At 64.4% G+C, this 56658-nt stretch carries 56 protein-coding genes (1 of these 56 only partly in view); 28 read left to right on the top strand and 28 right to left on the bottom strand.

Annotation, left to right across the window (positions count from 1 at the left end):
* On the top strand, positions 1 to 260 hold the 3' end of the coding sequence (locus tag BA899_RS08550) for a LysE family translocator (protein WP_198515219.1). Its footprint begins 376 nt before the window's first position; the window shows 260 of its 636 coding nt (coding positions 377–636); its start codon lies off the left edge, out of view; it ends in the stop codon at positions 258 to 260.
* Positions 261 to 266: 6 nt separating this feature from the next.
* Here BA899_RS08550 and BA899_RS08545 read toward each other — a convergent pair whose 3' ends face one another.
* Positions 267 to 740: an Lrp/AsnC family transcriptional regulator gene (locus BA899_RS08545; protein ID WP_110882335.1), complete on the bottom strand. Its 474-nt coding sequence runs from the start codon at positions 738 to 740 to the stop codon at positions 267 to 269.
* 88 nt (positions 741 to 828) lie between these two features.
* Here BA899_RS08545 and putA point away from each other — a divergent pair, with 88 nt between their 5' ends.
* Both putA and BA899_RS08535 read left to right on the top strand, forming a co-directional pair.
* Positions 829 to 4326: a bifunctional proline dehydrogenase/L-glutamate gamma-semialdehyde dehydrogenase PutA gene (putA, locus tag BA899_RS08540; RefSeq protein WP_159300350.1), complete on the top strand. Its 3498-nt coding sequence runs from the start codon at positions 829 to 831 to the stop codon at positions 4324 to 4326.
* Positions 4327 to 4409: 83 nt separating this feature from the next.
* Positions 4410 to 5972: a BCCT family transporter gene (locus tag BA899_RS08535; protein ID WP_148122677.1), complete on the top strand. Its 1563-nt coding sequence runs from the start codon at positions 4410 to 4412 to the stop codon at positions 5970 to 5972.
* Positions 5973 to 5996: 24 nt separating this feature from the next.
* Here the strand turns inward: BA899_RS08535 and BA899_RS08530 are convergent, their stop codons facing one another.
* The 5 genes from BA899_RS08530 to BA899_RS08510 all read right to left on the bottom strand — a co-directional run bounded on the left by BA899_RS08530 (position 5997) and on the right by BA899_RS08510 (position 9816).
* Positions 5997 to 6677: an SOS response-associated peptidase gene (locus tag BA899_RS08530; protein WP_159300349.1), complete on the bottom strand. Its 681-nt coding sequence runs from the start codon at positions 6675 to 6677 to the stop codon at positions 5997 to 5999.
* Positions 6678 to 6700: 23 nt separating this feature from the next.
* Positions 6701 to 7717 (bottom strand): NAD(P)-dependent alcohol dehydrogenase, encoded by a 1017-nt coding sequence (locus tag BA899_RS08525; RefSeq protein ID WP_144346980.1) that lies wholly within the window; start codon positions 7715 to 7717, stop codon positions 6701 to 6703.
* 91 nt (positions 7718 to 7808) lie between these two features.
* Positions 7809 to 8165 (bottom strand): hypothetical protein, encoded by a 357-nt coding sequence (locus BA899_RS08520; RefSeq protein WP_159300348.1) that lies wholly within the window; start codon positions 8163 to 8165, stop codon positions 7809 to 7811.
* Between the two features lie 77 nt (positions 8166 to 8242).
* Positions 8243 to 8881 carry a GntR family transcriptional regulator gene (locus BA899_RS08515; RefSeq protein ID WP_148122674.1) on the bottom strand — a complete coding sequence of 213 codons (639 nt, stop codon included), beginning with the start codon at positions 8879 to 8881 and terminating at the stop codon, positions 8243 to 8245.
* 17 nt (positions 8882 to 8898) lie between these two features.
* On the bottom strand, positions 8899 to 9816 hold the full coding sequence (locus BA899_RS08510; protein WP_159300347.1) for an alpha/beta hydrolase: 918 nt from the start codon (positions 9814 to 9816) through the stop codon (positions 8899 to 8901).
* A 252-nt stretch (positions 9817 to 10068) separates the two neighbouring features.
* Between BA899_RS08510 and BA899_RS08505 the strand changes: the two genes are divergently transcribed.
* The 3 genes from BA899_RS08505 (at position 10069) to BA899_RS08495 (ending at position 12634) form a co-directional block, all read left to right on the top strand.
* Complete coding sequence (locus BA899_RS08505; RefSeq protein ID WP_159300346.1) at positions 10069 to 10752, top strand: CsgG/HfaB family protein; 684 nt, start codon at positions 10069 to 10071, stop codon at positions 10750 to 10752.
* Between the two features lie 137 nt (positions 10753 to 10889).
* The gene (hemH, locus tag BA899_RS08500; RefSeq protein WP_110882327.1) at positions 10890 to 12008 is read left to right on the top strand and encodes a ferrochelatase; all 1119 of its coding nucleotides are present in this window, start codon (positions 10890 to 10892) and stop codon (positions 12006 to 12008) included.
* Between the two features lie 32 nt (positions 12009 to 12040).
* A complete protein-coding gene (locus tag BA899_RS08495; RefSeq protein WP_235013341.1) occupies positions 12041 to 12634 on the top strand; it encodes a LysE/ArgO family amino acid transporter in 594 nt (197 codons plus the stop codon).
* Positions 12635 to 12710: 76 nt separating this feature from the next.
* Here the strand turns inward: BA899_RS08495 and BA899_RS08490 are convergent, their stop codons facing one another.
* The 3 genes from BA899_RS08490 to BA899_RS08480 are packed head-to-tail and all read right to left on the bottom strand — an operon-like array spanning position 12711 to position 14355.
* Positions 12711 to 13664 (bottom strand): sulfurtransferase, encoded by a 954-nt coding sequence (locus tag BA899_RS08490; RefSeq protein WP_235013340.1) that lies wholly within the window; start codon positions 13662 to 13664, stop codon positions 12711 to 12713.
* 17 nt (positions 13665 to 13681) lie between these two features.
* The gene (locus BA899_RS08485) at positions 13682 to 14116 is read right to left on the bottom strand and encodes a DsrE family protein (RefSeq protein WP_200833083.1); all 435 of its coding nucleotides are present in this window, start codon (positions 14114 to 14116) and stop codon (positions 13682 to 13684) included.
* A gap of 44 nt (positions 14117 to 14160) precedes the next feature.
* On the bottom strand, positions 14161 to 14355 hold the full coding sequence (locus BA899_RS08480) for a DUF2892 domain-containing protein (protein WP_110882325.1): 195 nt from the start codon (positions 14353 to 14355) through the stop codon (positions 14161 to 14163).
* Between the two features lie 100 nt (positions 14356 to 14455).
* Here BA899_RS08480 and BA899_RS08475 point away from each other — a divergent pair, with 100 nt between their 5' ends.
* From BA899_RS08475 to BA899_RS08445, 7 genes are all read left to right on the top strand, one after another.
* Positions 14456 to 15154, top strand: a complete 699-nt coding sequence (locus BA899_RS08475) for a Crp/Fnr family transcriptional regulator (RefSeq protein ID WP_235013339.1) — start codon at positions 14456 to 14458, stop codon at positions 15152 to 15154.
* A 50-nt stretch (positions 15155 to 15204) separates the two neighbouring features.
* Positions 15205 to 16626 (top strand): cytochrome ubiquinol oxidase subunit I, encoded by a 1422-nt coding sequence (locus tag BA899_RS08470; RefSeq protein ID WP_159300345.1) that lies wholly within the window; start codon positions 15205 to 15207, stop codon positions 16624 to 16626.
* A complete protein-coding gene (cydB, locus tag BA899_RS08465) occupies positions 16623 to 17621 on the top strand; it encodes a cytochrome d ubiquinol oxidase subunit II (RefSeq protein ID WP_198515217.1) in 999 nt (332 codons plus the stop codon). The genes BA899_RS08470 and cydB overlap by 4 nt, the downstream gene beginning before the upstream one ends.
* 3 nt (positions 17622 to 17624) lie before the next feature.
* On the top strand, positions 17625 to 19322 hold the full coding sequence (gene cydD, locus BA899_RS08460; protein WP_159300344.1) for a thiol reductant ABC exporter subunit CydD: 1698 nt from the start codon (positions 17625 to 17627) through the stop codon (positions 19320 to 19322).
* On the top strand, positions 19315 to 21093 hold the full coding sequence (cydC, locus tag BA899_RS08455; protein ID WP_159300343.1) for a thiol reductant ABC exporter subunit CydC: 1779 nt from the start codon (positions 19315 to 19317) through the stop codon (positions 21091 to 21093). The genes cydD and cydC overlap by 8 nt, the downstream gene beginning before the upstream one ends.
* Before the next feature lie 15 nt (positions 21094 to 21108).
* Entirely contained in the window at positions 21109 to 22167 is a 1059-nt protein-coding gene (locus BA899_RS08450; RefSeq protein WP_159300342.1) for a tartrate dehydrogenase, read from the top strand.
* Positions 22168 to 22236: 69 nt separating this feature from the next.
* Positions 22237 to 23016, top strand: a complete 780-nt coding sequence (locus BA899_RS08445) for a dienelactone hydrolase family protein (protein ID WP_159300341.1) — start codon at positions 22237 to 22239, stop codon at positions 23014 to 23016.
* Positions 23017 to 23058: 42 nt separating this feature from the next.
* Here the strand turns inward: BA899_RS08445 and mutM are convergent, their stop codons facing one another.
* The 3 genes from mutM to rpmB all read right to left on the bottom strand — a co-directional run bounded on the left by mutM (position 23059) and on the right by rpmB (position 24358).
* Positions 23059 to 23877, bottom strand: a complete 819-nt coding sequence (mutM, locus tag BA899_RS08440; protein WP_159300340.1) for a bifunctional DNA-formamidopyrimidine glycosylase/DNA-(apurinic or apyrimidinic site) lyase — start codon at positions 23875 to 23877, stop codon at positions 23059 to 23061.
* 81 nt (positions 23878 to 23958) lie between these two features.
* Positions 23959 to 24114, bottom strand: coding sequence for a 50S ribosomal protein L33 (rpmG, locus tag BA899_RS08435; protein WP_110882318.1), 156 nt, complete (start codon positions 24112 to 24114; stop codon positions 23959 to 23961).
* Between the two features lie 7 nt (positions 24115 to 24121).
* The gene (gene rpmB, locus BA899_RS08430) at positions 24122 to 24358 is read right to left on the bottom strand and encodes a 50S ribosomal protein L28 (RefSeq protein WP_110882317.1); all 237 of its coding nucleotides are present in this window, start codon (positions 24356 to 24358) and stop codon (positions 24122 to 24124) included.
* A 173-nt stretch (positions 24359 to 24531) separates the two neighbouring features.
* Here rpmB and BA899_RS08425 point away from each other — a divergent pair, with 173 nt between their 5' ends.
* Positions 24532 to 25515 (top strand): DnaJ C-terminal domain-containing protein, encoded by a 984-nt coding sequence (locus tag BA899_RS08425; RefSeq protein ID WP_159300339.1) that lies wholly within the window; start codon positions 24532 to 24534, stop codon positions 25513 to 25515.
* Here the strand turns inward: BA899_RS08425 and BA899_RS08420 are convergent.
* On the bottom strand, positions 25496 to 26509 hold the full coding sequence (locus tag BA899_RS08420; RefSeq protein ID WP_159300338.1) for a transposase: 1014 nt from the start codon (positions 26507 to 26509) through the stop codon (positions 25496 to 25498). The two genes, BA899_RS08425 and BA899_RS08420, sit on opposite strands and share 20 nt — an antisense overlap.
* Positions 26510 to 27008: 499 nt before the next feature.
* Between BA899_RS08420 and BA899_RS08415 the strand changes: the two genes are divergently transcribed.
* Genes BA899_RS08415 through BA899_RS08405 form a run of 3 tightly spaced genes read left to right on the top strand, consistent with a single transcriptional unit; the run spans position 27009 to position 29358 of the window.
* Complete coding sequence (locus BA899_RS08415) at positions 27009 to 27671, top strand: protein-L-isoaspartate O-methyltransferase (protein ID WP_144346964.1); 663 nt, start codon at positions 27009 to 27011, stop codon at positions 27669 to 27671.
* A 48-nt stretch (positions 27672 to 27719) separates the two neighbouring features.
* Complete coding sequence (locus BA899_RS08410) at positions 27720 to 28019, top strand: rhodanese-like domain-containing protein (RefSeq protein WP_200833082.1); 300 nt, start codon at positions 27720 to 27722, stop codon at positions 28017 to 28019.
* Between the two features lie 19 nt (positions 28020 to 28038).
* The gene (locus BA899_RS08405) at positions 28039 to 29358 is read left to right on the top strand and encodes a TolC family outer membrane protein (RefSeq protein WP_159300336.1); all 1320 of its coding nucleotides are present in this window, start codon (positions 28039 to 28041) and stop codon (positions 29356 to 29358) included.
* Here BA899_RS08405 and BA899_RS08400 read toward each other — a convergent pair.
* A complete protein-coding gene (locus tag BA899_RS08400) occupies positions 29333 to 30685 on the bottom strand; it encodes a 3-deoxy-D-manno-octulosonic acid transferase (RefSeq protein ID WP_159300335.1) in 1353 nt (450 codons plus the stop codon). The genes BA899_RS08405 and BA899_RS08400 overlap by 26 nt on opposite strands.
* Entirely contained in the window at positions 30682 to 31785 is a 1104-nt protein-coding gene (locus tag BA899_RS08395) for a glycosyltransferase family 9 protein (RefSeq protein ID WP_159300334.1), read from the bottom strand. Before BA899_RS08395 ends, BA899_RS08400 begins: the two co-directional genes overlap by 4 nt.
* On the opposite strand from BA899_RS08395, the gene BA899_RS08390 reads away from it, so the two are divergent.
* A complete protein-coding gene (locus BA899_RS08390; protein ID WP_159300333.1) occupies positions 31777 to 32487 on the top strand; it encodes a 3-deoxy-D-manno-octulosonic acid kinase in 711 nt (236 codons plus the stop codon). The genes BA899_RS08395 and BA899_RS08390 overlap by 9 nt on opposite strands.
* On the opposite strand, the gene hldE is transcribed toward BA899_RS08390, so the two are convergent.
* Complete coding sequence (gene hldE, locus BA899_RS08385) at positions 32469 to 33929, bottom strand: bifunctional D-glycero-beta-D-manno-heptose-7-phosphate kinase/D-glycero-beta-D-manno-heptose 1-phosphate adenylyltransferase HldE (protein ID WP_159300332.1); 1461 nt, start codon at positions 33927 to 33929, stop codon at positions 32469 to 32471. The two genes, BA899_RS08390 and hldE, sit on opposite strands and share 19 nt — an antisense overlap.
* A 99-nt stretch (positions 33930 to 34028) precedes the next feature.
* Here hldE and BA899_RS08380 point away from each other — a divergent pair, with 99 nt between their 5' ends.
* From BA899_RS08380 to BA899_RS08360, 5 genes are read left to right on the top strand one after another with little or no spacing between them, the layout of a single operon-like run.
* Positions 34029 to 34988 carry a lysophospholipid acyltransferase family protein gene (locus BA899_RS08380; RefSeq protein WP_235012738.1) on the top strand — a complete coding sequence of 320 codons (960 nt, stop codon included), beginning with the start codon at positions 34029 to 34031 and terminating at the stop codon, positions 34986 to 34988.
* The gene (gene waaF, locus BA899_RS08375) at positions 34985 to 36046 is read left to right on the top strand and encodes a lipopolysaccharide heptosyltransferase II (RefSeq protein WP_159300331.1); all 1062 of its coding nucleotides are present in this window, start codon (positions 34985 to 34987) and stop codon (positions 36044 to 36046) included. Before BA899_RS08380 ends, waaF begins: the two co-directional genes overlap by 4 nt.
* Before the next feature lie 24 nt (positions 36047 to 36070).
* The gene (locus tag BA899_RS08370; RefSeq protein ID WP_159300330.1) at positions 36071 to 37039 is read left to right on the top strand and encodes a UDP-glucuronic acid decarboxylase family protein; all 969 of its coding nucleotides are present in this window, start codon (positions 36071 to 36073) and stop codon (positions 37037 to 37039) included.
* A 46-nt stretch (positions 37040 to 37085) separates the two neighbouring features.
* Complete coding sequence (locus tag BA899_RS08365; RefSeq protein WP_200833081.1) at positions 37086 to 37913, top strand: glycosyltransferase family 2 protein; 828 nt, start codon at positions 37086 to 37088, stop codon at positions 37911 to 37913.
* Positions 37906 to 39018 (top strand): glycosyltransferase family 4 protein, encoded by a 1113-nt coding sequence (locus BA899_RS08360; RefSeq protein WP_110882305.1) that lies wholly within the window; start codon positions 37906 to 37908, stop codon positions 39016 to 39018. The genes BA899_RS08365 and BA899_RS08360 overlap by 8 nt, the downstream gene beginning before the upstream one ends.
* A 20-nt stretch (positions 39019 to 39038) precedes the next feature.
* On the opposite strand, the gene BA899_RS08355 is transcribed toward BA899_RS08360, so the two are convergent.
* The 11 genes from BA899_RS08355 to BA899_RS08305 all read right to left on the bottom strand — a co-directional run bounded on the left by BA899_RS08355 (position 39039) and on the right by BA899_RS08305 (position 51389).
* Positions 39039 to 40148: a glycosyltransferase family 4 protein gene (locus tag BA899_RS08355; RefSeq protein ID WP_370456337.1), complete on the bottom strand. Its 1110-nt coding sequence runs from the start codon at positions 40146 to 40148 to the stop codon at positions 39039 to 39041.
* 19 nt (positions 40149 to 40167) lie between these two features.
* Positions 40168 to 41190, bottom strand: coding sequence for a glycosyltransferase family 9 protein (locus BA899_RS08350; protein ID WP_159300327.1), 1023 nt, complete (start codon positions 41188 to 41190; stop codon positions 40168 to 40170).
* The gene (locus BA899_RS08345; RefSeq protein WP_159300326.1) at positions 41190 to 42020 is read right to left on the bottom strand and encodes a glycosyltransferase; all 831 of its coding nucleotides are present in this window, start codon (positions 42018 to 42020) and stop codon (positions 41190 to 41192) included. The genes BA899_RS08350 and BA899_RS08345 overlap by 1 nt, the downstream gene beginning before the upstream one ends.
* Before the next feature lie 155 nt (positions 42021 to 42175).
* Entirely contained in the window at positions 42176 to 43123 is a 948-nt protein-coding gene (gene rfaD / locus BA899_RS08340) for an ADP-glyceromanno-heptose 6-epimerase (RefSeq protein WP_159300325.1), read from the bottom strand.
* 30 nt (positions 43124 to 43153) lie between these two features.
* Positions 43154 to 44212 (bottom strand): glycosyltransferase family 1 protein, encoded by a 1059-nt coding sequence (locus BA899_RS08335; protein ID WP_159300324.1) that lies wholly within the window; start codon positions 44210 to 44212, stop codon positions 43154 to 43156.
* A 32-nt stretch (positions 44213 to 44244) separates the two neighbouring features.
* Complete coding sequence (locus BA899_RS08330) at positions 44245 to 45150, bottom strand: lysophospholipid acyltransferase family protein (RefSeq protein ID WP_235013338.1); 906 nt, start codon at positions 45148 to 45150, stop codon at positions 44245 to 44247.
* A gap of 20 nt (positions 45151 to 45170) precedes the next feature.
* On the bottom strand, positions 45171 to 45425 hold the full coding sequence (locus BA899_RS08325) for a zinc-finger domain-containing protein (protein ID WP_144346947.1): 255 nt from the start codon (positions 45423 to 45425) through the stop codon (positions 45171 to 45173).
* Positions 45426 to 45458: 33 nt separating this feature from the next.
* Positions 45459 to 46382, bottom strand: coding sequence for a branched-chain amino acid transaminase (locus tag BA899_RS08320; protein WP_148122645.1), 924 nt, complete (start codon positions 46380 to 46382; stop codon positions 45459 to 45461).
* On the bottom strand, positions 46382 to 49300 hold the full coding sequence (gene glnE / locus BA899_RS08315; protein ID WP_148122644.1) for a bifunctional [glutamate--ammonia ligase]-adenylyl-L-tyrosine phosphorylase/[glutamate--ammonia-ligase] adenylyltransferase: 2919 nt from the start codon (positions 49298 to 49300) through the stop codon (positions 46382 to 46384). Before glnE ends, BA899_RS08320 begins: the two co-directional genes overlap by 1 nt.
* 93 nt (positions 49301 to 49393) lie before the next feature.
* Positions 49394 to 51043 (bottom strand): chaperonin GroEL, encoded by a 1650-nt coding sequence (gene groL, locus BA899_RS08310; protein WP_144346945.1) that lies wholly within the window; start codon positions 51041 to 51043, stop codon positions 49394 to 49396.
* A gap of 55 nt (positions 51044 to 51098) precedes the next feature.
* Positions 51099 to 51389 carry a co-chaperone GroES gene (locus BA899_RS08305; RefSeq protein WP_110882295.1) on the bottom strand — a complete coding sequence of 97 codons (291 nt, stop codon included), beginning with the start codon at positions 51387 to 51389 and terminating at the stop codon, positions 51099 to 51101.
* Between the two features lie 174 nt (positions 51390 to 51563).
* Here BA899_RS08305 and dsbD point away from each other — a divergent pair, with 174 nt between their 5' ends.
* From dsbD to accC, 5 genes are all read left to right on the top strand, one after another.
* Complete coding sequence (gene dsbD / locus BA899_RS08300) at positions 51564 to 53498, top strand: protein-disulfide reductase DsbD (protein ID WP_159300323.1); 1935 nt, start codon at positions 51564 to 51566, stop codon at positions 53496 to 53498.
* Positions 53495 to 54028: a TlpA disulfide reductase family protein gene (locus BA899_RS08295; protein ID WP_144346943.1), complete on the top strand. Its 534-nt coding sequence runs from the start codon at positions 53495 to 53497 to the stop codon at positions 54026 to 54028. The genes dsbD and BA899_RS08295 overlap by 4 nt, the downstream gene beginning before the upstream one ends.
* Positions 54029 to 54122: 94 nt before the next feature.
* Positions 54123 to 54566, top strand: coding sequence for a type II 3-dehydroquinate dehydratase (aroQ, locus tag BA899_RS08290; RefSeq protein ID WP_144346942.1), 444 nt, complete (start codon positions 54123 to 54125; stop codon positions 54564 to 54566).
* Between the two features lie 6 nt (positions 54567 to 54572).
* Positions 54573 to 55016: an acetyl-CoA carboxylase biotin carboxyl carrier protein gene (gene accB, locus BA899_RS08285; RefSeq protein ID WP_144346941.1), complete on the top strand. Its 444-nt coding sequence runs from the start codon at positions 54573 to 54575 to the stop codon at positions 55014 to 55016.
* Between the two features lie 9 nt (positions 55017 to 55025).
* Entirely contained in the window at positions 55026 to 56369 is a 1344-nt protein-coding gene (gene accC / locus BA899_RS08280) for an acetyl-CoA carboxylase biotin carboxylase subunit (RefSeq protein WP_159300322.1), read from the top strand.
* 4 nt (positions 56370 to 56373) lie between these two features.
* Here accC and BA899_RS08275 read toward each other — a convergent pair.
* On the bottom strand, positions 56374 to 56658 hold a 285-nt coding region (locus tag BA899_RS08275), incomplete at its 5' end, for a sulfite exporter TauE/SafE family protein (RefSeq protein WP_159300321.1).

The following is a 56658-nucleotide window of genomic DNA, read 5'->3' as shown; positions in this document are numbered from 1 at the left end:
CCAACCCCAAGGCGATCGTCTTTTTTGCAAGCATCTTCGGCAGCGCCATCAGCCCCACGACACCGACGCTGGTGATCGGGGTGCTGATCAGCGTGATTGGTGTCTGCGCGCTGGTCTGGTTTTCCACCGTCAGCCTGCTGACCGCCTCCACCGGCATGCTGGTGCGGCTCGAGGATCACCAGCACTGGATCGAGCGGCTGGCCGGCGTGGCCTTTCTGGGGTTTTCGGCCAAGATCGTCTACGACCTGTTGCTGGCCTAGAACGGATCAGGGCCCCAGCTCCTTGACCGCTTCCATGGCCACGTAGGTACTGGTGGAAGCCACATACGGGAGGCTGGAAATCGATTCGGCAAGCACCCGCCGATAGCTCGAGATCCCGGGCGTGCGCACCTTGAGCAGATAGTCGAACCCACCGGCGATGAGGTGGCATTCCTCGATCTCGGGGATATCGCGGGCGGCGGCATTGAAGTCGCGCAGCGCGGTCTCGCGGGTATCCGACAGGCGCACCTCGACGAACGCCACATGCGCCGCGCCGATGCCGATGGGGTCGAGGATGGCCCGATAGCCGCGAATCACCTGGCTTTTCTCAAGGCGCTGCAGGCGCGCCTGGGTGGGCGTCTTGGAGCGGCCGATACGGCGGGCGAGCTCGGCCACGCTGATGCGGCCGTTCACGGAGAGCACCCGGAGGATGGCGCGGTCCAGACGATCGAGGGAAAGGGTTTTGCCCGGTTCATCCGTCATTTAAAAGGCCTCCAGAACAATTCGTTTGACCTTCTGATCCGTCTTTTTCAGGCCAATCTATCATTTTTTCTCGTTTATGGTGATTGGCATGGATATTCGAATCAGTGCCCTCGATAGCAATCGTCCCGTCGAACTGCCGGCGGCCCTCACCCATGGCATGCGGCGCTCGGAGATCACCACGCTGCAGCGGCTCGTCGACCGGGCGGCGCTGTCCCCGGCCCAGCGCCGCGCCATCGTCGCGGATGCCGCCGGCCTGGTGCGCGAAATCCGCCAGAGCGCCCGTCCCGGGCTGATGGAGGTGTTTCTCGCCGAGTATGGCCTGTCCACCGACGAGGGCATCGCGCTCATGTGCCTGGCCGAGGCCCTGCTGCGGGTGCCGGATGCGCCCAGCATTGATGCCCTGATTGAGGACAAGATCCGCCCGTCCGACTGGGGCCAGCACATGGGGCATTCCAGCTCCAGCCTGGTGAACGCCTCGACCTGGGCGCTGATGCTGACCGGCCGGATCCTCGACGATCCCGGCAAGGGCGTCACCCGCAACCTGCGCAGTGCCGTCAAGCGCCTTGGCGAGCCGGTGATCCGGACCGCGGTCGGGCGCGCCATGCGCGAAATGGGCCGGCAGTTCGTGCTGGGCGAGTCCATCCAGGCGGCCCTCAAGCGAGCGCGCGGGCAGGAGAAAAAGGGCTTCACCTACTCCTACGACATGCTGGGCGAGGCCGCCCGCACCGCGACGGACGCCGAGCATTATTTCGAGGCCTACCGCGACGCCATCCTGCGCATCAGCGCCGCCGCGCGCCATGACAGTGCCCGCGACAATCCGGGCATCTCGGTCAAGCTCTCGGCGCTGCACCCGCGCTACGAGCTGGCCCAGCGCGACCGTGTACTCACCGAGTTGGTGCCGCGGGTCACCGCCCTCGCCCGGCTCGCCGCCGACAAAGGCCTCGGGTTCAACATCGACGCCGAGGAGTCGGATCGGCTCAACCTCTCGCTGGAGGTGGCCGAGGCCATCCTGCAGGACCCCGGCACCGCCGGCTGGGACGGCTTTGGCATGGTCATTCAGGCCTATGGCCAGCGCGCCGCCGACACGGTGGACTGGCTCTATGCGCTGGCCGGACGACTCGATCGACGGATGACGCTGCGTCTGGTCAAGGGCGCCTACTGGGATACCGAGATCAAGCGCGCCCAGGCGCTGGGCGTGGATGGTTTTCCGGTATTCACCCGCAAGGCCGGGAGCGACGTCAGCTATCTGGCCGTATCGCGCCAGCTGCTGGGAATGACCGACCGGCTCTACCCCCAGTTCGCGACGCACAATGCCCATTCAGTCGCGGCGATCATGGCGATGGCCGGGGAGCAGGCCGTACCCGCCGAGGCCTTCGAGTTTCAGCGCCTGCACGGCATGGGCGAGCGCCTGCACGACATCGTCATGCAGCGTCACGGCACCCGCTGCCGCATCTATGCGCCGGTGGGCGAGCACCGCGACCTGCTGGCCTACCTGGTGCGGCGGTTGCTGGAAAACGGCGCGAACTCCTCATTCGTCAATCAGATCGTTGACGAGAACGTCCCGCCGGAGACCGTGGTCGCCTGTCCGTTCGAAGCGCTCGACGATGTTGTCCACCCGGTCAACCCCAAGCTTGCCAACGGCCCGGAACTGTTCCAGCCGGTGCGCCGCAACGCCCGGGGGTTCGATCTGGGGGACATCGCCGATCTGGACTGCATCGAGGGCGCCCGGCGGCCTTACCACGCCCGCCGTTTTGAGGCCCGACCACTGCTCGCCGATAGGGCAGCCGCCGAGGGAGCTGAGGGGCACGACCACCCCAATCCCGCCGATCCCGCCGACATTGTCGGCACGGTCTACGACGCCAGCCCCGGTGACGTCGAACGCGCCATTGAAGCCGCCCGGCCGTGGCCGGCTTCACCACGTGAGCGGGGCAACATCCTCGAGCGGGCCGCCGAGCTCTATGAACGCGACTTTGGCGAAATCCTGGCCATCGTCGCCCGCGAGGCCGGCAAGAACCTGCTCGACGCCGTTGGCGAGCTGCGTGAGGCCATCGACTTTCTCTACTACTATGCCCGCCAGTCCCGGCAGCTCGAGCCCGAGCCGCGGGGGCGGTTCGCCTGCATTTCACCGTGGAACTTCCCGCTGGCCATATTCACCGGGCAGATCGCCGGGGCACTGGCCGCGGGCAATGCGGTACTGGCCAAGCCCGCCGAACAGTCTCCGCTGACCGCGGCCAAGGGGGTGGCGCTGCTCCATGAAGCCGGTGTGCCCGTCTCGGCCCTGCAGTTTCTGCCCGGTGACGGGGGGCGCGTGGGGGCGGCCCTCACCGCTGATTCGCGGATCGACGGCGTCGCCTTCACCGGCGGGACCGAAACGGCACAGGCCATCCATCGCAGCATGCATGGCAACCTCGACCCGGGGGCACCGCTGATCGCCGAGACCGGCGGCCTGAATGCCATGATCATCGATTCCACGGCGCTGCACGAGCAAGCGGTGCGCGATGTGATCGCCAGTGCCTTCCAGTCGGCCGGTCAGCGCTGCTCGGCGCTGCGCTGCCTGTATGTACAGGAGGATGTCCGCGACGATTTCATGCGCATGCTGCTGGGTGCGATGGATGAACTGCGCCTGGGCAATCCCTGGCAGCTGTCCACCGACGTGGGGCCGGTGATCGACGCCGAAGCGGCCACGGCGATCAACGGTTACGTCGCCGCAGCCCGCCGTCACGGGCGTCTGATCAAGCAGGTTGAGGCCCCCGAGAGCGGCCACTTCGTTGGCCCGGCGGTCATTGAGGTTGATGGCATCGACGACCTCGAGCGTGAGGTCTTTGGTCCCGTGCTGCATGTCGCCGGCTATCAAGCCGAAGACCTCGACGCGGTGATTGATGCCATCAACGCTCGTGGCTACGGACTGACCTTCGGGGTGCACACCCGCATCGAGGACCGCGTCCAGCACATCGTCGACCGCGTCCATGCCGGCAACCTGTACGTCAACCGCAACCAGATCGGCGCGATTGTCGCCAGTCAGCCCTTCGGCGGGGAGGGGCTTTCAGGGACCGGGCCCAAGGCCGGCGGCCCCGATTACGTGCCCCGCTTCGCCCGTGGGACGCCGCCACCGGCCATCGGCCAGCCCGGCGCCGAGCCGGCGGATGTCGGCGCCATCCAGGAGATGCTCGAGACCAGTGCCAATGCCCCCATGCCCGCCCAGGGCATGGACATGCCGGGCCCCACCGGCGAGTCCAACCGCCTCTATCATGTTCCCCGGGCCCCGCTGCTCTGCCTGGGGCCGGGGGTCGAGGCCGCCGCCGAGCAGCGTCGCCAGGTGGAGGCGCTGGGCGGCGTGGCCATCGAGGTGCCCGGGGCACTGCCAGCCAGTGCGCTGGAGACACTGACCGGTTTTTCGGCAGCGATCTGGTGGGGCGACACCCCCGCCGGGCAGTCGTATGCCCGCGCCCTCGCGCAGCGCGACGGCGTCATACTACCGCTGATCACCGGTCGCCCGGACCGTGCCCACGTCAATCACGAGCGCCACGTCTGCGTGGACATCACCGCTTCCGGTGGCAACGCCCAGCTGCTCGCCAAGGTGCAGTAACCCGCGGCGACTGCACGCCGCTTTACTTCCCGCAGGCGGGCTCCCAGAATGCGGCGCTTTTTATCCATGGGGGGAAAGCGCCAATGGCCAGAACGCCGGATCACTACGGGACAGGCACAAACAATCAACGCATCTTTGGTGACCCCTGGGTCTTCGGGATCAGCGCAGGGTTCATACTGCTGTTTGTCGGCCTGTCCATCCTTGATGTCGATCTGGTCAGTCAGCTGGTGGGCGGCGGCTTTGCCTGGACGGCCAAGTACCTGGGCTCATACTTCCAGCTGCTGCTGCTGCTGACCTTCGTCATTGCCATCGCGGTGGCCATCTCGCCGGCCGGCGGCGCGGTCATGGGCGATCTCGACACCCCCGAGATGAGCACCTTCCGCTGGGTGGCCATCATCATGTGCACCCTGCTGGCCGGTGGTGGGGTGTTCTTCGCCGCCGGTGAACCGGTGTACCACTTCATCGCCCAGACGCCGCCGGCATTTGACACCGAGACCGGCACGGTCGAGGCCATCCGCGGCGCCCTCGCCCAGTCATTCATGCACTGGGGCTTTCTTGCCTGGGCGGTGCTGGGCGGGCTGACCAGTCTGGTGCTGGTGCACGCGCACTACGTCAAGGGGCAGCCCCTGCAGCCCCGCACCCTGCTCTATCCGGTGTTCGGCGACCGGGTCATGCGCGGCGCCTTTGGCGGCGTCGTCGATGCGGTGTGCGTGATCTCGGTGGTGGCGGGCACCGTCGGCCCCATCGGCTTTCTGGCCACCCAGGTCGCCTTTGGCGGCAGCGTGCTGTTCGGCCTGCCCGATGGCTACGGCACCCAGCTGGCGGTGCTGGTGGTGCTCGGCGGGATCTATGTGACCTCGGCGATCACCGGCATCCATCGCGGCATCCAGATGCTCAGCCGCTTCAACGTCTACCTGGCACTGGCCATTGGCGCGGTCATCCTGGTGTTCGGGCCCACGCTGTTCCTGGTCGACGCCTATACCCAGGGCATGGGGGCGTATCTGGGCAACTTCCTCGCCATGGCCACCATGACCACCCAGACCGCGCCGGACTGGTGGATGAAGTGGTGGACGGTGTTCTTCTTTGCTTGGTTCATCGGTTATGGGCCGCTGATGGCGCTGTTCGTGGCGCGGATCTCGCGCGGGCGCACCGTCCGCGAAATGATCCTCGCGGTCTGCGTGGCCGCTCCGGTCGCCACCACGGTCTGGTTCACGCTGCTGGGCGGCTCGGGCATCTTCTACCAGCTGAACGGCAGCATCGATCTTGCCGAAGCGCTGACCAACTTCCGCTTTGATGTCGCCACGCTCACCGTCGCCCAGGCCCTGCCACTGGGCTCGGTGATGGCCGCCGCGATCCTGCTGCTGACCACCATCTTCGTGGCCACGACCGGCGACTCAATGAGCTACACCATCTCCATGGTCGCCACCGGGCACGACCGTCCCGAGACAGGCGTTCGCGCTTTCTGGGGGATCGCCCTGGCGGTGATGGCCGCGATCCTGCTCTACATGGGTGCCGGGCAGATCTCGGCACTGCAGCAGTTCATCGTGGTGACCGCCATCCCGGTGTCGCTGGTGCTGCTGCCATCGCTGTGGACCGGGCCGAAAGCGGCCTATGCCATGGCGCGGGCCCAGGGCCTGGTACGCTGAGGTCCGGTCCCGGGCAGGGCCCGATCAGGGCTCGACCGGCTCGAGCAGCGCCGGGTCATCCTCACTGGGTCGATTGACCCGGGGGGACACCGGCCACGCCTCAAGCGCCTCGGGGTCGAGGCGCTGGACGGCCCGGCGGATATCCGCCCGCGCGGTCAGCTGGGGATCAAGCCAGCTCGCCCAGCACCCGGGGTCCAGCACCAGGGGCATGCGCGGGTGAACCGAACGGGCGATGCCGCGCGCCGGCTCGGTGATGATGGCGCAGGAGCGGCCTGCGTCGGTGCCGTCTTCCGGGGCCTCGGTCCAGATGCCGGCATAGGCGATCAGCGGGGCATCCGTTGCGGTGAAATACCAGGGTTGCTTGCCGGCGTCGGTGGCCTGCCACTCGAACCAGCCGTTGGCCGGGATCAGACAGCGCCGATGGGCAAACGCATCACGAAAGTACGGCGACGTGGCCACGGTCTCGGCCCGGGCATTGATGGGGGACGGCGCATCACTGCCCGCCCAGTGCGGGTGAAAGCCCCAGTGGTCAAGCGCCAGCCGCGGTGCCGTCGAGGCCGGGTCGGCATGGGCGGTCAGAATCGGCCGGCCGGGGGTGATGTTGTAACCACCGGCCGGCGCATCGGATTCTTCGAGCCCGTCGCCGGCGCCCATGGCCCGGGCCACGGCATCGGCGCTGACGTGGCGGTCAAAGCGTCCGCACATGGCGCAGGCCGTCGCTGTAGTGGCTAGATATCGATGCAGATCTTGCCAAAGTGGGCACCGCTTTCCTCGTGCTGGAAGGCCTCGACCAGCCGATCCAGCGGAAAATGCCGATCAATGACCGGCTGGATGCCGGTGGCTTCCATGGCCTCGACCAGATCCTGCTGATCGCGCCGGCTGCCGACGAGCACGGCCTGCAGACGCTGCTGACGCAACAGCGCCTGAATCAGCGGGAAGTCGCCGTTCACGCCGGTGAGCACACCGATCAGCGAGATGTGCCCGCCCACGGCGGCGGCTTTCATCGACTGCTGCAGCGTGCCCGGGCCGCCCACTTCAACGACATGATCGACACCGCGGCCCTCGGTCAGCGCACGGACCTCGTCTCCCCACTCGGGGGTGTCGCGGTAGTTGATCACCGCCTCGGCGCCCATCGCCCGCAGCCGTTCAAGCTTTTCGTCGCTCGAGGAGGTGGCGATCACCCGGGCGCCGGCCGCCACGGCCATCTGCAGGGCATAGATCGACACCCCGCCGGTGCCCAGGGTCAGCACGGTCTGACCGGGCTTGAGGTTGCCGTTGACGAACAGCGCCCGCCAGGCGGTGACACCCGCCGTGGTCAGCGTCGCCGCCTCGGCATGGCTCCAGCCTGCCGGGATGCGGGTAAAGGCGTTGGCGGAACGGGTCACGGATTCCCGTGCATAGCCATCAATGCCATCGCCGGGTGTCCCGCCAAAGCCCTCATCGGTCGCATCACCGTCCACCCAGTCCGGGAAGAACGTGCTGACCACCGCATCCCCCACGGCAAACTCGTCGACCCCCTCGCCCACGGCGGTCACGTCACCGGCACCATCGGAAAGTGGGATACGCGACTCGTGCCGGGGGGCCATCGGCCCTTTAACGACCCCGTAGTCATGGTAGTTCAGGGAACTGGCGCGCAGTCGGACGGTGATTTCGCCGGCGGCGGGTGCCGGCGGGTCGGCCCGGTTGTCGAGGCTGACCTGATCGAAGCCACCGCCAGCGGCGATTGTCAGTGTCCGGTTCCCCATAGCTTTCTCCTCAGCGTGAATGCCTGACTGTTATAGAGCGTCATGCTGAGCACGCTGGCGGATCGACGCAACCATTCACGCCCCGACAGGCCTAATCCGGGGGAACACGCAGCTGGGACTCGCATTCGCGGCGCACCTCGGCAAACGCCTCGGCGACCCGGTCGGTGGGCAACAGCCGTACCAGACGTCGGTCATCCGCCCGGCGTGATTTGATCAGCCAGCCATCCGCCACCAACTGCGACAGGTTGTAGCGAACTCCCGTCACCGAATAAGGCAGCGTCGCAAGCAGCTGCTTCACACTCAGCGGCGTTTGCGCGTTGCTGGCGCGGGTCACCGCCACCAGAATGTCGAGCGCAATGAGGGAGGCACCGTAGGGGAGCGCCGGCGAGATCGACTCCCTGAGCTTTGCGGTCAGGTCCGCGTCGGCAAGCATTGTCTGCCGTTCCATGGCAATCCCTTGTGTCCCCGTACGATGTTGAAGCTAGTCATGCCATCCCCCCGTCGCAATTAAATTCAACTACTAAATTAAACCCCTTCCTCGCACTGGCCTCGAGCCACCGACAGAATGTGGACCTGCATCAGATCAGCGGCGCTTTCACCGTCCGCGTTGGCGAGCGCCTCGATGATGCGGGCGTGCTCGTCGATGGCGTTGGCCATGACCGGGTGGTCCAGGCCATAAGTGCTGCGCGCGGAGATGGCGCCGTGCATCACCGTCTCCAGCGAGCGCTGCAGGCGGCGACTGCCAGCCGCGGCCATGATGGTCTGGTGAAACTCGAGATTAAGATCACTCAGCCAGTCATGGGGCGGCGAAGCACGCTGCAGCAGGGTGAACTCCTGCTCCACGATGGCCCGCAGGCGCGTGAGCTGGGTCGCGCGGATGCGAACCGCCGCGCGCCGGGCGGCGTACGCCTCGAGCAGGGCGCGGATTTCGAAAACCTCGTGACTGTCCTCGCGGGTCCACTCGATCACCCGGGCGCCGCGGTAGGGGATGTTCTCCACCCAGCCATCGGCGGCCAGCCGTGAAAGGGCCGCCTGCACGGGCGCCGGCGAGGTACCCAGCTCATCGGCAATCATCTGCTGTTTGAGGAAGTCCCCGCCGCGAAAGCCGCCCTCGAGAATGCGCTGGCGGATGGCAAGGCAGATCTGATCGGTCACCGTGTCCATGAAGTCCTGATGTCAGCTCAACGATGCGACTCCATTGGATATTGCGCCGTGGGCCGGCGTGTTGCAATGCTGGCGGTTTCAGCCCGGACCTGCTCGAGGAAACCCGCCAGCCGCGGCCACTGCGCGGCCAGCTCGTCGCTGAGGTCATGCCCGCCCTCGAGCCATACCTGCCGGGTCGTTTCCGGCGGTCCTGCCCGGGCCAGTGCCTCGGCATCGGCCGGGGGGATCACCGTATCGCCCCGGCCATGGGCGATCAGCACCGGAATGTCCAGTCCGCGAATGACCTTCACCGGTGCAATAGTGTCAAAGCGATGACCGATCACCGCCTCGATGTAGCGCAGCACCAGCCAGCCCAACGGCACATAGGGGATATGCCGGGCGGCCAACCAGCGCTGCATCATGCGCGTCGGATGGACAAACCCGGACAGACTGATCACCGCATCAATGTCGTCGCACCACGAGGCCGCCAGCAGCGTCGCCGCCGCGCCCACCGAGTGCCCGGCCACCACCAACGGACCCTCGTCACCGGTGTCATGGCGTCGCAGCCAGCTCACGGCCGCGACGATATCCTCGGCAAAGCGTGGCATCGATGAAAAGGTATCGTCATCGCTGTTGCCATGATTGCGGACGTCGAAGACCAGCACCTGCCAGCCCGCCTGCTGCAGCGGTCGCGCGAGAGCCAGCATGAACACCCGGTTGACGCCCCAGCCGTGACAGATCACGACGCGGCCGACGCGCGGATCCCCCGCCAGCAACCAGCCTGACAGCCAGCGCCCGCGGCGGGTGCGGAACCGCACACGGTCGGCGACGACACCATAGTCCGCCGGCGTCCCCCTTACCGGCCGGCGGGGCGCCGCGAGACTGCGGCGCAGCCAGACCGCGCCACCCGCGAGCAGCGCAGCCACCACGGCCACCGCCGTAATCAGGCCGACCATCTCGACAGGCACAGGCGACGCATGGGCCACTGACTGGGGGAGAGCGGTCGGGCGTGTTCGGACGCGGGCATATCGGGCTGTTCTGGCGGAGGGGTGACTAATGTATCAATATTCAGCGAAGCGGCAGTGGCCCGAGCGGCGCGCCTGAGCGCTGCGACGCCGGACGCCGCACCACTGCGGTACAATGATCGCGTTGAATGATCAGGCCGCATTGAGGGTCTGACGATCCACAAGCAATGGCGGAGCAGGCTCATGTTGATATCACGGCGTTTTTCGACCCTCGGGTTGCTCATCACTCTTGCCGCGCTGGTGGCTGGCTGCGCCTCGGTCAGCGGGAGTGGCGAATACAACCGCAGCTACGACTTCTCCGGCCTCGAGCGCACGGCGGTCGTCTCAGTGGATGGGATCGGCGGCCAGGCGGCCCGCGACCAGGTGGCCAGCATGTTCAATCAGGCCCTGCTGGGCCGCGGCTACAGCCCCATCGAGCGCAGTCAGATCAAGGAAGTGCTCAGCGAACAGGACTTCTCCCGCTCGGCCGTGACCAGCGCGTCCGGGGCCGCGCGCGCCGGTGAGATCCTCAACGTTGACAGCGTGGTGCTGGTCAATGTGCCCGAGTTCGGCGACGACATGAGCATGAGCGCCCAGATGGTCGATGTGCAGAACGGCACGATCCTGTGGTCGGCCTCCGGCAGCGCTCGCAGCGGTGCCGGTATGACGCGCCGTGCCGGCCAGATTCTGGGCGCCATCGGCGGCGGCATCATTGGCGCCGAGGTGGGTGATGACAGCGGCACCGGCGCCATCATTGGCGGTGTCGGCGGCGCCGTTGGCGGCGGCATCGCCGGTGACGCCCTGTCAAAGCAGCGTCAGGAGCAGACCGCCGTGCTCGTTGATCAGTTGACACAGAGCCTGCCCGAGCGGGGCCAGGGAGGATCCTGATGAGTGATGAACTGCCGGCGGCGGCTGGAGCCGCGTGAATAGACCGCGCCTATCGATTGGGCCGGAGCGCTGCATTTTCCCCCGCGCGTGATCCGGCCTATTATTGATGTTTCAGCTTCAATGCAGGGTCGATTGACATGCCGATGTACAGCTCCAAACCCAACGCCCGCCACGATGATGTCCCGCGTCTGGGGATTCTGGTCACCAATCTGGGCACACCGGATGCGCCCACCACCCCGGCGCTGCGCCGGTATCTGGCCGAGTTCCTGGGCGATCCGCGGGTGGTGGAGATCAACCGGGTGCTCTGGTGGCTGCTGTTGCATGGGGTCATCCTGCGCACGCGTCCGAAAAAATCCGCGGCCGCCTACGCAGAAGTCTGGGAAGAGGGTGGCTCGCCGCTGCTGACCATTGGCAAGGATCAGGTCGCCGGCATCGACGAGCGGCTGCAGGAGCGCCTGGATGGTCCGGTGTCGGTAAAGCTCGCCATGCGCTATGGCAACCCCTCGATCCGTGAAGGCCTGCAGGCCCTGCGCGACGAGGGTGCGGAGCGCATCCTGGTGCTGCCGCTCTACCCGCATTACTCGGCCACGACGGTCGGCTCGACCTACGATGCCGTGTTTGACGAGCTCAAGAAGTGGCGGCGGATCCCCGAGCTGCGGCTGATCGGCCAGTATCACGATGATCCGGCCTATATCCAGGCGCTGGTGAACACCATCCGCGAGCATCGCGAAACCAACGGCAAGCCCGAGAAGATGCTGTTCTCGTTCCACGGCATGCCGCGACGTTATCTGCTCAATGGCGACAACTATCACTGCCAGTGTCAGAAGACGGCGCGCCTGGTCGCGGAACAGCTCGGTCTGGCGGATGACGAGTGGCAGGTGACCTTCCAGTCACTGTTCGGTCGTGAGGTCTGGCTGCAGCCCTACACCGACGCGACAGTGAAGTCGCTGGCGGAGTCAGGCATGAAAACGCTCGATGTGATCTGCCCCGGGTTCTCCGCCGACTGCCTCGAGACACTCGAGGAGATCGAGGGCGAGAACGCGGAGATCTTCGAGGACAATGGCGGCGAGCACCTGCGCTACATCCGTGCACTCAACGCACGCGATGACCACCTCGACATGCTGACCGATCTGGTGGTGGACCACATTCAGGGTTGGCCCGAGGCTGATCCGGCGATCAAGCGCAGCCGTCGGGATCCGCAGAAGACCCTGGAGCGGGCGCGGGCCATGGGCAGCAGTCAGTGGATGGATGAATAGCGCTGATCACGGTCTTTGCCACCGGTCTGGCGGTGGGCCTCGGGCTCATCGTCGCGATCGGGGCGCAGAACGCGTTCGTCCTGAGGCAGGGCCTGCTCGGCCGGCACGTGTTTGCGGTATGCCTGACCTGTGCCGCCTCCGACGCCATCCTGATCACCGCCGGCGTCACCAGTTTTGGCCAGATCACAGCCTGGCTGCCCTGGCTGGAGCCGGCGATGCGGGCGGCCGGCGCGCTCTTCCTGACAGTCTACGGCGCCCGAAGCCTGCTGGCGGCGCTGCGCTCGACGGGTGGCCTGCAGCCTGAAGCCGGCGCGGTTGCCGGGCGCGGCAACGCATCGACGCTTGCGAGCACCCTGCTTGCCTGTCTGGCCATCACCTGGCTCAACCCCCACGTCTATCTGGATACCGTGGTCATGCTCGGCACGGTGGCGTCACAGTACGAAGACGGCCGATGGGCGTTCGCCAGCGGTGCGGTCTCCGGCTCGTTCCTGTTCTTTTTCGCACTCGGCTACGGCGCGCGCCGCCTGCAGCCGCTATTCGCTCGCCCCATCGCCTGGCGACTGATGGAGGCCTCCATCGGCGTGGTGATGTGGTTGATCGCGGCACACCTGGTGTTGCGGGGGTAGGCGGTTTGGGACAGGCACGAAGTTGGTGGGGTGGAAAACTTCGGGACAGGCACGAAGCCCGTCCCGAAATCAGTGCTTACTCGCCGATGACCAGCGAGCGGTTGCCGTCGAGGGTCCACTCGTGGAGTGAGCCATCATAGAGCGCCACATCGGGGCGGTCCGCGATCTCCGAGACGCCGAACCATGCCAGCGACGAGACATGCCCCGAGTTGCAGTAGTTGATGATCGGCCCGTCGGTCCCCGGCAGCATTGAGGCGACGATTTCCCGGGCAGCCTTCGGCGAGCGCCAGTAGACGATGCCGTCGCGTGGCGCCACGAACTGGGTGAACGGAAGCGGCCGCGCCCCGGGCAGATGACCGCTACCGTCCACGTAGTCCTTGCTCATCTGACCGGTGAACTGCACCAGTGGACGGTTATCGACCAGCTGAGCTGGCGAGTCGCCATCGATCACGGCCGTGACGTCCTGGGTCGTCGCCAGCAGATCCTCGCGCGGGGCTCCGGCGGTGTAATTGCCGTTGGCAGCCGATCCCGGCGACTCGGCGACTTCGCCGCCGGCGGCATCCCAGGCGGCGGCACCACCGTCAAGGATCGCGACGTTGTCGTGACCGAAATATTTCAGCTGCCAGTAGAAGCGCGAGGCCACGGTGGCATCGCCATACACGGTATCGCCGGCCGGAGCGATGACAATGGTGTCGTCATTGTCCACACCCAGGCCCTGCATGACCGTTTCGAACGCTTCAGCGGAGGGCGCCAGATAGCGGATGGTGTCCTTCATCCCCGGTCGCTCCGAGAGGAACTCCGACATTCCGACGAATGGCGCACCGTCCACAAAACCGGTGGCGTCGTAGTTGGACGGACGCCGCGATACGTTGATCAGCGTAACCTCGTCCTGATGAGCCAGTGCCCAGTCGGCGCCGACCACCGGCCCGGGCAGGTCGACCGACGCCGCGTCCTGCGCCATCGCGGCACCGGGCAGGGCAACGGCGACGCCAAGGGCCGTTGCATGGAATGATTGACGGATCGTCATCATCGTCACCTCTTCAATCGTTAAAACGTGAATTCGCGAACCGAGGGATCCGCCACCAAGGCACCGATCGCCGGCGGCTGAGCAACGCCCACGCCATCGATCAGATCGGCCTCGGTGTACTCGCGGTTGGGCAGATAGATCGCGCAGACATCAACCTGGACGCCGTTATTCACCAGCCGCTGGATCATCTGCGCCGGGCTGGCGTCGGGGCCGCGCAGGGTCTCCGACTCATCCACCTCCGAGCTCACGGCCAGATCGCCCGCGTCGTCGCAGAGAAGGACCTGAGGAACAGCGCCGTTTTTCTGCGCCTGCATGGTCAGGATGAGGGCCATGGCCTGTGTCTCATCCTCGTCACTGGTGAGGATGGACAGCATGTCCGGCCCACTCTGGGCGAGCGCCGAGGCGGAAAAAACCGTCAGCACGAAGCCGGCGAGGAGTTGTCGAAAAGTATTCATGGAAGGGCTCCTGATCGGGTTCTGGTCAGTGAAAGGGGAACGATTCACGCCTTGCGGGCGCAGGTATTGAGGCCCAGCAGGCTGTAGGCCGGGCAGGTGCTGAACACGGCCGTCGCGAGCGGGACCAGGCCGATCCAGCCCCAAGCCATGCCTGAGTTGAAAACCGCCAGCGCGATCAGCGCCAGCCCGACGATGGCGCGCAGGGCGCGGTCGACTGTTCCGATGTTCTGTTTCAGCATTGCGGGTATCCTTACAGTATTCGACTGCATCAGGTTTAATGACCCGGACAGTAGGCGCGTGATGGCGGCCTGCAATCAGTGATCAAGTCACACACCACGGGTGGGCAGCACAGTGAAAGATTTCGACGAGACCGCAATCGCCGACAATCGGCTGTTCGATGCGCTGGATGAAACCACCTGCAGGCGGGTGCTCGAGGGCGGCAGACGCATGACGATGCCCGCCGGCACGCCGGTCTTCGCCCCGGGCGACGAATGCCAGGGGCTGCCACTGGTCATCGAGGGTGAAATCCGGGTGCAGATGATCGGCGCATCGGGGAACGAAATCGTGCTCTATCGCATCCAAGGGGGTGAAATGTGTCCCCTGTCGCTAGGCTGTCTCCTTTCCCGGAACAGCCACCAGTCGGAAGCGATTGTGGAGAAGGACAGCGAGGTGCTGGTCCTGTCGCCGGCATTGACGACCGAGCTGATGGACCAAGCCGTGTGCTTCCGCCAGGCGATACTCGAGAGTTATGGCCAACGTCTGCAGTCGCTCATGCTGGTGATCGAGGAAGTGGCTTTCCGGCGTCTCGATGAGCGGCTCGCCGAAAAACTTGTCGAACGTCAATTTCAGGGGCAACTGGCCGTCACCCATCAGGATCTTGCGGTAGAATTGGGGACGGCTCGGGAAGTCGTCAGCCGGCTGCTCAAGGAGTTCGAACGTCGCGGTCTCGTTCGGCTCGAGCGCGGTTGCATCACGATCAGCGATCGCGACGCGCTTGATCGGGTCCGCGGTGAGACCGCGAAGGACAGGACCGCATGAATAAGACGCGGAGGGCCGCGTTTTAAGTTGGCAAGCCAGAGGCAAGCGTCATGGAATTTGATCCCGTACTGATATCGCGACTGCAGTTCGCCTTCGTGGTGTCGTTCCACGCCATCTTCCCGGTGTTCACCATCGGACTGGCGTCCTACATCGCCCTACTCGAGGGACTGCATTTCAAGACCGGCAACCCGCTCTGGGCGCAGCTCTCGCGGTTCTGGACCAAGGTCTTCGCCGTGGCGTTTGGCATGGGCGTGGTCTCCGGGATCGTGATGTCGTTCCAGTTCGGGACCAACTGGAGCAACTTCGCGCAGGCATCAGCCAACTTCCTCGGGCCGATTCTCAGCTACGAGGTGGTCACCGCGTTCTTCCTCGAAGCCGCCTTCCTCGGTGTGCTGCTGTTCGGTCGCGACAAAGTGCCGCGGGGCACGCATCTGTTCGCCGCCTGCATGGTGGCGCTAGGTACCTTCGTGTCGGCGTTCTGGATCCTGGTCGCCAATAGCTGGATGCACACACCGGCGGGCGCCGAGTTCCGGGACGGTATCCTCCACGTGACGAGCTGGACGGAAGCGATCTTCAACCCGTCGTTCCCGTATCGGTTCACGCACATGGCCGTTGCCAGCTTCCTCACCGGCAGCTTCGTGGTGGCGGGTGTCAGCGCCTGGTATCTGCTCAAGGGTCACAGGGTCGAGGCCAACAAAAAGGCCCTGTCCATGTGTCTGTGGATGATCCTGTTCCTGGCGCCGGCCCAGGCCGTCATCGGCGACTTCCATGGGCTGAATACGCTCGAGTATCAGCCGACCAAGCTGGCGGCCATGGAGGGCAACTGGGAGACCCAGTCGAATGTGCCGCTGCTGCTCTTTGCGCTGCCCAGTAAGGAAGCGCAGGGCAACCTGTTCGAGGTGGGCATCCCCAGCCTTGCCAGCATCATCCTGACCCATCATGCCGATGGCGTTGTGCCGGGCATCAACGAGGCGTCACCGGCGGAGCAGCCACCGGTATCGATCGTGTTCTGGTCGTTCCGCGCCATGGTGGGCATCGGCTTTCTGATGATCGCCTTCGGTCTCTGGGGACTGGTGCTGCGCATGCGGCGTCAGCTCTACGAGCCGGGTCTGTTCCATCGCACCCTGCCGTTCATGATCGCCGCGCCCTTCATTGCCGTGGTGGCCGGCTGGGTGACCACCGAGTCAGGCCGCGCGCCGTGGCTGGTGTATGGCATGTTGAGCTTTGCCGAGGGCGTCACGCCGTCACTCAGTGGCTGGATGGCCGTGGTGAGCCTGATCGGGTACATGGCCGTCTACGCGGTCGTCTACGCGGCGGGCGGATACTACCTCTGGCAGGTGGTGAAAGGCGGAATGGATGGCTCCGAGCCGGGTAGCGACGAGGCCGGCGCCCATCCCAAGCGTCCGCTCTCCGGTGGCGGCCCCATCGGCGACGCCGCGCCCGCTGCGCCGCTGAAGGGAGACTGGACATGATCGACTTCACCATGATCTGGGCGGCGATCATCGCCTTTGGCGTGATCATGTATGTGCTCATGGACGGTTTCGACCTGGGCGTGGGGATCCTCTACCCCCTCGCCCCGGACGAGGAATCCCGCGACATTATGATGAACACCGTTGCACCATTCTGGGACGGCAACGAGACCTGGCTGGTGCTGGGTGGCGCCGGTCTGCTGGGTGCCTTCCCGCTGGTCTACTCGGTGCTGCTCCCGGCCCTGTACCTGGGGGTGTTCCTGCTGCTTGCCGGTTTGATTTTCCGCGGGGTGGCGTTCGAATTCCGGTTCAAGGCCAGTCGTGAGCGCAAGCACTTCTGGAGTGTCGCCTTTGCGGGTGGGTCTGCCGTCGCCGCACTGGCGCAGGGCATCGTCGTCGGGTCCTACATCCAGGGTTACCAGACCGAGAACATGGTCTACACCGGCGGGGCCTTCGACTGGCTGACGCCGTTCACGCTGCTGACCGGCGTCGGACTGCTGATCGGTTATGCGCTGCTCGGCAGCACATGGATCATCATGAAAACCGAAGGCCCGGTTCAGGAGTGGGCGTATCGCATCGCCCCCAAGCTGCTTGCCGGCGTGCTGGGCATCTTCCTGATCATCAGCTTCTGGACGCCACTGGTCGACGAATTCGTACGCCAGCGCTGGATGGACACGCTGTCGCTCATCTGGCTGCTACCCGCGGGTGCGCTGGGCTGTGCCTATCTGGTGATGCGGGCGATTCGGCGACGCGACGAGGGCATCCCGTTCGTCGCCACCATGGGGCTGTTCGTATTCACCTATCTGGGTCTGCTCGCGAGTAAGTGGCCCTATGTGGTGCCGCCGGACTACACCCTCTATGACGCGGCCTCGGCACCCGAGTCGCAGGCATTCCTGCTGGTGGGCGTGCTGTTTGTCATTCCGGTCGTGCTCGCCTACACCGCCTGGACCTACTGGGTGTTCCGCGGCAAGGTGCGCGCCGGTGAGGGCTACCACTAGCGAATGACACCCAGGGAATGGCTGGCCCGGCAACGCCGCGAGGTGTCCGGGCCACTCCGGTTGGCCGCGGTACACGGGATCGCCGAGGGCGGACTGATCATCGCGCAGGCCGGACTGATCGCGTGGCTGGTCCAACAGGTGGTCATTCACGAGCGCCCCCTCGGCGATTTCCTGCCTGCCGGCCTGATCCTGATTGGCGTTGTCGGTCTGCGACCGTTGTTTGCCTCACTCCGGGCCGGGGCCGGTATCTCGGCGGCCGCCCGGGTGCGGGCAGTGGTCCGTCGCCGCCTCATCCACCATGTGGAATCCCTGGGTCCCGCCGGGCTGGCGGACATCAGCAGCGGAGAGCTCAGCAGCCAGCTGACTGATCAGGTGGACGCCCTGGAGGGCTACTTCGCCCGCTATGTTCCGCAGATGACCATTGCGGTGATCGTTCCCGCGGCCATTGTGGCGGCGGCGTACACCCAGGACTGGATCGCCGCCAGTTTTCTGCTGCTGTCGGCGCCGCTGATCCCGCTTTTCATGGCACTGGTCGGCATGGGCGCCGAGCGTCTCAACCGTGACCAGTTCCTGGCGCTCGGCCGTCTATCCGGTCAGTTTCTCGACCGGGTGCGGGGACTGACGACGCTGCGGTTGTTCGGCCGCACCGAGGACGCCGCCGCCGGCATTGTCTCGGGATCGGATGAGTACCGGCAGCGGAGCATGCGCGTGCTGCGCGTCGCCTTCCTCTCCTCGGCGGTGCTCGAGTTCTTCGCCTCGGTGGCCATCGCCGTCGTCGCGATTTACATCGGCTTTGGACTGCTCGGCTACATCGAATACGGCCCGTCCACGCAGCTCACGCTTTTCAGTGGCCTGTTCATCCTCTTGCTCGCCCCGGAATTCTTCCAGCCCCTACGAACGCTCGCGCAGCACTACCACGACCGCGCCACCGCCCTCGGCGCCGCCGAGCTCCTCAACGAGCTCGAATCCCGGCCGGTGGGGGAGGAAAAGTTTGGGACGGAAAAGTTTGGGACAGGCACGTTGCGGGAGGGCGCAAAGTTCGGGGAGGAAAAGTTTGGGACAGGCACGTTGCAGATGACCGATCTGCGCCTGGATCGGGTGGGGCGTGGGACCATTCTGCGGGTCGATTCCTTTCGCGCGGACGCCGGTGCGCGGGTCCTGATCGAAGGCCCCTCCGGTACGGGCAAGACCTCGCTGCTGCTCGCCATCGCCGGCCTCCTGCCAGTGGCTGAGGGCACAATCGAGCGGCGGTTTTCGGACTCGCGGATCGGCTGGCTGGGTTCGCCGCCCTTCCTGGCCAACACGAGTATCCGAGCCAATATCCGTTTTGGTGACCCCGCCGCCGATGACTCAGCCATCCTCGATGCCGCCCATCAGGCCGGAGTCATGGAATTCACCGACCGCCTCGACCAGGGGTTGGATACGATTGTTGGCGAACGAGGCCTCTCGCTATCAGGGGGACAGGCACAACGTGTTGCGCTAGCCCGCGCCCTGGTCTCACCGGCACCGATGATATTGCTCGACGAACCGACCAACGCGCTGGACGCGACAACGGAAAGCTACGTGCTGAAGGCCATCAACACGCTCGCGGCCGAGGGCCGTGTGGTCGTGATCAGCAGTCATGACGCAGCGCTGCGGGGAGTCGCTGACCAGCGCTACCGCATCAACGCTCAGCAGCTCGAGATGATTCGCAATGGATGAGCTAAAGCCTTATCTGCGGATGCTGAAACACTACAGGGGCCGGCTGATCCTTGGCGCGGTCCTGATGTTCGTGACAAGTGCGTCAGGGATTGGGCTGCTGGCCCTGTCCGGCTGGTTCATCACGGCGACCGCTATTACCGGGGCACTGATTGCGGCCGGTGTCGCGGCCACGCTCGAAATCTATATCCCCGGGGGCGGCATCCGGACTTTCGCGGTTTCCAGAACCGTCGCACGCTATTTTGAGCGAATCTTCAACCACGACACGGTACTCCAGCTTTTGCGTGACCTGCGTGGGCGTGTTTTCACCCAGCTGAGTCGTCTCAATCCGGCGGAAATGGCGCGCCTGCGAAGCGGCGAACTGCTCAACCGCCTGACCACGGATATTGATCGCCTCGACGGACTGTACCTGCGCGGCCTTTCGCCGCCGGTTGTGGCTCTGCTTGCGATTCTGCTCGTCGGTGCTCTGCTTGCAATCGGCGCGCCCTGGCTCGGCGGGCTCGTGATTGTGGTTCTCACGACGATGGCCGGCGGGGCCCTCTGGATGGCCTGGCACACCGGCCAGCAGCTCACCCGGGATCTGGCGGCATCATCCGCCGCGCTTCGTGCAAGTGCCATGGATCACGTCACGGGACTCTCGGAGCTGACCGCCTTCGGCAGCCTGGAGCATCATCGCCAGGCCGTGATGCAAGCCGACGACCAGGCCCGCCGGCGCGATGAACGGATTGCCAAACGCATGGCCTACGGCGAATCGATCCTCAACAGCGGCATCCATCTAACCGCCGTGCTGGTGCTACTCATCGCCCTGCATCTTTTCCAGACCGGTCAGACCAGCGGCCCCTTTGCCGTCATGATGCCCCTCGCCGTACTGGCGCTGCTCGAACCGCTCGGCGTCCTCCCCGCCGCCGGCCTCCAGCTCGCCCGCGCCCGCGCCTCCGCGCAACGGCTGAGTAATGGGGTGAGTAATGTGAGTAATGGGACAGGCACAATCGACGGCCTCTCGACGAACAACGGGAACAACGGGACAGGCACAAAACAGACGTCAGACGCCAGCTCCAAAACCACGGTTCAACCGGCTGGAGCACACCCGCGCACCGAGGGCCTCAGCCACGCGCCGCCTGTGAGCATCAACGCCGTGTCGCTCGTGCGCGGGGCGGGTGCCCGCGTCCTCGATAATCTCCACCTGGATGTATCGCCCGCGGAGACCATCGGGATTATTGGCGTATCCGGCTGCGGAAAATCCAGCATCGCCGCCATGATTGCCGGTCAGCTTAAGGTAGATAGCGGCACGGTCGAGATTGATGGAACCTCGATCGAGACATTTGATCTTGACGCCCTATATCCGGATATCGCCTACCTCACCCAGCAGACCGACCTTTTCAGCGGCTCATTCGCGGGCAACCTCCGCATCGCCAACCAGCATGCCGACGAGTCGATGATGTGGGCAGCCTTGCAAAGTGTTCAGCTGGATGGATTCGTGGCATCAACGGATCAGGGCTTACACACCTGGGTAGGCGAGTCCGGCATGGAGCTATCAGCGGGACAGGCACGACGTCTTGCACTGGCTCGCCTTTTCATGCGCAATCCTCAACTCGTCATCCTTGATGAGCCGTTGACCGGCCTGGACGAGCAGACCGCGGAGGCTGTCTCAGCGAGACTCTCCGACTGGCTGTCAGCGCGGACCGCCATCGTCCTCGGTCACGGACCGGAATCTCTGCCCCGTGTCGATCGACGGCTATTGCTGCGCGCGGGCGCGCTATCCGAAGAAAACTAGACAATAGAGGCCCCCATGACCCACCGCATCGCACTGATTCCTGGCGACGGGATTGGCGCCGAGGTAATGCCAAGCGCGCTACGCTGTCTCGAGGCGCTCTCCCGCCGTCCCGGGCTGAACTTCGAATTCACCGACTTCCCCTACTCCTGCGAGTACTACGCGCGGCATGGGGTGATGATGCCCGCGGATGGGATCGAGCAGCTTCGGCCTCACGACGCGATCCTGCTGGGCGCGGTGGGCTATCCGGGTGTACCCGATCATGTCTCGCTCTGGGGGCTTCTCCTGCCTATCCGGCGTGAGTTCGGGCAGTACGTCAACCTGCGTCCCGTGCGACTGCTCCGGGGTCTCACCTCGGCGCTGCGCGATCGCGGCCCCGAGGACATCAACTACCTTGTGGTCCGCGAGAATAACGAGGGTGAGTACTCGGACATCGGCGGGCGCATGTATGACGGGCTTCCTGAGGCCATGGCCATCCAGGCCAATGTCATCACCCGCAAGGGTAGCGAGCGGATCCTCGATTATGCCTTCCGGCTTGCCGATTCGCGGGCGCGCCAGACGCTTGCCTACGCCACCAAATCCAATGGCATCAAGCACAGTATGCCCTTCTGGGATGAGCAGGTCGCAGCGATGGCGCCACGTTACCCGGCGGTCAATGTCGAGCAGTATCACGTCGACATCCTGGCCGCCAATCTGGTCACGCATCCGGACTGGTTCGATGTCATCGTTGGCACCAACCTGTTCGGGGATATCCTCTCGGACCTGGGCCCGGCGACGGCCGGTGGGATCGGTGTCGCCCCCTCCGCGAACATCAACCCGGATCCCGGCGTGCCATCGATGTTCGAGCCCGTGCATGGTTCAGCGCCGGACATCGCCGGTCAGGACATCGCAAACCCGATCGCCATGATCTGGACCGTTGTCATGATGCTCGAGCATCTCAACGAAAACGACGCCGCGACCGACCTAATGAGCGCCCTGGAAGCTGTCACCGGCGAAGGCAAAGTCATGACCCGCGACCTTGGAGGCACCGCTGGCACCGTCGAGTTTACGGATCGCGTGCTGGCCGAGCTTGGGTGAAAGTTTGGGACTGGGTAAAAGTTTGGGACAGGCACGTTATCAGCCCGTTTTCAGCCAAGGAGCAAAACCATGCGTTACATCCTTCATTCAGTGACTGCCGCAGCGGTGATGGTGCTGATACCCGCAATCGCTCAAGCGGAAATCGTGACCGAGACTGTTCGTTACAGTCATGGCGAGCAGGCGTTCGAGGGCTATGCGGCTTACAACAGCGCCCTTGGCAGCGAGCAACCGACAGTCATCATCATCCATGACTGGGACGGCCTTGGAGATTATGAGAAAGCGCGGGCCGAGATGCTCGCCCAGGCCGGTTACGCCGCGTTTGCGGTGGACCTGTTTGGCGCAGGTGTTCGTCCGCAGAGCATTGAGCGACGCCGCGAACTGACCAATGCCCTTTACGCCGATCGCGACCGCATGCGGGCACTCATGGAGTCAGGGCTTGATGCAGCCGATAATCAATCGGCGATCGGAGCCGACACTGCAGTGGCGATCGGTTACTGCTTTGGAGGTGCTGCGGCGCTCGAGTGGGCGCGCTCCGGCGCTGATCTAGAGGGATTTGTGTCCTTCCACGGCGGTCTGGCAACGCCCGATGGACAGACCTATGAGCAAGTCCAGGCTCCCTTGCTGATCCTCCACGGCAGCAATGACCAGGTCGCTCCCATGAGCGATGTCGCTGACCTGGCTGCAAGACTGGATGAGGACAGTGCCGCCTATGACATGGAGATTTACGGCGGCGCACGCCATGCCTTCACCGACTGGCATGCGAGCGAGCGATACGACGCCAGCGCCGACCTCAAGTCCTGGGCGGCGATGATGGATTTTTTGGGACAGGCACTTAACGCGAATAACTGACAGCGCAGATGGCAGGCCACAAATCTTCGTCGCCAACCGCTTTCAGCGTTGACAACCAGGGCAGTACACAGTGGCGCGCTGGCCGAGGCGGCTTGTGCGCAGCATCCGTCCGCAGCGCCTGCAGGGCTGTCCGCCTCGTCCGTAAGCGTCCAGGGATTGCTGAAAATAGCCCGGCTGGCCGTCGCTGCGGCTGAAGTCGCGAAGGGTCGTGCCCCCTGCCTCGATCGCCTCGGCGAGCACTGCCCGAATTGTGGCAGCGAGGCCCTCGAAGCGCTTCCGGGACACCCGGCCTGCCGCACGGGCCGGGTGGATCCCCGCACGAAACAAGGCTTCGGTCGCGTAGATGTTCCCGACACCGACGACGATGCGGCTGTCCATGATGAATGCCTTGACTGCCAGCCGTCGGTTACCGGCCTGAGCATAAAGATAGGCGCCATCAAACCGGGCATCAAAAGGCTCAGGCCCCAGTGAGCGCAGCAGCGAGTGTGACTCGGCGGGCTCTTCGGTCAGGTGGATGCTTCCAAAGCGCCTCGGATCATGAAACCGCAGACAGCAGTCACTCCCCACGAGAAAGTCGACATGGTCATGCTTGAGGGGCGGGGTGTGCGGCGGGACCACTCTGATGTAGCCGGACATCCCCAGGTGCAGCATCACAGCGCTACCTGAGTCGAGCCGCATGATCAGGTATTTGCCACGACGGTCCAGCTGCCAGATCCGAGCCCCGGTGATCGCCGTTGCCAACTCGGCGGGAATCGGCCAGCGCAGCCTCGACTCGCGGACAACTGCTCGTTCTATGACCCGCCCGACACAGTGTGGCTCAAGGCCCCGACGTGTCGTCTCGACTTCAGGTAGTTCGGGCATCAGCTCGCCCCCGCTCAGGGTCAATCGGGCATAAAAAAGCCCGCTTGTAGCGGGCCTTGAAGTCTGCGCCTTGCAAGACTTTTATTTGATCTTGGCTTCCTTGTACACCACGTGCTTGCGCACCACCGGGTCGTACTTGCGGAACTCAAGCTTATGGGGCGTGTTCCGACGGTTCTTGTCGGTAGTGTAGAAATGCCCCGTGCCGGCGGTCGATACAAGTTTGATCTTGTCGCGCATGATTACCTCAGACCTTTTCGCCGCGGCTGCGCAGATCCGATACAACCTGCTCGATGCCGAGTTTATCGATGAGCCGCATCCCCTTACTGGAGATCCGCAGCCTTACCCAACGGCTCTCGCTCTCGAGCCAGAACCGATGATAGCGCAGGTTGGGCAGGAAGCGCCGGCGCGTCTTGTTGTTGGCGTGTGAGACGTTGTTTCCGGTCATCGGGCGCTTGCCGGTGACCTGACAGACTTTGGCCATTTGGCCCTCCCGAAATCCGTTACCGAGCTGATGCGCAACTGCGCTCACTGAGCTGTGTTTTATACCAGCATCGATGTCACGCTGCAATGCTGCGGACGCCTTACTCCTTGAATTTGCTCCGGGAAAACACAAGGTCTATGGGTATACCAGGTTTGGGACAGGCGCAAAAAGGCATGGAGTATCAGGACTACTACAAAACCCTCGGCGTCAACCGGGATGCGTCGGCCGACGAGATCAAGAAGGCATACCGCCGGCTTGCGCGCCGATACCACCCGGACGTAAGCGAAGAGCCAGACGCGGAAGCCCAGTTCAAGCGCATATCCGAGGCATACGAAGTCCTGAAGGATCCGGAAAAGCGCAAGCTCTATGACCAGCTCGGCGAGAACTGGCAGGCAGGCCAGGACTACTCACCACCGCCGGGGAACCAGCGCACTGGATCCAACACAACCTCAGGATTTAGCAGCGGCGGTGACTTTGGTGATTTCAGCGACTTTTTCGAAAGTATCTTTGGCCGCGGCGCAGCGGGCGGTTTCAATGACCCCTTCGGCGAGTTCCGCGGTCAGCAGCGGGGGCCGGATCGGGACAGGCACCAAGGCACGAGCGCGCAGGGACGGGATGTCAGCGCTGAGCTCGAAGTCGACCTTGAGGATGCCTACAGCGGGGCCACCAGGACGGTCAGCTTCACAGCAGCGGGACAGGCACAATCCGAGCGCCGCGAACTCAAAGTCAAAATCCCGGCCGGCGTCACTGATGGGCAGAGGATACGCCTGAAGGGTCAGGGCGAAGCATCACCTTTTGGCGGGGAGAACGGGGACCTTCTGATCAGGATCCTGATCAAGCCCCATCGACACTTCCAGCTCGATGGCAAAGATGTCCATCTGGTGCTTCCTGTCGCACCGTGGGAGGCGGCGTTGGGCGCCACAGTCGCGGTACCGACGCTCGGCGGAAAAGTTGAGCTGACTATCCCTGCTGAAAGCCAGAGCCAGAAGCGGCTACGGCTGAAGGGACGGGGCATGCCCGGAAAAACCCCCGGTGATCAGTATGTCAGCCTCATGATCGTCAACCCGCCGGCCAAAACGGAGGATGCGAAGGCGGCTTTTGAGTCGTTCAGGGAGGCCTTTGACTTCGACCCGCGCGCTAGCCTGGGCTCGCATTGAGGTTATCGCTCGTCTCAAGGAAAAGACCGGCGGCGCTGCGATACCCCCTGACGTAGCGGCGCCCGAGCTGCCGCGCCAGGCCTGGTAGCCTGACGGCATCCCCCAGCACCGCCTGACGGTAGCGCGTCTGACCTGTTACGAACTCCACCAGACCTCGAGCCGCGAGACCAAGCCGTTCCGCTATCGGCGGCATCTCCGCGGCAATCACTGGGACACCTGGTTTGGTCATATGACGTCCGGTCCAGTCGAGTAACTCCAGATACTCAAATTTTTCTCCGGGAAGGTCACCAGCAGCCATTCCGAGATCGGTACCGGAGAAAGGCATGATGACTGGCCCGGAGGCCTTATCGGTCCCCGTGGCGGCCTGCTTGAATCGTTGGACGGCCGAACAGTCACGCCCTGCTTCCGGGCGATCCACCATCCCCGCACGCAGCGGGTTAAGGTCGACATAGGTCATGGCGGCAAGCAGCGCCCCTTCATCCGCCAGCGCCTGAGACCGGTAGCGGCCCTGCCAGAAGTGGCCTGTAACACCATCCTCGTGATTAGCGCGACGAGCGATGGGCTCGTTCAGGCAGCGCATGAACCACGAAATACTCATCAGACGTGAGCGATATCCCTCGATCATCAGGCGCATCGCTGGATGAGGCGTCGCGGACTCACCCGCGCTGACAAACTCGTGCATCCACGCCGGTCCTCTGAAGATCCGTAACCAGCGCTGAATGACCTCCCGGGGTTTGAGAGCTCGGGCGTCACTCTCATTGACGCGCACCACGAGGTGATAGTGGTTGGACAGCACCGCATAGGCGCAAAGATCAATTGCGAACACGTCAACCAGATGGGCAAGCCGTGCCTTGATCCACTCGCGCCGATGCGAATAGTCCTGGCCGGTGAGGGAATCTTTCCCGCAGAGGAACTGCCGGCGCACGCACCGGGAAACGAGGTGGTAGTAAGGCGTTGCCTCAAGCGAAATCTGATTGCGTCGTGGTTGCCCCATCCCTGGTCTGCTCCTCGACGGTCTATGCAAGCGTTATGGAAAAGGTGGAAACAGCCGCCGGCCGTGGTGCTTGGCGTCCTTTCCTCGACCCCGTCACCAGCGACTGCCCACGACTGCAGTGTCGCCAACAAATGGATCGATCACCAGCCCAATCCACGCCTGAGCGACCGAACGGCAGCGGCCGTCCGACGAGCGGCAGGTCAAGCGAATGGGGAGAAGGAGGAAGGTGACCAGCCGCCAGTCCGGGGATAAATCAGCGTCCCTGCTGCCAAGTCCATCGGCCCAGCGGCTGGTCGACTCTGAGTATCCACGCGGAAGGGAGGCATTGGTATCCCCCATATGAGGGGGGTCAGGCCGAACTTGTCGCATTCAAGCAAAGTGCTTAGGGTTTCAGTAGAATCTGGTTCGGGACAGGCACGTTGGAGGAACAGTCATTACCGCCCGTCGCCACGCGTCCCTGACACCCCAGCCCCTGTCGACACTCAATAGGTTTAACTCGATGACCGACGTCAACCTCGCAACGGCGCGAGACAACATGGTGGAGCAGCAGCTGCGCACGTGGGAAATCCTCAACGAGCGTGTGCTCGAAGTGATGCACAGGATGCCGCGCGACCGCTTCACGCCGAGTGCGTTCGCCAACCTCGCATATGCCGACATGCAGGTGCCGATCGATCATGACCAGGTGATGCTCGAACCCAAGGTGGTCGGCCGCTTGCTGCAGGCGCTTGATCCGCAGCCGAACGAGCGGGCTCTGGAGATCGGTACTGGAACCGGGTATTTGACGGCCTGCCTCGGGGAGATGGCGGCGGATGTCACGAGTGTGGATCTCTACCCGGAATTCACCGAGCTTGCCGCTTCCAACCTGAAAAAGCAGGCGATCGAAAACAACCGCCTCGAGACCGGGGATGCAGCGTTGGGATGGGATGACGGCCGTCGCTACGATGTCATTGCGGTTACCGGCTCACTGCCGGAACTCCATCAGGGATTCCATCGCAGCCTGACCCAGGGCGGGCGATTGTTTCTGATTGTGGGACAGCCCCCCATCATGGAAGCCGTTCTGATCACGCGCGTCGGCGAGGACCAATGGGCACGTGAGAGTCTGTTTGACACAAGTGCGCCGGCGCTGGTCGGAGCCCCCGTCACACGCAGTTTCGCGGTCTGACCGGGACCGCAACGGATCAATGCTTTGCTGACGATTACACCTAGGGAATTGCACGAGCAACTGACAACGGGACAGGCACGTTTCACGCTGCTCGATGTCCGCGAGGATTGGGAAACGCGGATCAACCACCTCGAGGGCAGTATGTTCGAGCCCATGAGCGGCATTGACCCAAGCCTTGCTGAGCGAGTCCCGGCGGACCAGGACATCGTCGTGATTTGCCACCATGGCGTCAGAAGCGCTCAAGTGGCCCAGTGGCTTGAACAAAATGTGCACTCACGAGTCTTCAACCTGAGCGGCGGGATCGACGCCTGGTGCCATTCCGTTGACCCCGATTTACCGAAATACTGATCAAGCAGGTTATTACGCAATGCGTGACCCCAGACAGACGCCGGCGCGGACGGCCCTTTTTGCGGCGGCCATTTTTGTGGCTGTCCCGAACCTGGCGAACGCCGAGAGCCTGACGAGCATCTACGAGCAGGCGCGCACCAGCGACCCGCAGTTTCAGCAGGCAATCGCAGATCGCAACGCCAGAGAGGAGCTGCTGCCACAGGCACAGGCCGGACTGAAACTGGACGTCGCGCTGAGCTCGACCTACGATGCGATCGATAATCGGGAGACCGACGATCAGTTCCAACAGCTTACCTACGGGGTATCGCTGACCCAGCCGCTGTATCGCTACTCACAGAGCCAGGCTGTCGATCGAGCGGACGCTCAAGTCAGTCAGGCGCGGGCCGAGTTCGATTTTGCCCGGCAGGAACTTATCCTGCGCGTGGCTGAGCGCTACTTCGCAGTGCTCGACGCCCGCGAGGCGCTGGACGCGGCGGAAGCGAACCTCGACGCGATCCGACGTCAGCTCGATCAGGCCGAGCAGCGCTTCGAGGTGGGAGTGATCGCCCGCACTGATGTCGAAGAAGCCCGAGCGAGAGCCGATCTGGCCCAGGCGGAGCGGCTGCAGGCCGAAGACGATCTCGAGAGCCGGCGAGAGGAGCTGCGCGAACTCACCGACCGCGCCCCGGAACAGCTCGATGCCGTGCGGGCTGAAGTCTCGCTTACCGCTCCCGAACCCGAGGATCCGGCCACCTGGCGTGAGCAGGCCGAAGAGGAAAACCGCCAGCTGGCGGCTGCCCGGTTTGCCGCAGAGGCCGCCATGGAAGGGGTTGATGTCCAGCGCGGCGGGCGCTTGCCGACCGCCGATCTGGTGGCCGGATACAACCGCTCGCGCAACTACAACAACGATGGTATCGAGCGTGAAACCAACCAACTGAGTGCGGGTGTTGAGCTCAACTTCCCGCTCTATCAGGGCGGCGAAGTATCCTCCAATGTCCGTGAAGCGCAGTTCCGGTATACCGAAGCGCGCGAGGCGCTGGAGGAAACGCGCCGGACAGTCGGCCGCAACGCGGCTGATGCATACCGGGGCGTTCAAACAGCGCTGGAGCGGGTTCGGGCACTTGATCAGGCCCGTGTTTCGACCCGGTCCGCGCTGGAGGCCACGGAAGCGGGTTTTGAGGTTGGTACTCGGACCATTGTCGATGTGCTCAACGCGCAGCGCGAGCTATTCAACGCCGAGCGCGATTACGAGCAGGCGCGCAACGCGTATCTGGTGAACACCCTGCGTTTACGGCAGGCCGCCGGGACGTTGACCGAAGCTGATCTCGAGCGGGTCAATGATCTGCTCGGGGAGTCCTGAGCGGCGGCAGAACGCACCGCTCGAGGATATCCAACGTCCGCTCACTGGCCCCGCGGTGGGCTTCGATGAGCGTCTGGGCATTGCGGCCGGTTTGCTCGAGAAAGTGCCTGTCCCGAAGCAGCATCGTCACCGACTGGGCCAGGTCGGCGGCGGTCTCGACTCTGATCCGCCCCCCGCAACGGCCTAGCAGCGCATCGATCTGCTGGCAGTTGGTCACGAAAGGCCCCATCAGGATCGGCTTACCGAGCGCGGCGGGTTCAAGCGGGTTGTGTCCCCCGACGGGCACCAGACTTCCCCCAACAAATGCCAGATCGACCGCGGATAGATATCGGGTCATCTCACCCATGGTGTCGCCGAGCAAGACTCTCGTGGAGCGGTCCAGAGCGATGGAATCGTTGAGATCTGATACCTTGAGAACGTGCCTGTCCCAAACTTCTTCGGACCTGTCCGCACCATCAGCCGGCCACTGGAAGCGCTCGGGATGGCGGGGCACGGCGATCAAAAGCGCATCAGGAAAGGCTTCAAGCACCATCTGATGGGCATGTCGGATTAGCTCGGACTCTCCCTGCCGGATACTGGCGGCCACCCAGACCGGGCGCTCCTCACCTATAAAGGCCCTGAGCCGCATGCCGGCCTCCGCCTGACGGGCATCGACTGGCTGATCGAACTTGAGATTGCCGGTGATGTGGATATGTCGCTTTGGGACAGGCACGTTGTCCGGCACGTTATCCGGCCCATCACTCCCTACTAATTCACTGAACCGCTGGGCGTCCTCCTCGGTCTGTGCGCACAGGCAGGTGAGCCCCCGGAGCGACTGCTTGATCAGGGCACCCAGTCGCTGATATCGCTTGAGACTTGCGGCGCTCAGGCGGGCATTGATCAGCGCCACGGGGACGCTCCGCCGGGCAAGTGTGTCGAGACGATTCGGCCAGATCTCAAGTTCGATAAACACGGCAGCCGCCGGTGAAAGCGCGTCCACAAATCGCTCGACAGCCCCGGGGACATCCACCGGGGCATACCCGTACTCGACGGTCCCCCGATAGCGCCGCGCCAGGGTTTCCAACCCCGTTGGCGTATTGGTGGTGATATAGAGAGAGCGCCCGTCGACCACCAACCGATCAATCAGGCTCTGCGCCGCCCGCACTTCCCCCACCGAAGCGGCATGCACCCAGATGGCTCCGGCCTTTGGCGGGTGACTGCCAAAGCGGCCCCAGCGCTGCTCCCGACCGTTTTTAAAAGCGGTATTTTTCCGCCCCAGACGCCACAGATAGACGCGATAAGCCGGCGAAAGCGCTCGGGATATCAGGCGATAGGCAGCCAGGTTCATTCGTGCAACCGCTCATCGGCGGGCGTCGCCATTAATTGATCCAGACGCTCGACCACCATCGCCGGGGTGATCAGCGACATGGCACCGGGATCGCGCACACGCCGGCCCCAGCGGACTGTTTCAACCGATCGCTTGAGAAAGCGCTGAACAGCGGCCGGATAGGCGTTGACCACCCACTTTCGGCCCAGCACTGGTCCGGTGCGATCCGGGTTGGACGTCGCGTAGAGCCCGATAGCCGGCGTCCCCGCCGCCACCGCCATATGCACCGGCCCCGAGTCGGGAGCAATCACCACCGTTGCGCGCTGGATGAGGGCGAACAGGGTTTTCAGGTTGGTGCGACCGACCAGGTTCACGAGGTTTGGGACAGGCACGTTATTGCTGCCCGCCAGCGCCCGCTCGATACGCTCTGCATAGGCGTACTCGAGCTCGCTGTGCCCGCCGGTGAGAACGACCTGCAGGCCATGGTGTTTGGCGGCATGCCGAACAACTTCGGCGTAGTGCTCAGCCGGCCAGTTGCGGAAGTTGCGAAAGCGCTCACTGCTACAGGGGCTGATCACCATCAGCGGCGTCCCTGCGACCAAGCGATCAACCTCGTCCCTCGCCGCCTGCGGGACCGGGATGTCCCATTTCAGCGTTCGATCCCGGACCCCGAGTGCTTCACAGAAACCGAAAAACCCCTCAGTGACATGACCGGGCGGTGATGCGGGAATCCGACGATTGATGAAAAGGCCATGACCGTCCCGCGCCCGAGCGCGATCAAACCCCACGCGTAGCGGCGCACGGACAGCTCTCGAAGCCAGGCCCGCCCGCAACGCGACCTGCATCAGCAACAAGGCATCGAATCTGCGGGCGCCAAGCTGGCGCCGCAATGTGCCTGTCCCGTTGTTTTTGTCGTGCGCAATGACTTCCACGCCATCCAGATCACCCAGTAGACTGGCTTCCACTTTGCCCATCACCCAGGTGAGCTGCGTATCCGGCAGCTGGGTCTGGAGCGTGCGGACAACGGGAACGATATTGCAGCAATCGCCAATCGCTGAGAGACGAAACAGACACAACCGTTCTGGCAGCGGTTCAGCCGGGTTTGGACGGTAATGGGGCATATAAGCGTCCGACAAAAGGATGATGAGTACTTTATCAGCCCAGATCCGGCCTCGCCCGCCAGCCATTCCCCTCAACTGTTCGATGTTGACGCGCTGCGGGCCCAGGGCTTGCTCGACGGTCAGGCCACCGGTCGCGCCCAGGCCTACTTCCTGCGTGCCCACGGTAAGCACCTGGTTCTCCGTCACTACCGCCGTGGCGGCCTGCCCCGTCACTTGAGCGACGACCGATTTATCTGGACGGGACTCTCGCGGAGCCGTCCGTGGCGGGAGCTGGCGGTGATGGCGCGGTTGCGAGCACTGAATTTTTTTGTGCCTGTCCCGTTCTTAGGACGCGTTCAGCGACAGACGATGACCTACACGGCGGACATCCTTACCGAACGGATCCCAGGCGCTCGGTCGATGGCCGATCGGGTGGCTGATGACGCTTCGACGGCGATTTGGGCGAAGATCGGGCGGGTGGTGCGCGGCTTTCATGATGCGAGTGCGCATCACCCGGATCTGAATATTCGCAACATACTGATCGATGAGAGCCATGAGGTCTGGTTGATCGATTGGGACCGAGGGCATCTGCGTGCCAACGCTCTCCTGAAAACCCGAAGCCTGGCGCGATTGAAACGCTCGCTCGACCAAGAGCCCGGGCTGACGGAAGCGTTTGAGCGGGGCTGGCCGCGATTGCTCGAGGCCTACGAGTCCGGCCCCTGAATGCGCTCAATGATTGAGCTGGTGGATTCGCCGTCCACAAAATCAAGCACTTCCACCTCGCCACCTGCCGCAGTGACGGCGTCGTAGCCGGCAATCGCCTCCGGTCGATAATCACCACCCTTGACCAGCACATCGGGCAGCAGCGTTTCGATCAGATTCGCGGGGGTGTCATCCGCAAACGGAATGACCCAATCAACCGCCGCCAACGCCGAGAGGACCGCCATGCGCTGCGCCAGAGGCATCACCGGACGGCCTGCCCCTTTGAGACGTCTCACGGATTCGTCGTCATTGACGGCGACGATCAGGCGGTCGCCCCGCGCCCGCGCCTGTCCCAGATAATGGACGTGCCCCGCGTGTAGAAGATCGAAGCAGCCGTTGGTCATGACAATGCGCTCACCGCGCTCGCGCAGCGGCTCGAGGATTTTCAGCAGCGTCTGCGGGTCGGTGACTGGATGATCCCGCGGTGACTGCCCGATCGCAGCCTCCAGCTCCGGCACGGTCACTGACGCCGTACCCACCTTGGCCACGACCAGCGAGGCCGCAAAGTTGGCGATCGCGGTCGCCTGATGAAAATCGGACCCCGCGGCCAGCGACGCCGACAGCAAGGCGATCACCGTATCGCCCGCGCCGGTCACATCAAAAACCTCCTGGGCATGAGCCGGCAGGTGGAATGGCTGCGCGTCGGAGCGCAGCAGGCTCATCCCGGCCTCGCCGCGCGTCACCAGCATTCCCGCGATTGACAGGTCATCCAGCACCGGCGGGACGACCGTCTCAAGAAAGTGCCTGTCCCAAACCTCATCCCCCCGAGCCGACCGACCGGCACCGTGCCTGTCCTGATACTGCCGGAATTCGCCAAGGTTGGGGGTGAGCAGTGTGGCGCCGGCGTAGCGCTGCCAGTCCGTGCCTTTGGGGTCGACGAGGATTGGGACAGGCACGTTCCGCGCTTCAGCGATCAGCGCCTCGACGTGCGAGAGCGTGCCCTTGGCATAGTCGGAGACGATGACGACATCGGTATCCGCGAGCGCGGACCTGAACAGATCGGTCAGGCCGTCGGTTTCCGAGGCCGTGAATGGCCGCTCGAAATCAAGCCGCATGAGCTGTTGTCGCTGGCTGAGCACGCGCAGCTTGCAGATCGTGGGGTGAGTATCGACACGCTTGAGCATCGGCTCGACGCCGCCGGCCCGCAGCGAGGCCTCGAGAAGCCGGCCGTGGTCGTCATCCCCGATGAGCCCGATGATTCGCACCTGAACGCCCAGTGCACCAAGATTCATGGCGACGTTGGCCGCGCCGCCCGGTCGCATGTCCTCGCCATCCACGCGCAACACCGGCACCGGCGCCTCAGGCGAGATACGACGGGTCGGGCCGTGCCAGTAGCGATCAAGCATTACATCACCGACCACGAGCACCCGGGCGGCCTCAAAATCCGGCAATTCAAGCTGCATCGAAACCCTCGAGGCGGTAGATTGTGTGAACCATGATGCAGATTCTAGCAGCCACCGCGCTCAAGCACGCGCCAACAGCCGATCAGAGCTCCCCCTGACGTGACCGATACCAGCCCGCCCGCGCCCACGATGCGCAACCGAATCAGCCAGCGACTGACCCTTGCCGTGTTCTGGAGCCTCGGCAGACTGCCGCCGCGCATTGCATTTAAATTAGGCGAAACCCTCGGTGGCCTGTTCAATCGACTGCCGACCCAGCGCCGCCACGTCGCGAACCGAAACCTTGAGCTGTGCTTTCCTGAATGGGGACAGGCACAACGCGAGCAGGTCATTCGAGCCAACCTCCGCTACACCGGTCGTGCGGTCGCCGAGACCGCACTCGCCTGGTTTGGCGGACGGGCAGTGGACCAGATCCCCTGCCAGGTCGATGGGCTGGCGCATCTGCAGGCCGCGCAGTCCGACGGGAGGCCGGTGGTCCTGCTCTCGGGCCATTTCCTGTGCGTTGAACTCGCGGCACGGCTGATCGGCCCGCGTATTCGCATGGCTGTCATCTACAAGCCGATGCGCAAAAAACCGCTGATGGATCAGGCGATGCTGCGCAGCCGCTCGCGCACACTGGCCGGCGTGCTGCCGCGGACCGATCTTCGCCAGATTGTCCGGACCCTGAAAAAGGGCATCCCTGTCTGGTACGCCGGCGATCAGGACTACGGCACGCAGAACAGCGAATTCGTCCCCTTCATGGGCGTGCGTACACCCACGACCACCGGACTGATGCGCCTTTGCCGCATGACCAACGCCCGGGTCGTGCCGATGTTCTTCCACGTCAACACGACCGGCGACGGCTACACCGTCTCGCTGGGCCCGGCGATGGACAGGTTCCCCACCGGCAACGACCGCACCGACGCGCAATGGATGAACGCCGTGCTGGAGCGCGGGATTCGCGCCCACCCCGAGCAGTACCTCTGGCTCCACCGGCGCTTCAAACACCCCCCACCGGACGAGCGCCCCGCCTATGCCGACGCCCTGCAAAAACCGCATAACCGGCGTGGGGATCGCTCATGAGCAACCAGCGGGATGACGCCGTGCTGGTGGTGGGCCCCGGCTGGGTGGGCGACATGGTCATGGCGCAGAGCCTTTTCAAAACCCTTCGGCAGCAATCCCCCGAACGCCCGATTGACGTGATCGCACCCACTTGGGGACAGGCACTACTCGAGCGCATGCCCGAAGTGCGCCACACCCTGACACTGCCGGTGGCCCACGGCGAACTGGGGCTGCTCAGGCGTTGGAGATTGGGACAGGCACTAAAACGCCTGCGCCATCGCCAGGCCATCGTGCTGCCACGCTCGGCCAAAGCGGCCCTCGTGCCGTGGCTCGCCCGCATACCGCATCGAACCGGCTACCTGGGAGAGCACCGCTACGGGCTGCTCAACGACATCCGCCCGCTCGACCGTGAGCGCACCTACCGGACAGTGGACCGCTTCGTGTCGTTGGCCGACTTCGAGGGCGGGAAGTTTGGGACAGGCACAATCCAACCGGGCACGACCCAACCCACCCCCGCACTCACCAGCACCGCCACGCAGCAAAAGCGCACGCTCGAGGACCTGGAGATCGCGCCGCGGTTTGGGACGGGCACGATCATCACCCTCTGCCCCGGCGCCGAATACGGTCCGGCTAAGCGCTGGCCGGCCGCGTCGTTTGCCGCACTGGCGCGGCATTATCTGGCCCGTGGCGCAGCGGTCTGGCTGCTCGGCGCAGCCAAAGATGCCGAGATCACCCGCTCGATTGCGCAGGATGCGCCCGGAGCCCTCGATCTTGCCGGGCAGACAACCCTCAGCCAGGCCATTGATCTGTTGGCTGCAAGCACCACGGTGGTCACCAACGATTCGGGGCTGATGCACATCGCAGCCGCCACGCCCACCCGCGTGATCGCCCTGTACGGCTCGTCAGATCCTGAATATACTCCGCCACTTAGCAGGCACGCGCAGATTATCTACCACCACCTCGAGTGCAGCCCCTGCTTTGCCCGAGAGTGTCCGCTGGGACACCTCAATTGCCTGCGCGGCATCTCGCCCGACGAAGTCATCCGGGCCATCGATCACACCGCACCGCCAGTCACGTGATGCAACCAGCCGAGAGCCCTACTCATGCCGACTCGTAACCACTTCCGTAAAACGTACCTCGTCACCGGCGGCGCAGGGTTCATTGGCTCGCACCTGTGTGACCGACTCATCGGCGCCGGTCATGCCGTGCTGTGTGTCGATAACTACCTGACCGGCAGCCGCGACAACATCGCCCATCTGCTCGATGACCCGCATTTCGAAGCGATGCGCCACGACGTGACCTTCCCGTTATTCGTCGAGGTCGATGGCATCTTCAACCTGGCCTGCCCGGCCTCGCCCGTTCACTACCAGCGCGATCCGGTCCAGACCACCAAGACCAGCGTGCACGGTGCGATCAACATGCTGGGACTCGCGAAGCGGCTGAATGTCCCGATCCTTCAGGCCTCCACCAGCGAGGTCTACGGCGACCCGGAGATCCACCCGCAGACCGAGGACTATTGGGGACACGTCAACCCAATCGGCACGCGTGCCTGCTACGACGAGGGCAAACGCTGCGCCGAGACGCTGTTCTTTGACTACCACCGCGAGCACGACCTCGAAATCAAGGTGGCGCGGATCTTCAACACTTACGGCCCGCGCATGCACCCCAATGACGGCCGCGTGGTCTCGAACTTCATCATGCAAGCACTGCGGGGCGAGGACATCACGCTCTACGGCGACGGCGAGCAGACCCGCTCGTTCTGCTATGTGGATGATCTGGTCGAAGGGCTGCTCCGGCTCATGAACACCGATGCCGCGGTGACCGGCCCGGTCAATCTCGGCAACCCCGGCGAGTTCACCATGCGCGAGCTCGCCCGTGCGGTGATCGACGAAACCGGGGCGAAAAGCCAGATGATCCACGCACCGCTGCCCGCCGACGACCCGCGCCAGCGCCAGCCCGACATCAGTCTTGCCCAGCAGACCCTCGAGTGGACGCCAACAGTACCGCTGGTCGACGGCCTGCAGCCGACCGTCGCGTACTTCCGCGATCTCGTCGAACGCGGACTGAGCTAAGTTGAACGACGAGTCGGGAGCAAAAACTTTGGGACAGGCACTATCCTTGTCCGTCGCCATCATCACCAAGGACGAGGAAGCGAACCTGCCGAGGCTGCTCGATAGCCTCGAGCCGCTGCAGCCGGCGGAGGTGGTCGTTGTTGATTCAGGATCGACGGACTCGACAGTCGCCATCGCCCGCGACCACGGCGCCCAGGTCATCGAGACCGACTGGCCGGGGCATGTCGAGCAGAAAAACCGGGCCCTGGCCGCCTGCCATCAACCCTGGATCCTTTCACTCGACGCCGATGAGCCGATCAGCCCCGAATTGGCAGCGAACATACGCAATCTCCTGGAAAAACAGGACCAGGATCAAAAAGCCGGTTATGAGGTAAGCCGTCTCACCTGGTACCTCGGCGACTGGCTGAGGCATGTCTGGTATCCCGAGTGGCGACTTCGACTCGTGAAAAACGGCGCCGCCCAGTGGACCGGCCACAACCCCCACGACCGGCTCGAGGTGGACGGCCCTACCGGCCGGCTCAGCGGCGACATCCATCACTATTCATACGCTGACATCGACGACCACTTCCGCCGCAGCATCGACTACGCCCGGATCGGCGCCGAGGCGCTGGCCGCCCGCGGCAAACCGTTTCGCTGGCACAAGATGATCTTTTCGCCTCTTGCCCGCTTCATCCGCCTGATGATCTTCCGGCAAGGCTGGCGCGACGGTTGGCGCGGCTGGATCATCGCCTGGTCCTCCATGTTCTCGGCGTTTTTGAAATACGCCTTCCTCTACGAAATCGAACGAGGGCGGCGCAACTCTGGCGGCAACTTCGGGACAGGCACAAAACCCGGCACAAAACCCACCCCGACAAGCGACAAGAACAATGGTTAGGGACAGGCACAAATCGGGACACCCACCCAAAGCCCTCATTGCCGCCGGCGGTGGCCATATCACCGAGGTCGAGATGATCAAGGGGCTGCGCGAGGCTGGCGTCGATGCGCACGCCGCCTTTGAATCCTCATCCCCCCACCACGAGGCGTTTGCGCGCGCGGGGGTGCCAACGCGGACACTCGACCTGAAAAACAACGCGGATTTCGCCAAGGCCCGGCAGATCCGCGGGTGGATCAAAGACGAGGGCTTTGACATTGTTCATGGACTGGCCAATCGCCAGGTCGCCAACTTCATCTGGGCCAGCTATGGCCTGCCCAACAAAGTCATCGCCTACCGCGGCGCCGTGGGTCATGTCTCACGCTGGGACCCCACCTGTTACATCAAATGGCTCAACCCCCGCATTGATCGCATCATCTGTGTCTCTCAGGCAGTCGAGCGGGACCTTGCCGACAGCGGTGTTCGTGCCGACAAACTGGTCACCATCTATAAGGGCCACGATCTGAGCTGGTATGACGCGCTGGATGGTCGCGCCGCGCGCGCCGAGGTGAATAAGGAATTCTCGATTCCCGAGCACGCGACTTTAATCGGGATCGCCGCGAATATGCGGCCCGTCAAAGGCGCCGATCTCCTGCTCAACGCCATGCTCGAACTGCCGGACGACGTCCACGCCCTGCTGATCGGCGAGGCGCGCGATCCCCAGCTGAAAACCCTTGCGGCGGACGAACGCCTCGAGGGGCGGGTCCACTTCACAGGTTTTCGGCCTGACGCCCCGCGACTGATCGGCGCGCTGGACATCAACACCGCTCCATCGCGGGGGCGGGAAGGCCTGACCAAGACAGTGATCGAAGGCATGGCCCAGGGCATCCCCGCCGTGGTGTCCACCGCCGGCGGATTACCCGAAATGATCCGGGATGGCGAGACCGGCTACGTGGTTCCCATCGACGACCTGACCGCTCTGCGCGAGCGGATCGCCGCGCTGGTGCAAGACCCTGCCGCGCGGGTCAGGATGGGCCGGAATGCGCGTGCGGATATCCGCCGACGCTTTGATATCAGCGCCACCATCCGCCAGACCGCCGACCTCTATCACGCGCTCCTCGACGCCTGACTTCGTGCCTGTCCCAAACCTCAACCCCGGTAGTAACCCACCAACCGCTCGACGTGCTCCGCGAGGGTGAAGCGGGCGTTCACCCATTCACGGCCGGCAGCGGCGAGTTGAACGCGCAGGTCGGCGTCTGCCACGAGCTCCGCGAGTGCGGCCGTCCAGGCGCCGGGATCTGCCGGGTCGGCGACCCGGCCGCGGTCTTGATCGATCAGCTCAGGGATTGCGCCGGACGCCGCGCCGACCACCGCACAATCCGCCGCCATCGATTCGATCACTGACAGCCCGAAAGCCTCCCTCTCGGACGGGATGCAGGCAATGTCCACCGCCTGCAGGCATGTGGCGAGATCTCGACGAAAACCGGCAAACACCACACGATGAGTGAGACCTTCGCGCTCAACGGTGGCCCGAAGTTCGTCCGCAAATCCACCCGGCCGGGCATCCGCACCACTGGCCTCGCCCACGACAACGCCCTGCCAATGCGGCAAACCTGGCCGCTCATTCAGCCTTCTGAGCGCTTCCACCCATACCAAGTGCCCCTTGCTGCGAGTGACTCGGCCGGGCAGAGCGATAACCACCGCCTGATCATCAACCCCCAGACTGCGGCGCATCTCCCGTCGGCGCTGATCCGACATTGATGCGCCATGCGCCTGCAGATCGATGCCGTAGTACAGCTGCACCAGTCGCTCGGCGGGGACGGGCAGCGCGGCCCGATTCCATTGCTGAGTCGCCTGGCTGATCGAGAACACGCGCCGCGCCTTGGCATAGGCCCAACGGTGATAGAGATCCTTTTTGGGCTTTTTCACCCCCATGTGATCGGTAAAGAACAGCCGTAGCCCTGGACGCCGCTGAGCGAGCAGAGCGGCGACCTGCATGTCGCTCGATTTATGCGCATGGACCACTCGGATATCGTGCCGATCCAGATAGCGCAGAATGCGCGGCAGCTGGAGCAAGGCAGCCGGCCGCGAGCCCACCGTCAACGGCTCCACCCCCACCGCTTTGAATGCGTCCGCCACCCGCGTGCCAGCCAGCGCCATTCCATGGACCGCCCAGCCCTGCCGCTGGAGCTCGGGCGTCACACGGGCGGGATACATCTCCAGGCCTCCCCAGCTTTGGGACAGGCACAAATGCAGCACCCTCAAAGGCACCGATGAATCAGTCACGACGCCCCTCCAGAAAGCACTGGCTGATTGCCGAGGCGGCGGCATCGAGGTCAATGGCGGTCATCTCCGACTCGCCAGCTGTGTCCGGGGGACTGAACGCCAGACGGTGCCGTGGCTGGTTCGTGGTCTGCCAACGCAGCGCGGTGGAAGAATGCCGGCGGGGATAAAAGGCCGCCGTCGGGACGTCGATGGCGCCGGCAATATGCAGCGGCCCCGTCGAGCCGCTCAAAAAGAGATCAGCCGTCGCCAACACCCTAGCGAAGTCGATCAACCCATCGCTCGAGACATGGACAGCCGCCGAATGACCGCGGATCCGGTCGCGGACTGCCCTCGCCTGCGACTCCTCCCCCGGGCCCGCTGTGACAATCACGAACACCGGGCGAGTGCTTGTCAGGCGGTTCAAAAGCCGCGCGAAACCATCCGCCGGCAGAGTACTCGCTGAGCCGCCACTGCCGGGATGGACGATCACCCGCAGGGCCTCCTCGGGAATGCCGTAGGCATGCCCGAGACGACTGGAGGTTTCCGCCAGCACCGACGGCGAAAAGCTTAGATACGGCCCAACCGGCGCATCAGGAACCGACAGCCCATGATCGTCGAGAAAACGCAGAATCAGATCGACGTTATAGGCGTGCTCGGGCTTGATCGACTGGGACCGACGCTGCACCAGGCGATTGTTGAACAACACCTGCGCCAGCTTCGTCGCCGGCGCCAGGCGATACGGCACGCCTGCCCGCCGCACCGCCAGAGCGATACGCCAGGTACTGAACAGCACGATCGCCGCATCAAACCGCCCTTTCCGCACGACATCCGCCAGCTCGGACACGGGCTGCCCACGATCCACCAACACCTCATCCACAACGGGACAGGCACGAGCCATCGGCGCCGCATCTTCGCCCACCAGCACCGTGATATGCGCCGCCGGCAACGCCCGCCGCAGTAGATCAAGCGCCGGCCAGGTCAGCATGAAATCACCGAGCTTATCGGTGCGCGTGACAAGAATGCGGCTGGGCCCCATTACCACCGCTCCCCCGCAATCGCCCGGCGATAACACGCCATCACACCGTCCGCGGTCCGCCTGATGGAGAAATGGGCTTCGACATGGCGCCGGCAGGCCGCCCGGTCAATTTCATTAATGCGGGAAACGGCCTCGCACATGCCCTCGAAGTCCTTAACGACAAACCCGGTAACACCATGTTCAACGATCTCCGAGACCGCACCGCGATCGAAGGCAATAACCGGCGTTCCGCAGGCCATGGCCTCGATGAGCACAAGACCGAACGGTTCCTCCCATCTTATGGGGAATAAAAGCGCCGAGGCATTACCCAACGCCGTCAGTTTCTGCTCGCCCCCCAACACGCCAAGCGCCTTGACTCGCCGCTGAAAAGGCAACCAGCTCTGGGGAATATTGAGCTTGCGGCCACCAATGAGCTTCAGCGTCCGTCCCGTCCGTCGGGCAACGGCCACGGCCGTATCCGCGCCCTTTTTCGAACGCCGTACCTTGCCGAGAAACACGAGGGAGTCAGACGGATGCTCGAAAAAGGGAACAGAGTCGACATCGATCCCGTTATGGACATACACGCTGCCATCATGAAGTGCTGCATGCCGTTGCGAGACGTAGATAGCGTTCGACGTATCAACTGGGCATCCCACATGTGTGCCGCGTACATGGGCGACCGAGGCGAACCCTCTGGAGGACACACCGGGCTGCAACTCCGCGCCCAACGCATGAAAATGGACAACATCGGCTCGGAAGGACTCAATGAGTTGGAGCAAATGACGGTCCCAGCACTCCCGGCAGCCGAGGCGAGCAACACCATCAGCAGAATCATCCGCTACTGTTGCCACCCGCACTTCGTGCCCACTCTCGCTCTGGGCGGTAACCAGACTTGCGAGGGACTGCGGAGCTCCACCTTGATCGGGCTGTGGTGGATAGACACGGTCCGTAACGTGGAGTATGCGCATCTTCCGTGCCCTATGCCCCGACTACCCGGCGGTCGAATTCATCGATGGCCACCGTCCAGCCAGGCCATATAATCCTTCACACCAGCACGAACATCCCTGAATTCGCCGCAATACCCGGCCTCACGTAGCTTCGAGATATCGGCTTGGGTATAGCTCTGATACCGCCCTTCGAGGTGAGCGGGGAAGGGAATATATTCGACCTCGCCTTCCTCAAAGTACTCCGTAACCCCCTGGGCCACATGATTGAACGGCTCCGATCGGCCCGTCCCGCAATTGAACACGCCACTCACCGAAGGGTTATCCAATAGCCACAGATTCACCGCGACGGCATCGTCCACGTGGACGAAGTCCCGACGCTGCTCCCCGTCGCCGTATCCGTCACAGCCCTCGAACAGTTTGACGCGCCCGGTGTCACGCAGCTGCTGACGGTGGTGGTAGGCGACACTGGCCATGCCGCCCTTGTGCTGTTCGCGGGGTCCGTACACGTTGAAATACCGCAGCCCGGCGATCTGGCTCTCGGCCTCTGGCATGAGCTTGGCGACGTACTGGTCAAACAGCGCCTTCGAATAACCGTAGACGTTGAGCGGCCGCTCGCGGCCAATCTGTTCCCTGAAGTCGGTGTCGCCGCCATAAACCGCAGCGGACGAGGCATAGATGAACGGCACGTTATAGAGCAGACACAGGTTAAGCGCCTGTTTTGAGTACTCGAAGTTGTTTTCCATCATGTAACGGCCGTCCCACTCGGTGGTGTCGGAACAGGCACCCAGATGGAACACGGCGTCCACGCGGTGATCGCCACTCTCCGCAAGCCAATCCAGAAACTCATCCTGATCCAGATAGTCCGCGACGCCCGCGTCCCGGATGTTGAAAAACTTCCGCCCATCTGTCAGATCATCAACGACGACGATGTCGTCACGACCCCTCTCGTTGAGCCCATGGACAAGGTTGCTGCCGATAAATCCAGCGCCACCGGTTACAATAATCACTATCGCTCCCTGCTCAATCTATACTTTGATTTAATGTCGCGGACGTTGCCCGCTAGTGGATGTAACAGCCTCATAGACTCTCTTAAGTTCCTCACCCACTCGCTCCCATTGAAAACTTGCGGCATGTTCCTTCGCCTTATCAATCGCATCTGAAGGCATGGACATAGCACGATCAATCCCACTCGCTATACTCTCCAAGGAATGCGTATCGACCAAACATGCATGCCCGCCAGCAACCTCCGCCGTTGCGCCATAAGCTCCGGTAACCACGGGAACTCCTGCCGCCATACCCTCGATCACAGGAAATCCGAAGCCTTCATAATGACTGACGTAAGACACAACGCCCGCGTTTGCATACAGATCCATGAGCGTTCTCTCGCTCAATCGGTCATATATCACCAATCGCTCGGTGGGTAGGAATTTACGGGCCTCATTGAGTTCCTCATCCGGCGGCCTTCCCACTATGACCAGACGCCAACCCATCTCATATACATGGCTCCTATAAAACGCTGCAGCTAGCTGGGAAAAGTTTTTTCTTTTCCCGCCTGAGAACCCTAAAACATAAGAACTGTCCGCTGAGCTTAATTGGGCGGAGGAGAAAAACTCTGGATTAAGCCCATGAGGGATTACAGTGATCGGCTTTGCAACACCAAAAGCATCAACGAGTTCGCGTTTTATGGCAGCCGTCGGGACAACGATGTGCGATGCCTTTCGGCAGGCGTCGATTACTTTCCTCCGCTTTCTCTCAGCGGTGCGAATATTTAAATAGTCAGCATGTATCGCTAAATATAGATCATGAATCGTGACAACGATCGGTCTGCCACCAGACATCGCCGGTACAGTTGTATCTAGACAGTGAATCACATCGAGCCCGTTGTGTCGTTCAACTGGAGAAATCCAGTACCACCGGTATGGAACAGACAATGCGGGCATGAGATGCCGCTTCTTGAACCGGGAGACTTTGAAAAGGCGCGTCAATGAAGCGGTGTTATCCTGCATAAGCCCTGAGACGACGCCGTCCATGTACCGTTGAATCCCGGTCGGATTAGCGGTCAGCGTGGAAGATACCTCAAGGCCTATATTGATCATGCCATACCTCAAAAAGAGCTCATCTCAATCGGCTAATCCAGCTCATACGGATTCGCCCACCCCGCCGGCCGCCGCGAAAACCGCCGATACGTCCACTGATACTGCGCGGGCCGCGCTTCCACCACCCGCTCGATCTCCCGATTCAACGCCGTCGCCGCCACTTCCGGGTCAGGATCCCCCACCGGCTCCGTCACCCGCCGCCAGTGCAGCCGATAGCCGCGTCCCCGCTCAAGGCGCTCCGCCCAGCCAATCACCACCGGCGCATTCGTGCGCTCGGCGAGCTTGCCGAACAATGTCATGGTCTTGGCCGGGCGGCCAAAAAACGGCGCGAACACCCCTTCGCCCGGTGGCGACTGGTCCGGCAGTACGCCCACCGCTTCCCCCGCTTTCAGGGCCTTGAACAATGCCCGGATACCCGAGGGACGGGCCGGCCAGAACACCGCGCCACTGCGCGAGCGGCCTCGGTTGAGCAGGGCCTCGAGTTCTTTCCAGCGCGGCGGACGGTACAGCGCGTTCAGGCGCACGCGCTGGGCAAGCCACATCTGCAGCACCTCCCAGGCGCCATGGTGGGGAGCGATCACGAGCAGTCCCCGCCCCTCGGCAAGGGCTTCGTCAACGACCTCGGCACCCTCCACCGACTCGATCAGCCCCAGCACCCGGGGGACGGGCCATTGCCATGCGGCGGCCAGCTCCACGAGTCCCCGCGCGTTCTCGCGCAGCGCCGAGCGCGCCAGCTGCCGGCGCGCGTCTTGGGACCAGTCCGGGAAACATAGATCGGCGTTGACCCGCGCGACATGCCATTCTTCGCGGCCGAGGCGCTCGGTCAGCCAGGCCGCGGCGTTGCCGAGGCGGTGCAGGGCGGGCAGGGATAGATGGGACAGGGCGCGCAGGGCGGCATCCACCACCCTGGCCCGACCCCGCAAGCGGGCGTTCGTCACGGGGGACGGGGGCGAGTCAGTCACTCCCGGCGATGATGCTCGGCCAATGCCGGGTCATCCGGGTCGAAGTCGCGGATGAAGTATTCCGCACCGCAGTAGTGACACTTGGCATGGCCGGTCTTGTGGATCGGCAGGTACACCCGCGGGTGGCTGTTCCACAGGTACATGCCGGGCATCGGGCAGGACAGCGGGAGGTCGTCCACCGTTACCTCGTAGCGGTTTTCGCTATTCGGCTCGATGAGGTCATTGCGGTCATGGGTCTGTGGATCGGGCACCTCAGCCTCCTCGGTTCAGTTCCGCGCCGGTGTTCAGACGACGCGGGTCAGCCAGTCGTTGTGCGCCTCAGAGCGTCCCTCGACGGCGGCGAAAAAGCGGCTCTGGACGTCGGTGGTGATCGGCCCGCGCCGGCCTTCGCCAATGATGCGGTTGTCGAGCTCGCGGATCGGCGTCACTTCGGCAGCGGTGCCGGTGAAAAACGCTTCGTCGCAGACATAGACCTCGTCGCGGGTGATGCGACGCTCGCGTACTTCATAGCCCGCTTCCCTGGCGATGGTCATGATCGCATCGCGGGTGACGCCGGCCAACGCCGAGTGCAGCTCGGGGGTGTGGATCACGCCGTCGCGCACCATGAACAGGTTCTCGCCCGAGCCTTCGGCGACGAACCCTTCGGGGTCGAGCAGCATGGCCTCGTCGTAGCCGCAGGCGACGGCTTCCTGCAGGGCCATCATGGAGTTGATGTACTGACCATTGGCCTTGGCCCGGCACATGGCGATGTTGACGTGATGGCGGGTGAACGAGGAGGTGCGCACGCGGATGCCGCGCTCCATGTTTTCCTCACCCATGTAAGAGCCCCAGCTCCAGGCCGCCACGATCAGATGGGTCTGCAGGTTATCGGCCCGCAGCCCCATGCTCTCGGCCCCCAGAAAGGCCATGGGCCGGATATAGCCACTCTCGAGCCCGTTCTCGCGCACGGCACTGACGCAGGCCTGGCGGACGGTCTCGGGATCCCAGGGCAGGGTCATGCCAAGGATCTTCGCCGAGTCGAACAGCCGGCGGATATGCTCCGGCAGCCGGAAAATCGCCGGGCCCTGCTGGGTGTTGTAGGCGCGGATGCCTTCGAATACGCCCATGCCGTAGTGCAGCGTATGCGTGAGGACATGCACCTGGGCGTCACGCCAGGGCACCATCTCGCCGTCCATCCAGATCCAGCCGTCCTGTTCGGCCATGCTCATCAGCCGCTCTCCTCAGCGTTTGTCCCTGATCCCGATTCCATCAGTGCATTCCACACGCCGACCACCGCCGTGCGCGATTCTTCCACCGTCTCCGCGGCAACGCGCGCCGATTGCTCCTGAAGGGTCAATCGATGCACAAGGCCACGATAGTGACGGTAGGCGTCGGCCAGAATGCGGGCCTGTTCGGTAGTCAATTCGCCCGCCCGTTCAAGCTCGTCGAGCAGGCGGATATTATCGGTATAGCGCAACACGCCGGCGTATTGCTGTACCCCGGCCAATGTGCCGTATTGAACCATGAATTCAATATCCGCGATACCGCCGCGATCCTGCTTGATATCAAACGCATCGCGGCGTCCCGAGCCCAGTTCGCGGCGCATTCGCTCGCGCATGCGGCGGACCTCCTCACGCAGTTCGTCCCGGCGACGCGGGCGGGTGAGTACCTCGCGGCGCAGCTGACTGAAGCGCTGACGCAGGGATTCGCCACCGGCCACCATGCGCGCCCGCACCAGGGCCTGATGCTCCCAGGTCCAGGCGCGTCCGCGCTGGTATTCGACGAAGGCGTCAAAGCTGGTGGTCAGCAGCCCCGACTGGCCGCTGGGGCGCAGACGGGTGTCGACCTCGTAGAGGATGCCGCCGGGTGTGAGCGTATTGAGGATGTGGATGAAGCGCTGGGCCAGGCGCGAGAAGAACACCGCCGGCTCCACCGGTTTGTCGCCAGTGGTCGCCGACCCCGCGGGCACGGGATCATGCAGGAACACGACATCCAGATCCGAGCCGTACCCCAGCTCCAGCGAACCCAGCTTGCCGTAGGCGATGACCCCGAAATCGGCGACTTCGCCGTCCTCGCGCAGGGGCTCGCCATAGCGCTGGCTCACCTGCCGCCAGGCCAGATGCAGCACGCGCTTGAGGATCACCTCGGCGATGTCGGTGAGGTAGTCGCTCACCAGCATCACGGGGATGGCGCCGGCAAGGTCGGCGGCCGCCACCCGCAGCACCTGTGTCTGCTTGAACTGCCGCAGGATCTCCATCTGCTGCTCGAGATCATCCAAATCGGCGCTCGCCATGCGGTTATCCGCCTCGGCCGCCAGGGCATCCCGGCTCAGCGGGGCGTACAGGCTGCGCGGGTCGAGCAGCTCGTCCAGCAGCATGGGATGGGCGGACAGATACCGGGCGATCCACGGGCTGCTGCCCACCAGCCGCACCAGCTGCGAGATCGCCATGGGATGCTCATTGAGCAGCGCCAGATAGGCGGTGCGCCGGACGATGCCATCGAGCAGGGTCAACAGGCGGTTGAGCGAGGCGTCGGGCGAGTCGGTGCCCTGGATCGCCGCCAGCAACATGGGCATCAGCCGGTCGAGGCGTTTCCGCCCCTGCTCGGACAGGGCGCGGACGCGGGCGCCGTCACGGAAACGCTCGAGCAGGGTCAATGCACTGGCGGGATCGCTGTATCCGGCCGCCGCCAGGATCTCGCGCGCGACGTCGGCATCCACCGCGTCATGCCAGATATCGGCAAAATCGGGGGCTTCGGTGACTTCTGCTTCGTCCTCCTGCTGCGGCGCCACGAAGACCTGATCGAAATGGCCCTGAACCCGCTGTCGCCAGCCATCGAGCTCGCGCCGCAGTCCGCTCCAGTCAGCCGCGCCCATGGCCAGCACCAGCCGCGCGCGGTCGACGTCATCGGTGGGCAGATCGTGTGCCTGGCGGTCATGCAGGGCCTGGATGCGGTTTTCGATGCGCCGCAGGTAGCGATAGGCATCGGTCAGATCCTGCTGGGCATGCTCGGGGATGAGCGCCTGCTCGCACAGATAGGCCAGCACGGGTTGCAGGCTGCGCTGGCGCAGCGAGGGCTCCTGCCCACCCCGGATCAGCTGGAACGCCTGGGCGATGAATTCCACCTCGCGGATGCCGCCGCGGCCGAGTTTGACGTTGTCCGACAGCCGCCGGCGCCGGACCTCACGGGTGATCATGGCTTTCATCGAGCGCAGCGACTCGAGCGCGCCATAGTCCAGATAACGCCGGTAGACGAATGGCGAGAGCATCTCGAGAAGTGCCTGTCCCGATGTTTGATCCCCCGCGACGACCCGCGCCTTGATCAACGCGTAGCGCTCCCATTCCCGCCCCTGCTCGAGGAAGTAGAGCTCCATGGCCGGCACGCTCATCGCCAGCGGGCCGCTGTCGCCGTAGGGGCGCAGGCGCATGTCCACGCGAAAGCACTGGCCATCCGGCGTCTGCTGATCCAGGGCGGCAATCAGCGAGCGGCCGAGGCGCAGGAAGAACTGCTCGTTGGCCCGCGGGTTGGCGGCATCGGTAAAGCCCGGCTCGGGAAAGGCGAAGATCAGATCGATATCGGATGAGAAATTGAGCTCGCGCCCGCCCAGTTTGCCCATGCCCAGCACGATCATCTGCTGGGCATTGCCGGCGCTGTCCCGGGGCGTGCCGATCTGCGCGCACAGCCGCGGGTAGAGCCACGCCAGCGCTTCGTCGATGATGACGTCGGCCAGCTCAGAGAGGTCCGCGAGCACTTCGTCCAGCTCACAGCGCCCGGCCAGATCGCGCCAGGCGATGCGCAGCATTTCGCGTTCGCGAAAGCGTCGCAGCGCTTGATGGAAAGCGGCCTCATCATCCACCACCGCCAGCCGTGCCTGCAGGCGGTCCCGGAACCCACCGGGCGGATAGGCCTGTTGCAGATCGCCGCTGTCGCACAGGTCGACCAGCACGCCGATGTCACGCACACAGACCCGGGCGGCAAAGTCGCTCATCGCCCAGATGCGCGGCAGTTCGGCAAGGATGCGATCGTCGGCGGGAAGGACGGCCTCCGCCGGGAGCCTTTCCAGCGCCGTGGAAACCGGCGCGACCAGCGGCTCGGGCAGGGTGTCCAGCGCGGCACTCAGCGCGGTTGGCAGCGTATCGGTATGCATGGGCTTACTTTAACCCACAAAAAAGCCCCGCCGAAGCGGGGCTTTGCTGGCAATCCGGCCCGCGGAGCAGGCCGGTGGGCCGTCGGGGGCTGATTACATCATGCCGCCCATTCCGCCCATGCCACCCATGCCGTCCATGCCGGCGCCACCGCCGTCATCCTTTTCCTCAGGATGGTCGGCGATCATGGCCTCGGTGGTGATCATGAGGCCGGACACCGAAGCGGCGTTCTGCAGCGCCGTGCGGGTGACCTTGGTCGGGTCGAGGATGCCCATCTCGACCATGTCACCGTAGACCTCGGTCTGGGCGTTGTAGCCGTAGTTGCCCTCACCGGACTGCACGTTGTTCACGACCACCGAGGAGTCCTCGCCGCAGTTGTAAACAATCTGGCGCAGCGGCTCCTGCAGGGCGCGACGGACGATGCCCACGCCCACGTCCTGGTCGTGGTTGTCGCCGGTCAGGCCCTCGAGGCCCTTGAGCACGCGCAGAAGCGCCACACCACCGCCGGGCACGATGCCCTCTTCGACGGCCGCACGGGTCGCGTGCAGGGCGTCTTCGACGCGGGCCTTCTTCTCTTTCATCTCGATCTCGGAACCGGCACCGACCTTGATCACGGCGACGCCGCCGGCGAGCTTGGCGACCCGCTCCTGCAGCTTCTCGCGATCGTAGTCGCTGGTGGAGTCCTCGATCTGCGCGCGGATCTGGTCGACGCGGGACTTGATCTCGTCGGCACGGCCGCCGCCGTTGACCACCGTGGTCTCTTCCTTGGAGACGTTGATCTTCTTGGCGGTGCCCAGGTCTTCCAGGGTGGCCTTCTCGAGGGTCAGGCCGACCTCTTCCGAGATCACCGTACCGCCGGTGAGGACCGCGATGTCCTGGAGCATGGCCTTGCGCCGGTCACCGAAGCCCGGGGCCTTGACCGCAGCCACCTTGACGATGCCGCGCATGCTGTTGACCACCAGCGTGGCCAGCGCTTCGCCCTCGATGTCCTCGGCGATGATCAGCAGCGGGCGGCTCGACTTGGCCACACTCTCGAGCAGCGGCAGCAGATCACGGATGTTCGAGATCTTCTTGTCGCAGATGAGGATATAGGGATCCTCGAGCTCGGCGGCCATGCTCTGCTGGTTGTTGATGAAGTAGGGGCTGAGATAACCGCGGTCGAACTGCATGCCTTCGACGACATCCAGCTCGTTGTCGAGGCCGCTGCCCTCTTCAACGGTGATGACGCCTTCCTTGCCGACCTTCTTCATGGCGTCGGCAATGATCTCGCCGACTTCCTGATCGGAGTTGGCCGAGATGGCGCCGACCTGGGCGATGGCGGTGTCGGTCTCGCAGGGCTTCGACAGGTTGTGAAGCTCCTTGACCGCCGCCTCGACGCCCTTGTCGATGCCGCGCTTGAGGTCCATCGGGTTCATGCCCGCGGCGACGGCCTTCATGCCCTCGCGGACGATGCCCTGGGCCAGCACGGTGGCGGTGGTGGTGCCGTCACCGGCGGCGTCGGAGGTCTGCGAGGAGACTTCCTTGACCATCTGGGCACCCATGTTCTCGAACTTGTCCTGAAGCTCGATCTCCTTGGCGACGGACACACCGTCCTTGGTCACCGTCGGGGCGCCGAAGGACTTGTCCAGCACCACGTTGCGGCCGCGCGGCCCCAGGGTTGCCTTGACCGCGCTGGCCAGCGTGTTCACACCCGCGACCATGCGATGGCGGGCATCATCACCAAAACGTACGTCTTTAGCTGCCATTCTTCTGTTTCCTCTTGATTCTGTTACTGACGGATCCGGCGTCGGTGAGGGGCGTTCAGCCCTCGATCACCGCCATGACGTCGTCCTCGCGCATGACGAGCACGTCTTCCTCACCGACCTTGACCTCGGTCCCGGAGAACTTGCCGAACAGCACCTTGTCGCCGACCTTGATGTCGAGCGGGCGGACATCGCCATTGTCGAGGCGCTTGCCGCTGCCGACGGCGACCACTTCGCCGCGGATCGGCTTTTCAGCGGCGGTATCGGGAATGACGATCCCCCCGGGGGTTGTGCGCTCTTCTTCCAGACGTTTGACGACCACGCGATCGTGTAGCGGGCGAAGATTCATTGATTGATCTCCCTGCGGTTGGTTGTTGTTGAACCGGGACTGCCTTGTTAGCACTCCCAATCGTTGAGTGCTAATGATAGTGACGAAACTCGGCTCGTCAAGATCCATTGGAGATTTGGAGGCAGCGGTGCTAAGATTCAAGGCATACCGCCGATCGGCCCGCACAGGATCTGCATGAGTAATACCCGGACCCGACAACTCGCCCTGGCCATGGGCCTGTGGCTGCTCGCGGCTATGACGCCCGCCACGGCCCAGTCGAGCCTTGGCGATCTGTTTGGTGATGGCGGATCATCCGGGTCGACCCTGCCGGTGCAGGAGGCGTTCGCGATCGATGTGCAGGCCGACGGGGACGGCCCGGCATCGATCCGCATCGACATCGCCGATGGCTATTACCTGTACCGCGACAGCGTCAGCGCGACGCACCTCGGCGCCGATGGCGACGGCGGCGCCGCCAGGGACAACGGCGAGTCCCTGGCCCTGGCCTTTCCCGACGGACCGATCCACGAGGACGAGTTCTTCGGCCGTCAGCCGATCTACCGCCAGCCCGTAGAGATCCCGCTGACCGGTGACGCGCCGGTCAGTGCTGGCACATCCATCGCGATCACCTTCCAGGGCTGTTCCGACGCCGGCGTCTGCTATCCGCCCTATCGCGCAACCGGTCAGGTCGGCGATGCGGCGCTGGACTACACCATCAATCCTCAGGCCGTGCGTCTGGAAGCCGGGTCATCGAGCACCGCATCGGGCGAGACACCCACGGCCAGCTCCCGCGAGGCGCCGGCCGGTGCCGGCGGCGGCGAGGCGGGCCGACTCGAGGGGCTGCTCAACACCGCCAGCCTGCCCGCCATCCTTGCCGGCTTTTTCGCCGCCGGGCTGCTGCTCGCCTTTACCGCCTGCCTGTACCCGATGATCCCGATCCTCTCGGGACTGATCGCCGGCGACCCCCATCGCAGCGGCAGTCTGCGCGCGCTGACACTGTCCCTGGTGTATGTCGAGTCCACCGCGATCACCTACGCCCTGGCCGGAGTGGCCGCCGGCATGACCGGCGCCGCGGTCCAGGCCGATCTGCAGTCGCCCTGGGTGCTGGGCAGTTTTGCCGCCGTGTTTGTCGTCCTGGCGCTGGGCATGTTCGGGGCCTTCGAGCTGCGCCTGCCCACGGCCCTGCAGACCCGCCTGACGGCACTGTCCAATCGCCAGCGTGGCGGCACCGTTCTGGGCGTCGCGCTCATGGGCGTGCTCTCGACCCTGATCGTCGGCGCCTGCTCCGGCCCGGCGCTGATCGCGGCGCTGGTGTTCATCGGCAGCACCGGCGACGCCTGGCTGGGTGGGCTGGCCCTGTTCACCCTGGCCAACGGCATGGGACTGCCGCTGCTGCTGATCGGCACGGCGGCCGGCCGCTGGCTGCCCAGGAGCGGGCCGTGGATGAACGTCGTCCGCGCGATCTTTGGGGTGGGCTTTCTGGCCGTGGCGCTGTGGACACTCGAGCGCTTCCTGCCCGGCACCGTCACCCTGGCGCTCTGGGGGCTGCTGCTGATTGGCTGCGGTGTCTGGCTGGGCGGACTCGAGCGCAGCGATGGCACCGCGGGTAACCGCCAGCGCGCGGCCCGCACGCTGGGACTGGCGGCATTGATCTGGGGGACGGTCAGCCTGATCGGTGCCGCCGCGGGCGGCGACAATGTCATGCGACCACTGGCGGGCCTTGCCCTGTCCGGCGGCGCCAGCGAACAGTCGCAGGCCATGACATTCCGCGACATCGACAGCGTCGATGACCTGGAATCGGCGCTGGCGGAGGCGCGCGCCGCCGACCGACCGGTCATGATCGACATCTACGCCGACTGGTGCGTCTACTGCGTCCAGCTCGAGGAGCGCACATTCACCGACCCCGCGGTCCAGGACGCGGTGGCCGACGCCGTGCGGCTGCGCGCCGATGTCACCGACATGGCGCCGCGCCATCGCCGGCTGATGGACCGGCTGGATGTCTATCTGCCGCCGGCGATCATCTTCTACGGCCCCCAGGGCAATGAACGCCGCGACGCACGGGTGGTGGGCTTTCTGCGCCCGCAACCGTTCATCGAGCGGGCGCGCAGCGGTCTTGCCGGGCTGAGCGGATGAGCGCCGGCGTGCGCACGGCATTGACGGTGCTGATGGCGGCACTGATCGGCGCCGGCGGCGGTATTCTGGCGGTGCTGTGGCTACAGGGCTCGGGCGAGTCCGAGACCACCCGCCCGGCCTTCAGCCTGGAAATGCTCGACGACGGACCGCGTAGCATCGAGGAATGGGACGGCGAGGTGATCGTCCTCAACTTCTGGGCGACCTGGTGCGCGCCCTGCCGCGAGGAAATCCCCCTGTTCTCGCGCCTCGACCAGGCCTTCTCGGCCCGGGGCGTGCAGTTTCTGGGCGTGGCCATCGACGACCCCGAAGCCATCCGCGGGTTTCTTGCCAACGTCGAAATGGGCTATCCCAGCTTCTACGGCATGGAGTCGGCGATCGACGTGGCGGCCGACTACGGCAACCCGCGCGGCACGCTGCCCTACACCGTGGTCATCGATCGTGACGGCACCATCGTCGAGCGCTTCAGCGGCCAGATTCACGAGCCGGATCTGCGCCCGGTCCTGAACGATCTCACGGACACACAGGGGTGATCTGCGCCGATCCCGACGCCATCGGCGCCGACGATGGACAAAAAACGGCGGCTGGGCGAAAATTGCGGTATATGATCAATGGTGAGTCTCGGTCATGACGCGGTTACTGGTGCTCCACGGCCCCAACCTGAACATGCTGGGGGTGCGTGAACCGGGGCTTTATGGCTCATCCAGCCTCGAGGCCATCAACACCCGGCTGGAGGCCGTCGCCCACGCCGCGGGGGTTACCCTCGAGTGCCGCCAGAGCAATGCCGAGCATGACCTTGTCGACGCGATCCAACAGGCCCCAGCCCACGGCGTCGACGGCATCATCATCAACCCGGCCGCCTTTACGCATACCAGCGTGGCGCTGCGCGATGCGCTGCTGGCGGTGGGACTGCCTTTCATCGAGGTGCACCTGTCCAACATCCACGCCCGTGAGGCGTTCCGCCAGCACTCGTATCTGTCGGACATCGCCACCGGCGTGATCGCCGGGCTGGGCCCCATGGGTTATGAGCTCGCCCTCACCGCCCTGCTTGAAACCATCGAACGGAACTGACCCACCATGGACATTCGCAAGATTAAACGCCTGATCGAGCTGCTGGACGAGTCCGGCGTCAACGAGATCGAGATCCACGAGGGCGAGGAAAGCGTGCGCATCAACCGTGGTGTCACCCAGGTGGCGGCGCCGGCGGCCGCGGCCCCACCGCCCGCACCGGCGGCACCCACCGCGCCGGAACCGGCCGCGGCCGAGCCCGCCGCCCCCGAACCCAGCGGGCATACCGTGCGCTCGCCGATGGTGGGCACCTTCTACCGGGCCTCCTCCCCCGACGCCAGTGCGTTTGTCGAGGAAGGCCAGGCGGTGGGCGCCGGCGACACGCTCTGCATCATCGAGGCCATGAAGATGCTCAATCAGATCGAATCCGACCGCGCCGGCGTTGTCCGGAGCATTCTGGTCGAGAATGGGCAGCCGGTGGAGTTTGACCAGCCGCTGTTCATCATCGAGTAGGGGCGCGGCATGATCGACAAGGTCCTCATCGCCAACCGCGGGGAAATCGCCCTGCGCATCCTGCGCGCCTGCCGGGCACTCGGCATTGGCACAGTCGCGGTCCACTCCACCGCCGACCGCGATCTCAAGCACGTGCGCCTGGCCGACGAGTCGGTGTGCATCGGCGCGGCCAGCTCGGCGGAGAGCTATCTGAACATCCCCGCCATCATCAGCGCCGCAGAACTCACCGACGCGGTGGCCATCCACCCCGGCTACGGCTTTCTGGCGGAGAACGCCGACTTTGCCGAGCGTGTCGAGCAGTCCGGGTTCCGGTTCATCGGCCCGCGCCCCGAGACCATTCGCCTGATGGGCGACAAGGTCTCGGCCATTGAATCCATGAAGGCCGCGGGCGTGCCCTGCGTGCCCGGCTCGGATGGCGAACTGGGCGACGACGACGCCGAGAACCTGCGCCTGGCCCACGACATCGGCTTTCCGGTGATCATCAAGGCCGCGGCCGGCGGTGGCGGTCGGGGCATGCGCGTGGTCCACAGCGAAGGCGGGCTGCTGCATGCCATCGCCATGACCCGTACCGAGGCCAGCAACGCCTTTGGCAGCAGCACGGTGTACATGGAGAAGTACCTGGACAATCCCCGCCATATCGAAATCCAGGTCATGGCGGATGAGTCCGGTCATGCGGTGCACCTGGGCGAGCGCGACTGCTCGATGCAGCGCCGCCATCAGAAGGTCATCGAGGAAAGCCCCGCGCCAGGCATCAGTGACGAGGAGCGGGCCGCCATTGGCGAGCGCTGCGCCCGCGCCTGCGAGCGGCTGGGCTATCGCGGCGCGGGGACGTTCGAGTTCCTCTACCAGGACGGCGAGTTCTACTTCATCGAGATGAACACCCGCATCCAGGTCGAGCACCCCGTGACGGAAATGGTGACCGGCCGCGACCTGGTGGCCGAGCAGATCCTGATCGCCGGAGGCGCGCCGCTGTCCTTCGCCCAGTCCGACATCGAGTTCCGCGGCCACGCCATCGAGTGCCGGATCAATGCCGAGGACCCGGTGCGGTTCGTCCCCTCACCGGGCCAGATCACCGTCTACCACGCCCCCGGCGGCCCCGGCGTGCGGGTGGACTCGCATGTCTACAGTGGCTATCACGTGCCCCCCCACTACGACTCCATGATCGGCAAGGTCATCACCTGGGGGGCCGATCGACCGAGCGCCATCGCCCGCATGCGCACGGCGCTGAGCGAGCTGGTGATCGAGGGCATCACCGACAACACCGCCCTGCACGAAGACCTGCTCACCGATCGCGGCTTCGAGGAAGGGGGCACCAACATCCACTACCTCGAGCACAAGCTCGGACTGTCGTAAGGGCTCAGCCCGACAGCAGCAGCCGCAGCCCGACGATCACCAGAAAGCCGGCAAAGATCCGCCGCAGCCAGACCGCCGGGATGCGGCTCGCGACCCGCGCGCCCACGGGGGCGAGGAACACGCTGGCCACGGTGATCCCGCCCACCGCCGGCCAGTAGATATAACCAGTGCTCAGCGCCGGCAGGCGATCCTCGCCGGTGCCGGCGACGATGAAGCCGATGCTGCCGGCCAGCGCGATGCTCACCCCCGCCGCCGCCGATGTGCCCACCGCCTGACGCATGGCCACCCC

The organism is Spiribacter sp. SSL99, assembly GCF_009805925.1.
Lineage (GTDB): Bacteria > Pseudomonadota > Gammaproteobacteria > Nitrococcales > Nitrococcaceae > Spiribacter > Spiribacter roseus.
The sequence above is the reverse complement of the archived record's forward strand: the minus strand, read 5'-3'. Positions and strand labels throughout refer to the sequence as shown.

Excerpts from the sequence above, each read along its gene's own strand:
- BA899_RS08335 (WP_159300324.1), bottom strand. The coding sequence starts at position 44,212 with ATGATCAATATAGGCCTTGAGGTATCTTCCACGCTGACCGCTAATCCG.
- BA899_RS08390 (WP_159300333.1), top strand. The coding sequence starts at position 31,777 with ATGGGGCATATAAGCGTCCGACAAAAGGATGATGAGTACTTTATCAGC.
- BA899_RS08505 (WP_159300346.1), top strand. The coding sequence starts at position 10,069 with ATGTTGATATCACGGCGTTTTTCGACCCTCGGGTTGCTCATCACTCTT.
- BA899_RS08370 (WP_159300330.1), top strand. The coding sequence starts at position 36,071 with ATGCCGACTCGTAACCACTTCCGTAAAACGTACCTCGTCACCGGCGGC.
- BA899_RS08305 (WP_110882295.1), bottom strand. The coding sequence starts at position 51,389 with ATGAATCTTCGCCCGCTACACGATCGCGTGGTCGTCAAACGTCTGGAA.
- BA899_RS08490 (WP_235013340.1), bottom strand. The coding sequence starts at position 13,664 with ATGATGACGATCCGTCAATCATTCCATGCAACGGCCCTTGGCGTCGCC.
- mutM (WP_159300340.1), bottom strand. The coding sequence starts at position 23,877 with ATGCCCGAACTACCTGAAGTCGAGACGACACGTCGGGGCCTTGAGCCA.
- BA899_RS08515 (WP_148122674.1), bottom strand. The coding sequence starts at position 8,881 with ATGGACACGGTGACCGATCAGATCTGCCTTGCCATCCGCCAGCGCATT.
- BA899_RS08295 (WP_144346943.1), top strand. The coding sequence starts at position 53,495 with ATGAGCGCCGGCGTGCGCACGGCATTGACGGTGCTGATGGCGGCACTG.
- BA899_RS08510 (WP_159300347.1), bottom strand. The coding sequence starts at position 9,816 with ATGGTCGGCCTGATTACGGCGGTGGCCGTGGTGGCTGCGCTGCTCGCG.
- rpmG (WP_110882318.1), bottom strand. The coding sequence starts at position 24,114 with ATGCGCGACAAGATCAAACTTGTATCGACCGCCGGCACGGGGCATTTC.
- BA899_RS08485 (WP_200833083.1), bottom strand. The coding sequence starts at position 14,116 with ATGAATACTTTTCGACAACTCCTCGCCGGCTTCGTGCTGACGGTTTTT.
- hldE (WP_159300332.1), bottom strand. The coding sequence starts at position 33,929 with ATGCAGCTTGAATTGCCGGATTTTGAGGCCGCCCGGGTGCTCGTGGTC.
- groL (WP_144346945.1), bottom strand. The coding sequence starts at position 51,043 with ATGGCAGCTAAAGACGTACGTTTTGGTGATGATGCCCGCCATCGCATG.
- BA899_RS08360 (WP_110882305.1), top strand. The coding sequence starts at position 37,906 with ATGGTTAGGGACAGGCACAAATCGGGACACCCACCCAAAGCCCTCATT.
- dsbD (WP_159300323.1), top strand. The coding sequence starts at position 51,564 with ATGAGTAATACCCGGACCCGACAACTCGCCCTGGCCATGGGCCTGTGG.
- BA899_RS08520 (WP_159300348.1), bottom strand. The coding sequence starts at position 8,165 with ATGGAACGGCAGACAATGCTTGCCGACGCGGACCTGACCGCAAAGCTC.
- BA899_RS08415 (WP_144346964.1), top strand. The coding sequence starts at position 27,009 with ATGACCGACGTCAACCTCGCAACGGCGCGAGACAACATGGTGGAGCAG.
- BA899_RS08400 (WP_159300335.1), bottom strand. The coding sequence starts at position 30,685 with ATGAACCTGGCTGCCTATCGCCTGATATCCCGAGCGCTTTCGCCGGCT.
- BA899_RS08350 (WP_159300327.1), bottom strand. The coding sequence starts at position 41,190 with ATGGGGCCCAGCCGCATTCTTGTCACGCGCACCGATAAGCTCGGTGAT.
- BA899_RS08545 (WP_110882335.1), bottom strand. The coding sequence starts at position 740 with ATGACGGATGAACCGGGCAAAACCCTTTCCCTCGATCGTCTGGACCGC.
- BA899_RS08480 (WP_110882325.1), bottom strand. The coding sequence starts at position 14,355 with ATGCTGAAACAGAACATCGGAACAGTCGACCGCGCCCTGCGCGCCATC.
- waaF (WP_159300331.1), top strand. The coding sequence starts at position 34,985 with ATGAGCAACCAGCGGGATGACGCCGTGCTGGTGGTGGGCCCCGGCTGG.
- rpmB (WP_110882317.1), bottom strand. The coding sequence starts at position 24,358 with ATGGCCAAAGTCTGTCAGGTCACCGGCAAGCGCCCGATGACCGGAAAC.
- hemH (WP_110882327.1), top strand. The coding sequence starts at position 10,890 with ATGCCGATGTACAGCTCCAAACCCAACGCCCGCCACGATGATGTCCCG.
- accB (WP_144346941.1), top strand. The coding sequence starts at position 54,573 with ATGGACATTCGCAAGATTAAACGCCTGATCGAGCTGCTGGACGAGTCC.
- BA899_RS08320 (WP_148122645.1), bottom strand. The coding sequence starts at position 46,382 with ATGAGCATGGCCGAACAGGACGGCTGGATCTGGATGGACGGCGAGATG.
- BA899_RS08470 (WP_159300345.1), top strand. The coding sequence starts at position 15,205 with ATGGAATTTGATCCCGTACTGATATCGCGACTGCAGTTCGCCTTCGTG.
- BA899_RS08395 (WP_159300334.1), bottom strand. The coding sequence starts at position 31,785 with ATGCCCCATTACCGTCCAAACCCGGCTGAACCGCTGCCAGAACGGTTG.
- BA899_RS08405 (WP_159300336.1), top strand. The coding sequence starts at position 28,039 with ATGCGTGACCCCAGACAGACGCCGGCGCGGACGGCCCTTTTTGCGGCG.
- BA899_RS08525 (WP_144346980.1), bottom strand. The coding sequence starts at position 7,717 with ATGGGGAACCGGACACTGACAATCGCCGCTGGCGGTGGCTTCGATCAG.
- BA899_RS08420 (WP_159300338.1), bottom strand. The coding sequence starts at position 26,509 with ATGGGGCAACCACGACGCAATCAGATTTCGCTTGAGGCAACGCCTTAC.
- cydB (WP_198515217.1), top strand. The coding sequence starts at position 16,623 with ATGATCGACTTCACCATGATCTGGGCGGCGATCATCGCCTTTGGCGTG.
- aroQ (WP_144346942.1), top strand. The coding sequence starts at position 54,123 with ATGACGCGGTTACTGGTGCTCCACGGCCCCAACCTGAACATGCTGGGG.
- BA899_RS08445 (WP_159300341.1), top strand. The coding sequence starts at position 22,237 with ATGCGTTACATCCTTCATTCAGTGACTGCCGCAGCGGTGATGGTGCTG.
- putA (WP_159300350.1), top strand. The coding sequence starts at position 829 with ATGGATATTCGAATCAGTGCCCTCGATAGCAATCGTCCCGTCGAACTG.
- cydC (WP_159300343.1), top strand. The coding sequence starts at position 19,315 with ATGGATGAGCTAAAGCCTTATCTGCGGATGCTGAAACACTACAGGGGC.
- accC (WP_159300322.1), top strand. The coding sequence starts at position 55,026 with ATGATCGACAAGGTCCTCATCGCCAACCGCGGGGAAATCGCCCTGCGC.
- BA899_RS08425 (WP_159300339.1), top strand. The coding sequence starts at position 24,532 with ATGGAGTATCAGGACTACTACAAAACCCTCGGCGTCAACCGGGATGCG.
- BA899_RS08530 (WP_159300349.1), bottom strand. The coding sequence starts at position 6,677 with ATGTGCGGACGCTTTGACCGCCACGTCAGCGCCGATGCCGTGGCCCGG.
- cydD (WP_159300344.1), top strand. The coding sequence starts at position 17,625 with ATGACACCCAGGGAATGGCTGGCCCGGCAACGCCGCGAGGTGTCCGGG.
- glnE (WP_148122644.1), bottom strand. The coding sequence starts at position 49,300 with ATGCATACCGATACGCTGCCAACCGCGCTGAGTGCCGCGCTGGACACC.
- BA899_RS08535 (WP_148122677.1), top strand. The coding sequence starts at position 4,410 with ATGGCCAGAACGCCGGATCACTACGGGACAGGCACAAACAATCAACGC.
- BA899_RS08450 (WP_159300342.1), top strand. The coding sequence starts at position 21,109 with ATGACCCACCGCATCGCACTGATTCCTGGCGACGGGATTGGCGCCGAG.